This window comes from Spongiibacter sp., assembly GCF_984394615.1.
On sequence record NZ_CFHTQA010000029.1, the window covers coordinates 1 to 45,136 of the forward strand.

Annotated in this window: 35 protein-coding genes; 17 read left to right on the forward strand and 18 right to left on the reverse strand. The window is 58.1% G+C overall.

The genetic code is table 11. The features are described 5' to 3' along the window. Positions 1–73: 73 nt before the first annotated feature. From AC5DB9_RS11485 to AC5DB9_RS11495, 3 genes are read right to left on the reverse strand one after another with little or no spacing between them, the layout of a single operon-like run. Complete coding sequence (locus tag AC5DB9_RS11485; protein WP_272994084.1) at positions 74–1,363, reverse strand: nitrate regulatory protein; 1,290 nt, start codon at positions 1,361–1,363, stop codon at positions 74–76. Between the two features lie 46 nt (positions 1,364–1,409). Continuing rightward, positions 1,410–2,174, reverse strand: a complete 765-nt coding sequence (gene cobA, locus AC5DB9_RS11490) for a uroporphyrinogen-III C-methyltransferase (protein ID WP_272994083.1) — start codon at positions 2,172–2,174, stop codon at positions 1,410–1,412. Positions 2,175–2,185: 11 nt separating this feature from the next. Further along, positions 2,186–4,849: a nitrate reductase gene (locus AC5DB9_RS11495; protein ID WP_272994082.1), complete on the reverse strand. Its 2,664-nt coding sequence runs from the start codon at positions 4,847–4,849 to the stop codon at positions 2,186–2,188. Positions 4,850–5,328: 479 nt separating this feature from the next. On the opposite strand from AC5DB9_RS11495, the gene nirB reads away from it, so the two are divergent. Both nirB and nirD read left to right on the forward strand, forming a co-directional pair. Continuing rightward, entirely contained in the window at positions 5,329–7,908 is a 2,580-nt protein-coding gene (gene nirB, locus AC5DB9_RS11500) for a nitrite reductase large subunit NirB (RefSeq protein ID WP_272994081.1), read from the forward strand. Then, entirely contained in the window at positions 7,908–8,234 is a 327-nt protein-coding gene (nirD, locus tag AC5DB9_RS11505) for a nitrite reductase small subunit NirD (protein ID WP_022960317.1), read from the forward strand. The genes nirB and nirD overlap by 1 nt, the downstream gene beginning before the upstream one ends. A gap of 107 nt (positions 8,235–8,341) precedes the next feature. Here the strand turns inward: nirD and AC5DB9_RS11510 are convergent, their stop codons facing one another. The 7 genes from AC5DB9_RS11510 to AC5DB9_RS11540 form a co-directional block, all read right to left on the reverse strand. Next, positions 8,342–9,592 (reverse strand): NAD(P)/FAD-dependent oxidoreductase, encoded by a 1,251-nt coding sequence (locus AC5DB9_RS11510; RefSeq protein ID WP_272994080.1) that lies wholly within the window; start codon positions 9,590–9,592, stop codon positions 8,342–8,344. Between the two features lie 3 nt (positions 9,593–9,595). Next, entirely contained in the window at positions 9,596–10,741 is a 1,146-nt protein-coding gene (locus AC5DB9_RS11515) for an alginate export family protein (protein WP_272994079.1), read from the reverse strand. 21 nt (positions 10,742–10,762) lie between these two features. Continuing rightward, a complete protein-coding gene (locus AC5DB9_RS11520) occupies positions 10,763–11,602 on the reverse strand; it encodes an ABC transporter ATP-binding protein (protein WP_022960320.1) in 840 nt (279 codons plus the stop codon). A 23-nt stretch (positions 11,603–11,625) separates the two neighbouring features. Continuing rightward, entirely contained in the window at positions 11,626–12,630 is a 1,005-nt protein-coding gene (locus tag AC5DB9_RS11525) for an ABC transporter permease (RefSeq protein WP_374961914.1), read from the reverse strand. A gap of 20 nt (positions 12,631–12,650) precedes the next feature. Next, a complete protein-coding gene (locus tag AC5DB9_RS11530) occupies positions 12,651–14,024 on the reverse strand; it encodes a CmpA/NrtA family ABC transporter substrate-binding protein (RefSeq protein ID WP_272994078.1) in 1,374 nt (457 codons plus the stop codon). A gap of 323 nt (positions 14,025–14,347) precedes the next feature. Then, positions 14,348–15,091 (reverse strand): SDR family NAD(P)-dependent oxidoreductase, encoded by a 744-nt coding sequence (locus AC5DB9_RS11535; RefSeq protein ID WP_272994077.1) that lies wholly within the window; start codon positions 15,089–15,091, stop codon positions 14,348–14,350. Positions 15,092–15,120: 29 nt separating this feature from the next. Further along, positions 15,121–17,481 (reverse strand): TonB-dependent receptor, encoded by a 2,361-nt coding sequence (locus tag AC5DB9_RS11540; RefSeq protein WP_273010042.1) that lies wholly within the window; start codon positions 17,479–17,481, stop codon positions 15,121–15,123. A 135-nt stretch (positions 17,482–17,616) separates the two neighbouring features. Here AC5DB9_RS11540 and AC5DB9_RS11545 point away from each other — a divergent pair, with 135 nt between their 5' ends. The 3 genes from AC5DB9_RS11545 to AC5DB9_RS11555 are packed head-to-tail and all read left to right on the forward strand — an operon-like array spanning position 17,617 to position 21,219. Continuing rightward, on the forward strand, positions 17,617–18,891 hold the full coding sequence (locus tag AC5DB9_RS11545; protein ID WP_272990432.1) for a DsbA family protein: 1,275 nt from the start codon (positions 17,617–17,619) through the stop codon (positions 18,889–18,891). 22 nt (positions 18,892–18,913) lie between these two features. Next, entirely contained in the window at positions 18,914–20,554 is a 1,641-nt protein-coding gene (locus AC5DB9_RS11550) for a sulfatase-like hydrolase/transferase (protein WP_272990430.1), read from the forward strand. Positions 20,555–20,571: 17 nt separating this feature from the next. Continuing rightward, complete coding sequence (locus AC5DB9_RS11555) at positions 20,572–21,219, forward strand: TetR/AcrR family transcriptional regulator (RefSeq protein ID WP_272990426.1); 648 nt, start codon at positions 20,572–20,574, stop codon at positions 21,217–21,219. 10 nt (positions 21,220–21,229) lie between these two features. On the opposite strand, the gene AC5DB9_RS11560 is transcribed toward AC5DB9_RS11555, so the two are convergent. Further along, positions 21,230–22,345, reverse strand: a complete 1,116-nt coding sequence (locus AC5DB9_RS11560; protein WP_272990423.1) for a glutathione S-transferase family protein — start codon at positions 22,343–22,345, stop codon at positions 21,230–21,232. A gap of 26 nt (positions 22,346–22,371) precedes the next feature. Further along, a complete protein-coding gene (locus AC5DB9_RS11565; RefSeq protein WP_169530728.1) occupies positions 22,372–23,454 on the reverse strand; it encodes an MBL fold metallo-hydrolase in 1,083 nt (360 codons plus the stop codon). Between the two features lie 164 nt (positions 23,455–23,618). On the opposite strand from AC5DB9_RS11565, the gene AC5DB9_RS11570 reads away from it, so the two are divergent. From AC5DB9_RS11570 to AC5DB9_RS11580, 3 genes are all read left to right on the forward strand, one after another. Continuing rightward, complete coding sequence (locus tag AC5DB9_RS11570) at positions 23,619–25,358, forward strand: arylsulfatase (protein ID WP_272990416.1); 1,740 nt, start codon at positions 23,619–23,621, stop codon at positions 25,356–25,358. Between the two features lie 74 nt (positions 25,359–25,432). After that, positions 25,433–27,601, forward strand: a complete 2,169-nt coding sequence (locus AC5DB9_RS11575) for a multiheme c-type cytochrome (protein ID WP_272990413.1) — start codon at positions 25,433–25,435, stop codon at positions 27,599–27,601. 30 nt (positions 27,602–27,631) lie between these two features. Next, on the forward strand, positions 27,632–28,018 hold the full coding sequence (locus AC5DB9_RS11580) for a hypothetical protein (RefSeq protein ID WP_272990410.1): 387 nt from the start codon (positions 27,632–27,634) through the stop codon (positions 28,016–28,018). A 9-nt stretch (positions 28,019–28,027) separates the two neighbouring features. Here the strand turns inward: AC5DB9_RS11580 and mobA are convergent, their stop codons facing one another. Further along, positions 28,028–28,621 carry a molybdenum cofactor guanylyltransferase MobA gene (gene mobA / locus AC5DB9_RS11585; protein ID WP_272990408.1) on the reverse strand — a complete coding sequence of 198 codons (594 nt, stop codon included), beginning with the start codon at positions 28,619–28,621 and terminating at the stop codon, positions 28,028–28,030. Positions 28,622–28,714: 93 nt separating this feature from the next. Here mobA and tsaB point away from each other — a divergent pair, with 93 nt between their 5' ends. The 4 genes from tsaB to AC5DB9_RS11605 are packed head-to-tail and all read left to right on the forward strand — an operon-like array spanning position 28,715 to position 32,430. After that, the gene (gene tsaB / locus AC5DB9_RS11590; RefSeq protein ID WP_272990405.1) at positions 28,715–29,389 is read left to right on the forward strand and encodes a tRNA (adenosine(37)-N6)-threonylcarbamoyltransferase complex dimerization subunit type 1 TsaB; all 675 of its coding nucleotides are present in this window, start codon (positions 28,715–28,717) and stop codon (positions 29,387–29,389) included. 36 nt (positions 29,390–29,425) lie between these two features. Beyond that, positions 29,426–30,226: an undecaprenyl-diphosphate phosphatase gene (locus tag AC5DB9_RS11595; RefSeq protein ID WP_272990402.1), complete on the forward strand. Its 801-nt coding sequence runs from the start codon at positions 29,426–29,428 to the stop codon at positions 30,224–30,226. Positions 30,227–30,265: 39 nt separating this feature from the next. Further along, positions 30,266–31,150: an NAD(P)-dependent oxidoreductase gene (locus AC5DB9_RS11600; protein WP_272990400.1), complete on the forward strand. Its 885-nt coding sequence runs from the start codon at positions 30,266–30,268 to the stop codon at positions 31,148–31,150. A 2-nt stretch (positions 31,151–31,152) separates the two neighbouring features. Further along, positions 31,153–32,430, forward strand: a complete 1,278-nt coding sequence (locus tag AC5DB9_RS11605; RefSeq protein WP_272990397.1) for a M18 family aminopeptidase — start codon at positions 31,153–31,155, stop codon at positions 32,428–32,430. A gap of 47 nt (positions 32,431–32,477) precedes the next feature. Here the strand turns inward: AC5DB9_RS11605 and AC5DB9_RS11610 are convergent, their stop codons facing one another. Next, a complete protein-coding gene (locus AC5DB9_RS11610) occupies positions 32,478–32,894 on the reverse strand; it encodes a PaaI family thioesterase (protein ID WP_272990394.1) in 417 nt (138 codons plus the stop codon). Between the two features lie 29 nt (positions 32,895–32,923). Beyond that, a complete protein-coding gene (locus tag AC5DB9_RS11615) occupies positions 32,924–33,715 on the reverse strand; it encodes an enoyl-CoA hydratase/isomerase family protein (RefSeq protein ID WP_272990391.1) in 792 nt (263 codons plus the stop codon). Between the two features lie 100 nt (positions 33,716–33,815). Between AC5DB9_RS11615 and AC5DB9_RS11620 the strand changes: the two genes are divergently transcribed. Then, a complete protein-coding gene (locus AC5DB9_RS11620; protein ID WP_273010041.1) occupies positions 33,816–34,928 on the forward strand; it encodes a tRNA-queuosine alpha-mannosyltransferase domain-containing protein in 1,113 nt (370 codons plus the stop codon). A gap of 61 nt (positions 34,929–34,989) precedes the next feature. Next, entirely contained in the window at positions 34,990–35,997 is a 1,008-nt protein-coding gene (locus tag AC5DB9_RS11625; RefSeq protein WP_272989440.1) for a tryptophan--tRNA ligase, read from the forward strand. Positions 35,998–36,005: 8 nt separating this feature from the next. On the opposite strand, the gene AC5DB9_RS11630 is transcribed toward AC5DB9_RS11625, so the two are convergent. The 3 genes from AC5DB9_RS11630 to AC5DB9_RS11640 all read right to left on the reverse strand — a co-directional run bounded on the left by AC5DB9_RS11630 (position 36,006) and on the right by AC5DB9_RS11640 (position 39,135). Beyond that, on the reverse strand, positions 36,006–36,272 hold the full coding sequence (locus AC5DB9_RS11630; protein WP_272989437.1) for a hypothetical protein: 267 nt from the start codon (positions 36,270–36,272) through the stop codon (positions 36,006–36,008). 187 nt (positions 36,273–36,459) lie between these two features. Continuing rightward, positions 36,460–38,514: a TonB-dependent receptor gene (locus AC5DB9_RS11635; RefSeq protein ID WP_272989435.1), complete on the reverse strand. Its 2,055-nt coding sequence runs from the start codon at positions 38,512–38,514 to the stop codon at positions 36,460–36,462. Positions 38,515–38,547: 33 nt separating this feature from the next. Beyond that, on the reverse strand, positions 38,548–39,135 hold the full coding sequence (locus tag AC5DB9_RS11640) for a PaaI family thioesterase (RefSeq protein ID WP_272989431.1): 588 nt from the start codon (positions 39,133–39,135) through the stop codon (positions 38,548–38,550). Positions 39,136–39,348: 213 nt separating this feature from the next. Between AC5DB9_RS11640 and AC5DB9_RS11645 the strand changes: the two genes are divergently transcribed. From AC5DB9_RS11645 to AC5DB9_RS11655, 3 genes are all read left to right on the forward strand, one after another. Continuing rightward, positions 39,349–40,440 (forward strand): GGDEF domain-containing protein, encoded by a 1,092-nt coding sequence (locus AC5DB9_RS11645; protein ID WP_272989428.1) that lies wholly within the window; start codon positions 39,349–39,351, stop codon positions 40,438–40,440. Between the two features lie 107 nt (positions 40,441–40,547). Then, complete coding sequence (locus AC5DB9_RS11650) at positions 40,548–42,917, forward strand: CHAT domain-containing protein (protein WP_272989425.1); 2,370 nt, start codon at positions 40,548–40,550, stop codon at positions 42,915–42,917. 52 nt (positions 42,918–42,969) lie between these two features. Further along, the coding region (locus AC5DB9_RS11655) for a CHAT domain-containing protein (protein ID WP_483263610.1) at positions 42,970–45,136 on the forward strand (2,167 nt) is incomplete at its 3' end.

Here is a 45,136-nt window from a genome sequence, read left to right on the forward strand (position 1 = left end):
CCTCCTATACGGAAGCGGCTCCTTGAAACCTGACAACCTATGTCAGGACGGGACAAGGCGGTTTATCACCGCGTCAGCCATCCAGCATTTCCGCCACACTGATCACGTTGGCAGCAACATCGACCATACGCTTATTGTTGCTCATCGCCGCCTCGCGTAGCTGTCGGTAGGCCTGTTCCTCAGTGATGTTGCGTGACTTGATCAAAATCCCCTTCGCTTTATCAATCAGTTTGCGTTCTTCCAGCGTCTGCCGGGCCTGCCCCAACGCATCGTTCAGCTCGCGAAGACGTTCGGCCTGATGCTGCACCAGGTCGAAAATACTGCGGGCGACCCGCACATTGACGCCGGGGCCAATACTGAGCGTCGTGTCGGCGTTATCGTCTTCATCGCCGAGCGAGGATAGCGGTACGGTGTCGCTGAGCGTTGCCAGTTGACGGTGATGCTGCTGCAGGTCCATTTCTGCGGCGTCGATCTTCGCCTCGCAGAGTGTCAGCAGCTCCTGAGCCAGACGTTGTTCGCAGCGCTGCATGGCGTCAATACGGTGGGTGGTCAGTTCATACCAGATCTCGGCCATTGTGGTGGGCAGCTGTTCGCCGGGTTCGTAGCGTCGAATCATCTGGCGCATGCGCGCCAGCTCTGAGTAGCTACTGTCATTGGTCTGGGATTCCCAGCAGTGCAGGGCGTCAGTGCTGGCGACATCGCTAAAAATATCCAGGCAGCGCTGTTGCGCATACTGCAGGCCGTTCAGTCGGTCGATGATGTTTTTGCTGAATTCGCCTGCGCTGAAACCAATCACTCCCCATGCGCGTTCCTGTCCGGCATATTCTTTACCCTGCAAAAAATTAAACATGGTGACCAGAGCCTGGGTAATTTGTGGGTCGCCGGAAATATCTGCTGCCTCGAAGATCAGCGCCAGCAGGTCGGCAATCAGCTGGTTGTATTCATCGGTATTGTTGGCGGCGGCGATTTCCCTTGCGTTAACCTGCTGGCGAAGGGCGTCCAAACTGTCGAGCCGGTGCAAAACCACGGCGATACGGTTGAGCAGCGTGGCCGCGCTCGTCATGGAATTCAGTTCAAGGCTGTCCAGTGCTTCGCGAAAGGCATCTACGGCAAAGGTACTTAAGCCGAGCTGCTGCGCCCGTGTATCGCCGCCCCGCGATCCCCGAGAGACCAGGTAGATATTGCTGAGTCCACGCTCGCGCTGAAGTTCGTGTATGAGTGCGGTCACGTGTGTGACAAGGCCGCAGCTGAGTTCCAGCTGTTTGAGAGAGTGGATTTCTGCCTGCTTGGCGGCAAGCAAAAAGTCCTGGCTGCTTAACTGGCTGGCTGACATGGATTCTGGCCGGGGTTGCGTATTGGTCATAGTGGCACCTCCATTCTAGTTGGCTTTGCCGAGTGCAGAAAGGCCCTCAGGCGACGGCTTCATCAAGTTGTGCAGCGGGTTTGGCGAAGCGCGTGACGTCACCCACGATGATCAGTCCGGCATCGTCATTTTGCGCCTGTGCCGCTAATGTCGGCAGTGCGTCGAGTCGACCGCACAGTAATTGCTGGTTGGGTCGGCTGCCATTGAGGATGAGGGCCACCGGTGTTTGTGGTAGCAAGCCTTCTTGAAGCAGACGTGCCTGAATAGAGGCCGCTTGCCGCAGCCCCATGTAAAACACCCGTGTCGGGAGCTGGGCATTGTCCGGTGCAGGCGCTTGCTGACGGTGGCCGCTTTCCAGAATCAGAGAGTTGCCCCAGTCCCGATGGGTGAGGGGGATATTCACCGCCGCCGCGCAGGCAATGGCGGCACTGATGCCGGGCACGATGGAGACGGTAATGCCGCGTTGCTGCAGGTAGTCCATCTCTTCACCGCCGCGACCAAATACAAAGGGATCGCCGCCTTTCAATCGCACTACGCGAGGATATTTCTTTGCGCAGCGGTACAGCAGACGATTGATTTCCTCTTGCGACAGTTTGTGGGCGCCACAGCGTTTGCCAACGTGGACGCGGCGACTGGAGCTGGGGATATAGGCCAAAATCTCCGGGCTGATCAAACTGTCATAGAGCACAACATCCGCAGACTCGATCAAGCGAACGGCCTTCAGCGTCAGTAACTCCGGGTCGCCGGGGCCAGCGCCTACCAGCCAGACGCGATTGCCGGAATGTGTGGGTTGATTCGGTCCAGTCATCATGGTGTTGTTCCTCATGCAGATTCGGCGGTGATCGCGCACTGCGTCTCAATCAAGCCGGTGAGCTCAGGCAGGCAGGAGCCGCAATTCGTGCCGCATTTCAGCGCCTTGCCGAGCGCGGCCGTTGTGTCGCAGCCGTTGGCAATTGCTTGCCGAATGGCGGTTTCTCCCACCTGAAAGCAAGAGCAAATAATGGCCCCACTGTCCTGACTGCCTTCCCTTGGTCGCCCGGCCAGCAGCGCCAGTCGTTCCGGGTCGCTGATAGACGTCGACGTGAAACACTCCAACAGCCAACGCCGGTTCCCCAGCTCTACGCGGTGGTCTCGGTGGGTGAAGAGCAGACATTGCAGCTGGCCCTGTTCAACGCCAACGAGCCGATAGTGTTGTTCAGCGTTGTCGTGGACATGTAGCCATTCGATCCCCGGAAATTGACGCTGCAGGGTCTGGAGAAGTCCGTCGGCACTGCCCGCATCTGCCAGTTCGTAGGCGTGGTAATCCGCGCTTCGGTTATAGGCCCAGTAATCGCAGGGCAATGGGCCGATATCCCTGCGGCTGAGCAGAAAGCCGTAGTAGCGTGCCGGGTAGGGCGAGACGTCCACGCGACCGGCTTTCAGCGCTGGCTGGCCGGAGTGCGGGTCGCGATCACTGGCGATCAGCGTGCAGACGCGTGCGCGACTGGCATAGCGGCTGGTCCAGTGCATGGGTGCAAACAGCTCACCGGGGCGCTGACGCTCGTCCTTGGTGATACGAACACGCAGCAGGGTGTGGGCCTGTGTATTCGACAACGCGACGATCTGGCCATCGATAATGCCCCGCTGTGCAGCATCGATGGGATGCATATCCACGTAGGGCTCAGGGCTGTGCTGGGTGAGTCGCGCCGATTTGCCGGTGCGGGTCATCGTGTGCCAGTGGTCGCGGATGCGGCCAGTGTTTAACAGCAGTGTGTCACCACTGCTTGAAAGCGGTGCCTGTGCACGAACGGGAATCAGCCGGGCTTTTCCACTCGGCGTATAGAAACGGCCGTCGTCGAAAAAGCGCGCACGGCCTTGAGGATATTTGGCATTGACCGGCCACTGTACCGGCAGCATCGCGTCGTAGTCGGTTTGGGAAAGCCCGATGAGGCCCGATAGGTCAAAGTCGCGCTGCCCGTGATTTTCGAAGCCCGACAGACGGGCGTGCTCGTCAAAGATATCGACGGGATGTTGGTAGTTGAAGGCATCGCTAAAGCCCAGACGCTGACCGACCTGAGAAACGATCCACCAGTCCGGGCGGGCCTCACCCGGCGCGTTCAGGAAAGGACGTTGCCGGGAAATGCGGCGCTCTGAATTCGTCACGGTGCCGTTTTTCTCCCCCCAGCTTGCGGCTGGCAGCAGGATGTCGGCGGCCGCTGTGGTATCGGTGTATCGCATGCAATCCGATACCACCACCATCTCGCAGTGCTGCAGGGCGGTGCGCACGGTGTCGGCATCGGGCATGCTTACCAGTGGATTGGTGGACATGATCCACAGAAATTTGATGTGCCCTTCGGCGACGGCCTGAAACAGCTCAACGGCTTTCAGTCCCGCGTGTTTGGCGATATTCGGTGACTGCCAGAAGCGCTGCACTCGGTCTGCGTCATCGTCGCCGAAGTCCATATGGGCAGCCAATTGATTGGCGAGTCCCCCTACCTCCCGGCCACCCATCGCATTGGGCTGGCCGGTAATCGAAAAAGGGCAGGCTCCGGGTTTGCCGATGCGGCCGGTCGCCAGGTGGACATTAATAATGGCGTTGGCTTTGTCGCTGCCATCGCGGCTCTGATTCACGCCTTGGGAGAATACGGTGACGGTGCGCGGTGTTTCTTTGAACCAGTGAAAGAACTGAGCAAGCGCGGAGGGCGTGACGCCGATGGTTTGTGCAAGCTGCTCATCATACTGTGTGGCGCTTAGTGCCGTTTCCCAGCCTTCACAGTGTTGCTGAAGAAAGGCTTCGTCGGTGGCCCGCTCGTTGTGCAGGTAGCGCAGCAAACCGTTAAACAGCAGGGTATCACTGCCGGGCCTGATCGGCAGGTGAAGGTCGGCGATATCACAGGTTGCGGTGCGTCGTGGATCAATCACCACAATCTTCATCTCGGGGCGGGCGGCCTTGGCTGCCGCGATGCGCTGGTAAACAATCGGGTGGGCCCAGGCGGTATTGCTGCCGACCAGTACCAGCAAGTCGGCGGCTTCCAAATCTTCGTAGCAGCCGGGGACGGTATCGCTGCCGAAGGCGCGTTTGTGGGCGACTACCGCAGAGGCCATGCAAAGCCGTGAGTTGGTGTCCATATTGGCGCTGCCGACAAAGCCCTTCATCAGCTTGTTGGCAACGTAGTAGTCTTCGGTGAGTAGCTGCCCAGAGCCATAAAAGGCCACAGCATCCGGGCCGTGATCGGCGATCACCTGCTTCATCTTGTCGGCAACGGTTTGCAGGGCGGCGTCCCAGCTGGCGGGCTCGCCGTGAATCAGCGGGGTAAGCAGGCGCTCGTCGTGGTCCAGCGTTTCATGCAATGCCGAACCTTTCACACACAGCCGACCATAGTTCGCGGGGTGGTTGTCGATGCCTTTCACCGGCTGAACACGACCATCGCACACCGATACCTCAACGCCGCAGCCCACGCCACAGTAGGGACAGGTGGTATGGCTTGTGGTGGTGTCGGTCGTCATGGCTTGTGCTCTCGTTGTGCGCTGCTGAAAACAGGCAAAAAAAAGGCGCTCGCAGCTAAAGCTGCGAGCGCCAATGCTCTATCAAACAGAAGAAAATCCGGGGTACCTACATTGGTACCAGAACACCATCGCTGATATTCCTGCTGGTGAATATTCAAGAACAGTGCCAGCTTTATTCATCCCGAAAAGCCATCCAAATTGCGCCGGAAGCGGTCATTTGAGGGGGGTGTGTGCCTGTTTTTTGGGCATGTTTTGCATGTTGTGCCTGATACGAGTGCGTATCTGGCGCTGCAGTGAAAGCGCCTCTGACGCCATTTACATTGCAAAACAGGGGAGTTAGGACAAATCTGGCCAACTGGCACTGCTATTGCTTAAACCCTGTCGATACCATTTGTGGCAATGGCGCCTCACTCTGGTAGAGCAGCGACGCAACACATAGGAGATATGAACCCATGACCTGCTAAATAGAGAGAGACGCCATGAGTAAGATGCGCATTGTCGTTGTCGGCAACGGAATGGTTGGCCACAACTTCCTTACTACCCTCGCTCGTTCTGAGCACGCGCAGCACATCGACCTGCTCGTTTTTTCCGAAGAACCCCGCCTCGCCTACGACCGAGTACAGCTAAGCAGCTATTTTTCTGGTGCCACGGCAGATGATCTTGCCATGGGAGATGCAGAGGAATATGCGGCGCTCGGTATCCGCTTTGTTACTGACGACCGTGTCGCGCAGATCGACACCACCCAGAAACGCATTACCACGGCCTCGGGCCGCCAGGAAGACTACGACAAGCTGGTCTTGGCGACGGGCTCCTATCCCTTTGTGCCGCCGATTCCCGGTAAAGACCAGCCGCACTGCCTCGTCTATCGCACTATCGAAGATCTTGAGGCGATTTCTGCATCCGCCGCCGTGTCGAAAACCGGTGTGGTGGTCGGCGGTGGTCTGCTCGGTCTGGAGGCCGCCAATGCCCTGAAACAGGCGGGACTGGAAACGCATGTGGTGGAATTTGCGCCGCAGCTAATGGCAGTGCAGCTCGACGAGGGCGGTGGTGCCAGGCTGCGCAGCAAGATCGAAGCGCTGGGGGTGCAGGTGCACACCGGCAAAAATACCCAGGAAATCACCGGCGGAGAGAACAGCCGCTACTGCATGCAGTTTGCCGATGGCAGCCAACTGGAAACCGACATGATCCTGTTTTCGGCGGGCATCCGCCCACGGGATGATCTGGCCCGCGAAACCGGGCTGGCGATCGGTGAGCGGGGCGGCATTGTGATCGACGACTACTGCCAGACTTCCGCCGCCGATATCTATGCCATTGGCGAATGCGCCCTGTGGAACCAACGCATCTTCGGTCTGGTTGCTCCCGGCTATCAGATGGCGAGGGTGGCAGCGGCGCATATCGAAGCGGCAATTAGTGGCGGCGAGGCGTCAAGCCAGTTTCAGGGCGCTGATATGAGCACCAAGTTGAAACTGCTGGGCGTGGACGTGGCGTCGATTGGCGATGCGCAAGGGCGCACCGAGGGTGCGGTCAGCTACGTGTTCAGTGATGAGCGCGCCGATGTTTACAAGCGTCTCACCGTCTCTGCCGATGGCAAGCAACTGCTCGGTGCGGTACTGGTTGGCGACGTCGACAGCTATACCACACTGCTGCAAATGATGTTGAACAAGATGCCCATCGGCGGTGATCCTGCCGCCCTGTTGTTGCCCAATGATGTAGGGGCTGCACCGTCGATCGGGCTGGCCGCCTTGCCGGACACCGCGCAGATTTGCTCCTGCTTCGATGTCAGCAAAGGCGACCTCTGCGCCGCCATTGAGGGGGGCTGCCACGAGCTGGGCGAATTGAAAGCCCTGACCAAGGCCTCCACCGGCTGCGGGGGCTGCGCCGCGTCGGTCAAACAACTGCTGGACAGTGAGCTGTCTGCATTGGGTGTGGAGGTGAACACCGATCTCTGTGAGCACTTCCCCTATACGCGCCGCGAGCTGGCCGACCTGATTCGCGTTAAAGGCTATACCCGTTTCAACGAGGTACTGGCGGCTCACGGTAGCGGTCATGGCTGTGAAATCTGTAAGCCGACCATCGGTTCTATTCTGGCCTCCCTGCACAATGCCTATGTGCTGGAAGACGAGCTGATGCCGCTGCAGGACACCAACGACATCTACCTGGGTAATATGCAGAAGGACGGTACCTATTCCATTGTGCCGCGCGTGCCGGCGGGCGAAATCACCCCGGAGCGTTTGATTGTGCTCGGCGAAGTGGCGCGGGACTACGATCTGTACACCAAGATTACCGGCGGTCAACGAGTGGATTTATTTGGCGCCCAGCTCCACGAGCTGCCGGACATCTGGGAGCGGCTGATTGCCGCCGGGTTTGAAACCGGCCACGCCTACGGCAAGTCGGTGCGCACGGTGAAATCCTGCGTGGGCAGCACCTGGTGCCGCTACGGTGTGCTGGATTCGGTGTCGATGGCGATTGCCATTGAAGAGCGTTACAAGGGCCTGCGCTCGCCGCATAAACTCAAGTTTGCGGTGTCGGGCTGTACTCGGGAGTGTGCCGAGGCACAGTCCAAGGACATCGGCGTGATCGCTACCGAAAAAGGCTGGAATCTATATGTTTGCGGCAACGGTGGTATGCGCCCTCGCCACGCCGATCTGTTCGCCACCGAGCTGGATGACGACACGCTGATTCGCTATATCGACCGGGTATTGATGTTCTATGTTCGCACCGCTGACCGCCTGCAGCGCACCTCGGTGTGGCTGGAGAATCTTGAAGGCGGGCTCGATTATCTGCGCGAGGTGGTCATCGACGATAGCCTTGGACTTGCCGAGGAATTGGAAGCCTCGATGACCCGTGTGATTGCCAATTACCAATGCGAGTGGAAAACCACGGTGGAAGACCCCGAGAAGCGCAAGCGTTTCCGACACTTCGTGAATGCCGATGCTGCCGATTCTCGCTTGCAGTACGTGCGCGAGCGCGGCCAGCGCCGCCCAGCCACCGGTGCGGAACGCCGTGCGGCCGATACTCATTCTGAAAACCCCGAATCACTTGCTGTGGAGTTGCGCTAATGACTGCCTGGATAGATGTTTGTGCCGTTTCGGATATTGTGCCCGACACCGGTGTGTGTGCCCTGTTGGGCGATGAGCAGGTGGCGGTATTTCGCTTTGGAGACAGCGAGGTTTATGCCATCAGCAATTTTGACCCCTGTGGTGAGGCCAATGTGCTGTCCCGCGGCATCGTCGGCTCTATTGGCGAGCGCAAGGTGGTGGCGTCGCCATTGTACAAACAGCATTTTGATTTACGTAGCGGCGAGTGTCTGGAAGCGCCCGAGAAATCGGTCCGCGCTTACCCGGTGCGACTGACAGGCGAGCGTATCGAAGTCGCTGCAAACTGAGTTCCAATGCGTGCTTGACGGCCCCTTCGGGGGCCTTTTTTATGGGCGCAGGATAGCGATAGCCGGTGGATCAGATAGAAGGGGAGTGATTGCCGGTGGAAGAGGGGTCAGGCGATGTCGTCGCAATAGGCGCGGCCAAACAGCAACTGCTGACGCAGTGGTGCGACTGACTGCCCGGACTCCAGTAACTCGGCATACCAGAGGCTGTCTCGTATATCGCCTAGGCAGAGAAGGCCGATCAGTTTGGAGTTTCGCAACAGCAGTTTTTTATACACGCCCCGCGCCGGATCGCTCAAACACAGACAATCGTCGCCGGGTTCGGCAATAAACTGTCCCATGCTGTGTACATCCAGCCCCGAGACTTTCAGTTTCGTCAGGTGTTGCCGTTCGCTGTAGCGTGCGGCGTGGTCACCGCGAAGCTGCGCGGCGAGGACCCGGACCTGATCCCAGATGGGGGCGACCAGGCCGTAGCTATTGCCATCAAACTCGCAGCATTCGCCAATGGCGAAGACCCGCTCGGCGCTGCTTTGCAAGGCCGTATCGACGACAATGCCACGATTCACCGTCAATCCGGCCTGCTGCGCGAGCTCGGTATTGGCGTGAATGCCTGTGGCGAAGACCAGTAAGTCGGCATCCAATTCCCGCATGACGCCCTGCCGGTTCAGCGCCAGACCGCGCAGTTCGCCGCTCGCGCTATGCAGAACGGCAGTGGGGCTAACGCCGGTCATCACCTCAATGCCGCGTTGCGCCAGCGCATCGCACAGCAGTGCGGCGGCCTCACTATCCAATTGCCGGTTCATCAACACTGGATTGCGGTGCAGCAGGGTGACGAACAGGCCACGTTGACGCAGGCCCACCGCCGCCTCTATGCCCAGTAATCCGCCGCCGACGACGATCGCGCGCTTGGCCTGTTCTCCCTCACGAAGCAGGGCGTCGACATCGCGTAGTGAGCGAAAGCCGTAAACGGCCGGGTGATCAATGCCGGGCAGGGCGGGCAAGGCACTGCGACTGCCGGTGGCAATCACCAGTTGGTCGTAGCACAGTGTGTCGCCATTTTCGGCATAAACGCGTTGCTGTTGCGTATCGATGCGACTGACCGGCCAGGGTGACAGGCGCCGAACGCGCCGGGCCCGATACCAGTGCTCGTCGTGTGGAGTGATGGTGTCGAGTGAGACCTCGCCCGCCAGCAGCGGTGACAGCATAATGCGGTTGTAGTGCGCAACGCCTTCGTCATCCAGCAGCAGAATTTCACTGAAGGGATGTTGAAAGTCGAGCTCTTCCAGCAGGCGGTTGGCCGCCAGGCCGCTGCCGATAATCAGCAGGCGGTTGCTGGCGGGGGAGGACAGTTGCTCAGTCATTGCTCACAGGCTGAATTGCAGCCACAGCCAGAAGCGGCGAGTGTTGTTGCCCAGGTCTTTGGCGCTGTAGTCGGCGAATTTGGCGCCCACGGTGTAGCGCTCGGCCAGCTTCATGGTGGCCAGCAGGTCGATTTCATCGCCGTAGCGGTCGCTGCCTTCCATCGCGGCGAAGTCGTGGTAGTGGGCGGCCAGCTTGACCTTGCCCAGTTTGCCCCCGACTTTCAGGTAGCGGTCATCCAGACCGTTGGCGGGTGTCGCCAAAAACACATCCGCCCAGCCGTTGAAAGCGTGTTTGGTGGCCAGCGGGGTTTGAAAGCCGTATTGGCCGTCGTCGCTGCCCAGACGCTCGTTGCCGAGGGTCAGGCTGACGCCGGACACGGACGTGCCAATGTCGGCAACGAGGTAATCGGCATCAAAGTCGGCGCCCCCGGTGTCGGCGCGTTGCTGGGCATATTCCGCACGATACGTCAGTTTCTGGTCGCCGAGGACGACACTGCCGTCGATGCGCAGACCGGTCGTGTCGTTTCTTGCACCGCTGTCGTCGTCCTCCAGCAGGTAGCTGTAGCCGCCGATAGACAGCGTCTCAAATTGATAACTGGCATTCAGCAAATGGCTGTCGGTATCGGCGTCAAATTTTTTCAGAATGCTGTGGACTTCATCAATGTAGGCATACTGAACGGTGAACTTGCCCTGCTGGTAGCGCAGGCTCGCCGCGTCGTAGGTCTGTTCATTGGCTCTCCAGCCGACGTTGCCGATAAAGCGAGCATTGTCGAAGATCAGCCGCTGACGGCCGACAACAGCCTGAAAACCGCCTTGTTTGTATTGCAGTTGCGCGCGATTCCACTCGCTGAATTGAGGGTCGGCAATCACGTCGTAGCCGGGATTCTCCGGTGCGAAATCATCGAGGGCCAGGACGCCGGCCTCGTACTCGGCAAGTACGCTGAAACCGGCGTATTCAGCACTTTTGAAACCTACGGCGATATCGGCAAGCGCGGCGTCGGCTTTGTCATTGTCGGCCGGATCGTCGATGTCGGCATGTTCGTAACGCAGTTTTATATCGCTGTAAAAGCTGCCCAAATCCGATATTTCGGCCAGACTCGGCTGGCTGCACAGCAGGGCTGCTGCGCAGAGAGAGAGCGTGTATTTCATGGTGTTGTCTCCATTGGCGGCCTAGGCCGCGGCTTCACACTTTTTTGGCTGGGTGGTTTGTGGTGCCGGGGTCTGCGCTTCTGGTGAGCGCTGTTTTTCATAGAGGAAACTCAGCACGCGTTGGCGGTACTGGTTGTACAGCGGATCATTGGCCAGACCGACCCGGTCGCGGGGGCGGTGAAGGCCGATGTCCAGGATTTCGCCGATGCTCGCGGCGGGGCCGTTACTCATCATCACAATGCGGTCGGACAGCAGTACGGCTTCATCCACATCGTGAGTAATCATGATGACGGTGTTGTTGAGCTGGCGCTGAATGCGCATCAGCGAATCCTGCAGGTGGGCGCGGGTCAGGGCGTCCAGTGCACCGAAGGGCTCGTCCATCAGTAATACTTCCGGCTGCATGGCCAGTGCCCGGGCAATGCCGACCCGCTGCTTCATACCGCCTGAGATTTCGTCCGGGCGTTTATGCAGCGCGTGATCCATTTGCACCAGCTCGAGGTTATGCTCGATCCATTCACGCATTTCGGCCCGGGTCTTTTTGCCTTTGAAGACCCGCTTGACGGCCAGCTCAACGTTTTCATAGGCGGTGAGCCAGGGCAGCAGCGAATGGTTTTGAAAGACCACCGCGCGCTCCGGTCCGGGTTCGTTGACTTCCTTTCCGTTCAGCACCACGCCACCTTCGGTCGCCTGGTGCAGGCCGGCGACAATGTTCAGCACGGTGGACTTGCCACAGCCGGAGTGGCCGATCAGCGAGATAAACTCGCCTTTTTCAATTTTCAGATTGACCTTTTGCAGGGCGCAAAAAGGTCCTTTGGGTGTCGGGAATTCGATGCCGACATCGCTGAGTTCGAGTAATGCCATGATGTTGTCCTCTCGCTGTTGGCTTATCGCAGGGTGGCGGCTTTGTCCCAAGACACGAGTCGCTGCAACATCAGCATGGCGCGGTCCAGCAGAAAGCCGATCAGACCAATAGTGAGCACCGCGACCATGATGCGGCCGAGTGATGATGAGCTGCCGTTCTGAAATTCGTCCCAGACGAATTTCCCCAGTCCCGGGTTTTGCGCCAGCATTTCGGCGGCGATCAGTACCATCCAGGCGATGCTCAGCGACAGTCGCAGACCGGTGAAAATCATTGGAATGGCCGATGGCAATACAATCTTGCGCACGTGCTCAAGGTAGCTCAGACGCAGCACGCGGCTGACGTTGGCGAGGTCATCGGGAATCGATACCACACCTACGGCAGTGTTGATCAACGTGGGCCACAGACAGCAGAGCATGACAGTGATCATCGAGGTGATAAACGACTTGGGCAGCATCGGATCGTCACTGACATACAGCGCCGAGACCAGCATCGTGACCAGCGGCAGCCAGGCCAGCGGTGAAATGGGTTTGAAGACCTGAATCAGCGGGTTGAAGGCGCTGTGCAGGCTGCTGTTGAGGCCGATAACAATGCCGAGCGGAATCGCGAGCAGTGACGCCAGCACAAAGCCACTCATCACCGTTATCAGACTGGTGCCGATCTGATCGAAAAAGGTCGGCTTGCCGGTGTAGTCGCGAATTTTGGGCTCGTAGCTGGGGTCTTTCGCCACACGTTCGGCATTGCGTTTTTCCTGCCGCTCATAAAACGCGGCAGCGCGCTCCCGTTCCCGCTCGTGTTCACTGATCAGCCCCTGAGCCTGATGGTAAACCTCGGCGGGACCGGGGAATTTACCCAGCGAGGTGTCGATATTGCTGGCCGCGGTATGCCAGAGCATGAGAAAGACCAGAATACCCGCCAGCGGAATGAGCAGCCGACTGAACAGCATCTGGCTGTTCTGGACAAGGTTTTCTCCCTTGGCCATTTTGGCCAAGGGCTCCAGCCAGGCGGGCAGTGTCGAGACGTTAATCATGGATAGTTTCTCCCCAGCCCTCAGAGGGCTTCTTTGCCTTTCAGGCCAATCGGGAATTTCTCCAGATAGGCGTTGGGCTTGCTGCCGTCGTAGGTGATGTTGTCGATAAAGTCGGCTTGCGGTGGCTTGAAGCCGCTTTCGGTATCGAAGTCAGGAAAGTCGCTGGCGCTCAGCACACCTTCTGCGATCAGCTCTTTGGCGGCAGCGGCGTAGATATCGGGACGGTATACCTTGCGGGCGATGTCCATGTACCAGCTATCGGGTTTGGCCTCGGCAATCTGTCCCCAGCGGCGCATCTGGGTGAGATACCAGATGGCATCAGAGTAGTAGGGGTAGGTAGCGAAGTGGCGGAAGAAAACGTTGAAGTCGGCGGCGTCGCGGCGGTCGCCCTTCTCGAATTCAAAGCTGCCGGTCATGGAGTTGGCAATGATTTCGCGGTCGGCACCGACATAGCGCGGCATGGCGAGCATCTTCACGGCTTCGTCGCGGTTGGCATTGTCGTTCTCATCGAGCCAGGCGGCAGCGCGGATCAGCGCTTTGACCACTTTGCGGTGAGTAATGGGGTATTTTTCCGCCCAGGTCTGGCTGACACCAAACACCTTTTCAGGGTTGTTCTTCCAGATCTGGTAGTCGGTGACGACCGGCACACCGATCCCCTTGAACAGCGCCTGCTGATTCCAGGGTTCACCCACGCAATAGCCTTGAATCGTGCCGGCTTCGAGGGTGGCGGGCATCTGCGGTGGCGGCGTCACTGACAACAGTACATCAGCATTGAGCTGGCCGGAGTTATCGCCTTTTTGCGGCGCGTAATAACCGGGGTGAATCCCGCCGGCCGCCAGCCAGTAACGCAGTTCATAGTTGTGGGTAGAGACCGGGAAGACCATCCCCATGCGGAAGCGCTCACCGGCCTTGGCGTAGTCCGACACCACGGGTTTCAGTGCGGCCGCGCTGATCGGATGCTGAGGCTTGCCGTCTTCACGCGTGGGCACATGGGGCTTCATCTGCTCCCAAACACGGTTGGCAACAGTAATGGCGTTGCCGTTCAGATCCATGCTGAATGCAGTAATGATATGCGCCTGTGTACCGTAGCCGATGGTAGCCCCCAGAGGCTGACCAGCCAGCATATGTGCGCCGTCCAGCTGACCGTCGATGACGCGGTCGAGCAGCACTTTCCAGTTGGCCTGGGCCTCTAGCCGCACGTACAGGCCTTCGTCCTCGAAGAAGCCTTTTTCATAGGCCACCGCCAGTGGCGCCATGTCAGTGAGCTTGATAAACCCGAAGGTTAATTCTTCTTTCTCCGGGTAATCTTCGGCAACTGCCACGGTTGAAGTCAGTGCAATCACCAGTGCTGCGCAGCAGCGGAGCCGGCGGTGTAGGGCCTTGAAGCCAGGCATAGTGTCCCCCTTTAGGGCCCACAAAAATGCGGGCAAAAAAAAGGCGCGCCGACGAAATCTCGTCGGCAGCGCCTTTGCTGAATATCTGTTGGATAACGGCGGTTTCTACGTTGAAACCCGCTCACAACTATTCAAGGCTTGTGCCAATATTCTGTTGGCTTAGTATTTTGTGGCTAATTTCTATAAAAATGCCGACATCTGTGCTGATTTGATGTTTTTTGAAGATGGTCTGTCGGGTGGGCTTGTGGGGTGCTCGCGCAGTTTTCGTGCGCGAAGCAAAAAAGCGGTGCGCTATTTCGGCGCAGTGTGACACGGCGGTGCGTCTAGGATTTGAAGCGCTGCCAGATTCGGTCGGGCAGATGGCCCAACAGTGGCCGGAACAGTGTCCAGGGAAAACGGGGCACAAACACATCTTTCCGACGCGCGAGAATCGCCTTCGCCATTTCACTTGCGGCTTTTTCAGCTGAAATGGCGAAGGGGTAGCGGTCGATGTTCTCCATGATCTCGGTTTTGATAAAGCCGGGTCGTATCTGGGTGACGTCGATATGCTTATCTTTGTGCTCAATGCGCAGCGCATCAAGATACATGGAAATTCCAGCTTTGGAGGCGCAGTAGGCTGCTTGGCTGGGGATGGCCTGCAGGGAGGCCAATGAAGAAATGCCAACAATCTGACCATGCCCGCGCTTCAGGAAATAAGCCACTGCAGCGTTGGCGGTGGCCATGGCACCGAGTAGATTCGTGCGGATAATGGCTGTTTCGTCAGCTAACTGACCGTGACCGACACGGGTGAAATTGTTGATGCCGGCATTGATGATCACACTGTCTACCTCGCCCAGTGCCGCGAATAAATCGAGCAGGCTGAGTTCTACGCTGTCGGTGTCGTCCACATCCAGTCTGGCGATGTGGACCTCGACACCAGTCTGCTGCTGCAGTTCGACTTGCAATGTTTCCAGCGCTTCCAGACGCCGTCCTGTGAGTCCAAGTCGGCAACCCCGTTTGGCGAATTCCCATGCAAGCGCTTTGCCGATGCCTGCGCTGGCACCGGTGATGATCAGAGTGTGAGACACGTTTTTCTCCTGTTTACGGCGGTGGCGGGTCAGAAGTAACGGCGCGCGGTCAGTCCAGCACTGAACGGCGCAATAGTGAAGGCCTGATAGGAGCCCTCGCTTGCGCCGATATTGCGATCGACTTGTGTGTGGACATTGGCCGGTGCGGTTTGGGCGATAGCGTCTTCATCACTCAGGTTTTTCCCCCATATGGCAATATCCCATTGAGCATTCTGCCATCCCAGACGAAGATTGGTGATGCCGTAGGCCTCGGTTTCGGCGCGGGGGTCCAGAGAGGCACTGTTATTGGCGCTACCGTTGTAGAGGTAGTCTAGTCGCGCATAGAACTCACCGGAAAACAGCGGGCGGTAGTAGTTCAGGGCGATATTTCCTTTGAATCGGGTCGCTGAGGGCAGGCTCTCGCCGCTGAGGTCGCACTGCCCCAATGCGTTGTCTGGATTTCTACCGTAGTAGCACTGTCCGCCAGTGTATTCGTCGTAAATGGTATCAATGTAGGCGAGGTTGATATTGGCGACCAGCGAGGGCGTGAGGATAAAAGTGGAGTCGATTTCTACGCCGCTAACCGTTACCAGCTCGGCATTGTTCACCACGAAAATCAGACCGGCATAGCTGGCATTCTGAAAGTCTTCATACTCGGTGTAAAAAGCTGCCGCGTTTACTCGCGCCCGTTTGTCGAGAAACTCACTCTTCAGACCGATCTCGTAATTGGTGACGTTCTCCTCGCCGTAGGGACGAGATTCGTCGGTGGCCGTGCCGTTCTGCAGGCTGAAGCCTCCGGCCTTGAAGCCAGTGGAAATTGCGCCATAAAGCATAGTGTCAGTGCTGAGAAAATAGCTGCTTGAGAGCGAGCCTGTGACCGCTTCAAAATCGAGGGTGTCATCGTAGTTATTGCCGTCGGGGGTAACGCTACATAGCAGGTTGGTATTCAGCGGCGGAACGCAGCCCAGCGCCGATAGCTGATTGGATTGGTCGATGCGACCGTGTTTCTTCTCGTAGGAATAGCGCAGACCCAGTGACAGTTGCCACTGCTCTGAAAGCATCAGGTCGTATTTGTTAAAGACGCCAAGACTTTCAGTTTGCTGTTTAACGTAGTAGTCGCCGCGATCACCGGCAACGCCCAGCGCGGGGATGGTCAACGGTAGGAGGTTAATCGGCAGCAGTCCTTGAGAAACCTGATAGTCAAATACCGCGTCGCCATAGGCGGCGATATCCTGCTGTGCAATAAATTCCGGCAGTTCGCGATCACCGCGGATAAAAGTATTTTCGTAGTAGAACAAGCCGGCCAGCCAGTTCAGGCGAGCATTGTCGTTGGACGCAAAACGCAGTTCCTGTGAAAACGAGTGCCCGTTCTGTACATCGAGGAAGTCGGCAAGCTGCAGGCTTTGCTGTTCCACATCGTTCACGCCATTGGCACTTTCGTAGTCGTCGTAGCTGCTGATGGCTGTCAGCGTCACCTTGTCGAAGGCGTATTCCAGTTTAAGGATGACATCGTTGCTTTCACTGTCGAAGGTGGTGTTATCGCGATATTCCACTTTGCGGTCGGTGGGATCATTGGCAATGCTCAGGCGGCCGCCAGCATTGGCGATAATTTCCCGGGCCGCTTCGCTCAGATAGACATCGCCGCTCATCGGGTTCATGTCTTTCTCGCTATAGCCGACAATCAGCCGGGCACTGAGCCGGTCGCTGAAGTCGGCCTGCAACTGGGCGCGAATGGCGCGGCTGTCCAGGGTGTCACTGTCGGCACCTGCGGTGTTGTCAATCCACGCATCGCGATGGGTTTCCACCAGGCTTAGCCGCCCGCGCAACCAATGATTAAAAGGACCGCTGATCGAGGTTTTCAGCTGTTGCAGATTGTCACTGCCGAGAGTGGCTTCCACCATGCCCTCAAGGCTTTCGCTGGGCGCTTTGGTAGTCACGCTGATCACCCCGGCGGTGACGTTTTTACCGTGCAGGGTACTCTGCGGCCCCTTGAGGACTTCCACCGATTGCACATCGGCCAGGTCGCCAATACCCATCCCGGAGCGCGATCGAAATGCGCCATCGATAAACAGGCCGGTAGCCGGTTCGAAGGTCGGGATGTTCCCGGCATTGCCGATATTGCGGATGCGGAAGGTGGCCGACAGCGGACTGATATTGGTCAATACAATCAGCGAGGGCACCTGGGCAGCGATGTCGGCAATATCATTGAAACCGATGTCGTCGAGCTGATCGGCGGTGATCGCCGACACCGCGACCGGCACGTCCTGGAGATTCTCGGAACGCTTCTGCGCAGTAACGATCACTTCTTCGAGCTGGGGCGCAGCCAGCGCGGCGTGATTAACGGCCAGTGTCAGTGCCGTGCCAAGCAGTTTTGGCCTGCTATAGAAGGATTTTTTGCGAAAAGATGTCATGGCGGAGTCCCTCTTATCCGGGCGCCGACTGCGGCCCGATTTGTTGTTATTTTGGGCCACGCTATCACAGGGTTTACACTGTGTAAATAAAATTGCTAGTATCGTTCTGTTGAATAAAAAAAAACATGGTGTGCCATGACAATGCCGACTAAGGCGAGATGTAAGGCCCGTATCATTCAGGGGGTGGCGGGCGGATATGCGCTGCTGCAGTCGCGCCGTGCGGCTCGTGAGAATGCGCAGGATGAGCTGGAGTTTTACTATGCGGTGGGCGATCCGCATTCACACCTGGCTGCGCAGTTGCTGCCGCGACTGCAGGCGCAGAGTAAGTTAACGATTCGCCTGCGACTGGTCTCCCAGCAGCAAAGCCCCATCTACCCTGAAATTGACAAGCAGCGGCGCTTTGCTCTGAACGATGTGCCGCGTTTGGCCTCGGCGTATGGGCTGCAAACCGTGCCGATGAACGGCCCGCCTGATGACGCTTTAACGACTCAGGCTAACGCTTATCTGATGGCGGCCGACTCCCTTGAGGATTTCATACGGCGTGAGTGGCAAGCGGCCAGTGTGTTGTTTTCCGGACAAGGCGACTTGCCCGTTGGCGACACCAAATCGGCAACTGACGTCGAAGAAACATTGCAGGCCAATAACCTGCGACGCGAACGGCTGGGGCACTACCTGCCTGCAATGTGGCAGTTTCGCGGCGATTGGTTCTGGGGTGTCGATCGCGTCGATGCGCTGCTGGCAGCTCTGAATCGGGCAGGGCTGTATGAGGGCCCGCTGACCTTGCTCTGCCATGCGAATAAAGCAGACCTTGGGGAGACGCCATCGGCCGGGACGCCACTGGAGTTCTTTTTCAGTTTTCGCAGCCCATATTCCTATCTGGCTGCCGTGCAGTTGCAGCGTCGCTTGTCCTCCATGACGTTGCCCCTGTCAGTGCGACCGGTCCTGCCGATGGCCATGCGTGGCTTTAATATTCCCCTGGCCAAGCGTATGTACATTGTTCACGACGCGGGCCGGGAGGCAAAGCGTTTGGGGATTCCTTTCGGGCTGATCAGTGACCCTATCGGTGAAGGCGCTTTGCGTTGTTTGAAAGTGTTCAGTCTGGCAGAGAGCCCGCCGCAGCAACTCGATTTCCTGGTGGAAGCGGGGCGGTGCGCTTGGGCAGAGGCCATTGACCTGGCTACAGACCGGGGGTTGCGAACAGTCTGCCAGCGGGTGGGTATCGATTGGGCCGCCGCGCAGCGCTGTCTGACCGAGCCGCTGCCTGCCTATGCCCAGAATAACCTCGATGCGCTGCTGGATATGGGATTTTGGGGCGTGCCGAGTTTTCGCCTCGGGCAGTTCACCAGTTGGGGGAATGATCGCATGTGGATGCTGGATGAGTTGCAGCGCCGCGCAATGCCGTCTGATTGAATCACAACGCTAGGAAATAATAATGAAAAAAATCCTGCTCTCAATGCTGTTGATACTGTTACTGCTGGTGGCCGCGGTCTGGCCTCATCGCGGCGAATGGCTGCTGCGGGCGGTGATCGGACTGGATAATCTCCGGCACCCGGTGGCAGAGAATCAGCCGGTTCACTGGCGGCAGGGGGAGGCCGCGCCCGGCGATCAGCGCCCCAATGTCATTCTGATTGTGGCGGATGATCTGGGTTTTAACGACATCAGCTTTCACCGGGGTGAGCAGGCGACCCTGCCCACCCCGGCGATTGATGCTCTGGCCAGACAGGGTGTGTCGTTCAGCAGCGCCTACGCAGGCAATGCCGTTTGTGCGCCGTCCCGGGCGATGCTGATGACCGGGCGTTATTCCACGCGCTTTGGCTTTGAGTTCACCCCGGCGCCGCGTAGCTTCGCCAAAATGTTCAAGATATTGCCGCAACCCCCCGGCGCTCTGCATTCGCCCGAGGTGGATATGGCGGCGGTAGATCGCTTGCCGCCGTTTCAGTCCATGGGCATGCCGGGTGAGGAAATTACGCTGGCAGAGCAGCTTCAGGCAGCGGGTTACCACACCTTGCATATTGGCAAGTGGCATTTGGGGCGGGACCAGGGCATGCGTCCCGAGCATCAAGGCTTCGATGAAAGCCTGCTTATGGAGAGCGGTCTGTACCTGCCAGTGGATGATCCGCAGGTGGTCAATGCCCGGCAGGATTTCGATCCGCTGGACCGGGCGATCTGGCTGAGAATGCGTTATGCCGCGTCCTATAACGGTAGCCAGCCCTTTGCCCCCAGCGGCTACCTGACCGATTACTATACCGATCAAGCGGTGAGTGCGATCGCGGCAAATAAGGATCGACCATTTTTCCTATACCTCGCCCACTGGGGCGTGCACTCACCATTGCAGGCGTTGAAAGCTGACTACGATGCGCTGTCGCATATTCAGGATCATCGCCTGCGCGTGTACAGTGCCATGCTGCGCGCACTCGACCGCAGTGTGTCGAGGGTGATGCAGTCCTTGGTAGACAACGGTATCGACGACAATACCCTGGTGATTTTTACCAGCGACAACGGTGCGCCGGGCTATCTGGGTTTGCCGGACTTGAACGCACCGTTCCGTGGCTGGAAACTGAGCTTTTTTGAGGGAGGTGTGCGCGTGCCGTTTTATCTGCGCTGGCCGAAGCAGCTATCATCGGGCTTGCAGTATGATGCGCCGGTTTCCCATCTGGACGTGTTTGCCACAGTGGCTGCGGCTGCCGGTATCGCGCTGCCCCAGGACCGGGTGATGGACAGCGTGAATTTGCTGCCCTATGTGAACGCCGATATTCAGGGGCTTCCCCACGACGCGATTTTCTGGCGGGAGGGAGCTTATCAGGGCATGCGTGCCGGTGACTGGAAGCTGATGCGCTCGCCCAAGCCGCGTAAAATCTGGCTGTACAATCTCAAGGACGATCCGCTGGAAGCACAGAACCTTGCCGCAGAATACCCGCAGCAGGTAGCTGACATGGCCGCGCAACTGGACGAACACAACCGCCAGCAGCAGCCTTCGCGCTGGCCCTCAATCGTCAGCCTGCCCGTGCTGATTGATAAAACCATGGCTGACCCGGCCTCGGCAGACGATGAATATATTTACTGGCCAAACTGACAGGACACCACGCTGATATGGCGGAGAAAAAAACGGCAAAGCGGAATTACCTGAATCGGCAGCAGCGCCGACAGCAGCTACTGGACACGGCGGCGTCGATTGTTGACGAGCAGGGTTGGTCGGGGCTGACCATGATTTCGCTGGCCGAGCGGGCCGAGGTGAGTCGCCAACTGATCTACCAGCATTTTACGGCCATTGATGAGTTGTTGCTGGAAACCATCAAGTACTTGTTTGGCAGTCTGTATCAGGACTCGCAGGCCGATTTTAATCAGCAGCCTAGCGATATTGAGCAGGCGGTACAGGCGCAGCACCGTCACTATCACGAGGACTTGTCTGCCGGGCGGGTGCGTGCCCTGTGGACGATTCTGTTCACCCCCTATAACGCCAATGAACCCATTGCCAAAGCGGCGCGTATGATTCGCCGTCTCAGCGCCGATGTGCCTGCCGCCGCAATACCGGGCCTGGTGGGCGTAGAATTGGCCGATGATCAGCGGCGGCAAATTGGTTTCATGATCGACATGCTGTTCTGGGGCAGTTATAGCTTGGTGAGCGATGGCGAGATGGATGAAGACAGCGCGCTTGAGCTGCTGTTGTGGATGCTGCGGCGCTTCAAGTCCGGTGAGTCGGCGGGCCTGCCGCCAGCATTTCGCAAATCCGGCAAATAATCCAGGGCTATCACGCGGCGACCCGACGGATGGCCGTGCCCGCTTTTTCCAGCCGCCAAGGTATCGTGCTTTTCAGCAGGGGCAAAAAGCCGGTGTCGGCAAGCAGGATGTCGGCACGGTGCTGCTGTTCCTCTGACAGCGTCCGGTAGGCAATCGCTACCCGCTGTAATTTCCAGGCCACATAGGTCGAACTGGCCGCAGTTACCTCAACGCCCTCAATGCTCGCTGGTGCCGGCCCGAAGGACGCGGGGAGAATGTCGCTGTCATTGCTGGCAATACCCTCGGCGACGGCCCGCCATGTGGTCTCGGCCATGGTGGCAAATGGCGCTGCGAGTTTGGCGAGAAATGCAGGCAGTTGCGGATCGTTGCACAATTCGCCATCGCTGGCTTCTCCCGCCGCAGCGTGCATACGCATCATCCACATCGACAGCTTCGTGCAGTGGCGCCGCAGGTGTTCCCCGGCCTCGCAGGGGTCCATATACAGATGGCCGAACAGGCCGTTCATCATTGCTACATCGGCAAGGCAGGGGCGGTTGCCAAGCAGGAAACGCTGCTGACTCAGGCGCTGTTCCAGTGTGTCCAATATGCGGTGGGTGAGCTTTCTGCTGAGGGCCTGTACCTCGTCCCGGTCCTGTCCCAGTTTGCGCACTTTGGCCTGAATACCTTCGGCGACCAGTTCAGAGACCCCTTCGGACTGCGCGCGCAGTTCGGCGTCGTCGAGATCGGTGTGCAAGACCTTTTGAAACATACCGAGTGCCCACTGGCGAGTGTCTTCTGGAATCCAGCGGTAGTAGATGAACGGGGCGACAAAAAACTCATCGCAGAGCGTTTCGAGCAGCAGGCAAGCCACGTTGAGTACCGGGTCGTCGGGCGTCAGTGGGCGCTCAGGGTGACGTCGTTCAAGGGTTTCGACGATATCGCAACTGTCGTTCAGCAGCTCTCCGTCAGGGCAGAACACCACCGGAAATTTGGCTTCGCCGGTGCGTGGCATCACTTCCTGAAAAAGAGCCTGAAAATTGCTCGCCCGCTCAGTGTAGGGCAGGCGTTTGTACTGCAGGCAGGCGCGGACCTTGGCGGAGTAGTAGGAATATTGGGTGGCGATCAGAATATAGTCTTGCTGAGGCATAGTGGCGTCCGAATTCAGTAATGGATTTACCGCAGGGAGTCTGTGCGAATAGCCGTGCTGTTGGCGGGCAGGCTGAAGAAGTCGCCGTCGCGGGTAATGCTGATGGGGCCGTTGTAGTGCTCAGCGCTTCCCTGAATAAACAGTTTTTCCAGGTAGCGCAGCGGCAGGCCAGGAACGATGTGGTTCAGTGCCAGGTAGTGCGCCCCGGCGGCCTGGGCAATGTCCGCGGCCTGCTGCGGGGTGGTGTGGTAGTCGAGTATGTCTTCGGAAATCTGGGCCATGTGCTCGACTCCCACGGCACTGGCGGCGCGCTGCATCACATTCACTAATTGTGGTGATAGCGCTTCGTGAAGTAGCAGGTCTGCGTCTTCTGCTAGGGCTTGAACATTGGCGCTTTTGCGGGTGTCGCCGGAAATCACCACGCTGCGGCCTTTGTAGTCAAAGCGATAACCCACGGCATTGGGTACGGGATAATGGTCGACCCCAAAGGCGGTAATGCGCAAGCCGTCCCGCTCAAGAAGCAGCGAGCGCTCCCCGTTGTTAATTGCCGCAAAGGGGCGGGCGAGAAGTCCGGCGCCGGAGGGCAATACTGTTTTGGTGCCGTGGTGGTCGATGCGGTATTGGGTATCCTGGGCGTAAGCCTGATTAAAACCGTCGACAATTTGTTCTACCCCTGGTGGGCCGTAGACATCCAACGGCTTGGCCTGATGGCCACCTGCCCATCGCTGAACGGAAAGCTCGCCCAGCGCATCAATATGGTCGGAGTGAAAGTGAGTGAGTAGCACGGCACTGGCACGACCCGCAGATAGCCCTGCTGGGCCGAGATTGCGAATACTGCCACTGCCAGCGTCGACGATGTAAAGCTGCTTGCCTGCGATAACCGCAGTGCAGGGACCAGCGCGGTGCGGGTCGGGAATCGGCGAGCCTGCCCCGCAGATGTACACATGCAGACCGTCGGGTAATTCACTCATAAAGTGGTTACTGAGAGTGCCTTCAACCTGGCGCTGCATAGCGCGTAAAACGAGCTGGTTGCCGGCTTGCCAGATGAATACTGCGCTGACGACGAATAATAGCAGGAGGCTCAGGCCGAATTTGGAACGTGTTGTCATTGGATTATTCTCGTTGTTATTAATGGCCATGACTGGACAGTTTGCGACATTCTGCATTAAAGTTTACATTGTGTAAATAATTGTGTGGGCGCCGCCGATACGTCAGGCCGGCGGCGCTCGACGCAAGCAGTAATGCATAACAATAACGATACGAGGACATGCCTGTGCTGAGGCGAACCCTATACTGCGGCCTGCTGTTGATGGCGCCTGTGCTCGCACAGGCGGCGCCACCGAACATTGTGCTGATTCTGTCCGATGATCTCGGCTTTACCGACATTCAGCCCTTTGCCAGCGAAATTGCCACCCCCAGTCTGGCGGCACTGGCAGATAACGGCATTCGTTTCACCAACCACCATGTGGCGGCAAGCTGCGCACCGACCCGGGCAATGCTGCTGACCGGCGTGGACAGTCACCTGAACGGCGTGCCGAATATTCCCGAGGCCATGCCACCCAGTCAGCGGGGCCGCAATGGCTATGATGGCGTGCTGTCTCATCAGGTGCAGACGGTGGCAACACTGCTGCGCGAACACGGTTATCACACCTATGTTTCGGGCAAGTGGCATTTGGGCAAGGATGCGAGTCGTTTGCCAGATCAGCGCGGCTTTGAGCGCAGTGTGATTCTGGCAGACAGCGGTGCAGATAACTGGTCCCAGCGCCCCTATCTGCCCATGTACCGTACGGCGCAGTGGTACAAGGACGGGCAACCCCATCAGTTGCCGAATGAGTTTTATTCTTCGGAATACATCGTCGACCAGGCAATAGCGCAGATTGATAGTCAACATGGCGATGGTCAGCCGTTTTTTTCCTACGTAGCGTTTCAGGCCGTGCATATTCCCGTACAGGTGCCCGCCGCGTACCGGGCCATGTATGAAAGCCATTATCAGCAGGGTTGGTCGGCACTGCGCGAGCAGCGCTACCGGGCAGCGGTGGCGGCTGGGTTAGTGCCGCCTTCCACCGCGTTGACTGCAATGAATAGCACGGCGGATTGGACGGCGCTCAGTAATGCGCAGCAGCGCGATTGGGCGCGACGCATGGCGGTGTATGCGGGGATGGTGCAGGCGATGGACCACCACATAGGCCGTTTGGTCGAGCATCTGAAAGCGCTGGGGGAATACGACAACACCGTGTTTGTGTTCATGTCGGATAACGGCCCTGAGCCCGCCGACCCGGTCGCCCGCTTTGGCCTGCCTTTTGTGCTGTGGATGAAGGCCATGGGCTTCAATACTGACTATGGCACCTTGGGTGAACGCGATAGCTATGTGGTGATTGGTCCCGGCTTTGCCAGTGCGGCGGCCTCGCCGTTGTCCTACTACAAATACTATGCTGGGGAAGGTGGGCTGAGAGTGCCGATGATTATTGCCGGGGCCGGCGTTGCAGCACCGGGGCGGCAGTCACCGGCGCTTACCCATGTGACTGATATTGTGCCGACGTTGTTAGACCTCAGTGGCGCTGCGCCGCCGGGAGACGATTACTATCAGCCCACTGGCAAGAGCTTGTTGCCGGTGCTCGCCGACCAACGTGAGCGCGTGCGGGGGGAAGACGATGCGCTTGGCTACGAACTGGGTGGCAATGCCGCGCTGTTCAAGGGTGACTATAAACTGGTGAAAAACCTTCCTCCTGCGGGAGACGGCCGCTGGCATTTATATAACATTGTCAGTGATCCGGGAGAGAGCCGAGACCTGAGTGAGAGCATGCCGGAGCGTCTGGCCACCATGTTGGCCGATTATGAGGATTATGCTCGGCGCAACGGTGTATTGGCCGTGCCGGATGGTTATGATCAGCTTCAGCAAGTGAGTTGGAATTCGATTATGGCGAGAAAAACAGAGTGGCTATCGGCAGGGTTGCTGCTGTTCGTACTGGTGTACGGCGGGCTTCTCTGGCGGCGTAAGCGGCTGCGGGGATAATGGTGCGGCATGTTATCGCAGCCTGTTGGCTGTCTATTGCTTTGTTTTGTGGCACTGCCCGTGCCGAATTCTCATTGGCGGTCAATCAGCCAGAAAGCTGTGCTGGCTGCCATCAGGTACAGTTCAGCCAGTGGCAGGCGTCCCAGCATGCCGAGGCCATGCAGCCCGCCAGTTCAAATACAGTACTGGGCAATTTCGATGGCCAATCGCTGACGCATGCCGGTGTGCGCTATCGCTTTCTGGGAGCCGAAGGGCGTTACCAGATTGCCCTGACAGCGCCGGATCAGCCGGAACGCCCACTCGATGTTCGCTACACCTTTGGGGTGTATCCCTTGCAACAGTATCTGGTCGACCTGCCGGGCGGGCGTTTGCAGGCCCTGCCTGTTGCCTGGGACAGTCGCCGTGCGGCAGAAGGTGGTCAGCGTTGGTACGGACTGGATTCCGATCTGGGCTGGGATCACTACGCGTTTACCTGGAATACCAGTTGTGCGGAATGCCATTCCACCGGGGTAGAGAAGGGGTATGACACTGCGCAGAACCGTTTTGACACCCACTGGCAATTCGTCAATGTGAGCTGTCAGGCCTGCCACGGGAATGCAGAAGGTCACCAGCAGTGGCTGCGCAATCAGCAGCCGTCGTCGGTGGCGCATTCGGGCTTTGCGGCGACGCTGGCGGAGCGGGGCAGTTGGTATCTGCCCGAGAAGGCCAGTATTGCCCGGCGTCGGGACCAGCCCGATGGCGGCCAGCTTTCCGCCTGCGGCCAGTGCCACAGTCTGGGTACTCGTATCGACAGCTGGCAACCGGGTTCGCAGTTTGAAGATCACCTCAGCCTGATGTTGCCGAATACACCGCTTTATCACCTCGATGGTCAGATTGATGCGGAGGTCTTTGTCGCGGGGTCTTTTCGGCAAAGCAAGATGCACGACGCGGGGGTGGTCTGCAGCGACTGCCATAATCCACACTCACTGACACTGCGGGCGGAGGGCAACGCACTGTGCAGTCAGTGTCATCTGCCCGATCATTACGATCGGCCCGCGCATCACGGTCACCTGGAACACAGCCGCGGTGCGCAATGTGTGAATTGCCACATGCCCGCAACAGTGTATATGGGCGTGGACGCGAGGCGCGATCACCGTTTCGGTATTCCCAGCCCGGCCCTTAGTAAAGCGATTGGCGTGCCCAATGCCTGCAGCCAGTGTCATGTCGATAAAAGCCCCGACTGGCTGATTGCCGGAATGCCGGGAAGCACAACGCAGGCAGACGCTGTGTCACTGTGGCTGCACCAGCTCGATCGCGGCGAGATCACGGCGCTGCCCCGTTTGCTGGATTATGTTTCCACTGCCAATGGACACCGCTTTCGTCAGGCCAGGGTGATGGCGGCGTTGGGGGCGCAGATGGATGATCCCGCGCTGACCGAGCTTGCGCGTCGCAAGCTACGGAGTCATGACCCCGCCCTACAGCGGGCGGCGGTGGAGATTCTTGAACGTCTGCCTCTGGATGACCGCCTGCTGATGCTGTTGCCCCATCTGGATGAGCCGGTCAAATCGGTGAGGCTGGCGGTTGCCCGGGTGCTGGCTGAAGGATTGGTCCGGGGAGATCTGAGTGATGCGGATCGTCAGCGCCTGTCCCGGCGAGCGGAAGAATACCGGCAGTCCTTGCGGCGCAATGCCGATCATCCGGCATCGCAAATTGCGTTGGGGAATTTGTCGTTGGCACTCGGCGATGAGGAGGCAGCAGGAAATGCCTACCGGCAGGCTCTGCGGATTGATGTGTCGTATTCGCCGGCCTCGATCAATCTTGCGGACCTGTACCGGCAGCGTGGCGACGAAGCAAAGGCCCAACAGATACTGCTTTCCGCACGGCAACAAGCGGATGACGCTGCGATTTCCTATGCACTGAGTATGAGCTACTTCCGTCAGCGTAAGCTTGATGACGGCCTTGACGCGATTAGTCACGCGGTGACATTGGCGCCAATGAACAGTGATTACGTGTATGCCCAAGCGGTGGCGCTGGAGCAATCCGGACAGCCCCTGGCGGCCATAACGGCGCTTGAACAAGCTCTGAAACGACAGGGCGAGCGTCGCCAGCTAGTGGAATTACTCAGTCTGTATGCGGTGAATTATCAGTTACCGGCTGAGGCGTTGCCCCACGTTTTGCGCTGGCGAACGCTGGCGCCGGATGACCGTCGAGCTGCAGCGATTGAACAAGGTCTGCGCAGACAGCTTGCTCGGCCCACCCAATAGAAAAAAACACCGCCAGATAAGGATAAGAAAATGAAAAAATTGCTAAGTGGTCTGCTGTGGGGGATTGGGCTGTTATTTATGCTGCTGGGACTGCGCTGGCTGATTGATCCACAGGCGGCTGCCGATACATTGGGTATGGTCTTGTCAGACGGGGTGGGGCGCAGCTCGCAGATTGGGGGTTTCGGGGCCTTCTTTTTCACGGGTGGGCTGTGGGTCTTGCTTGGCGTCTGGCGCAAGGCGCCGGTGTTTCTCTATGTCGCGGCGACCACACTGGGTAGCGCTGCGTTGTTTAGATTGATTGCCTGGGCGGCTCAGGGCGCGGCGCTGACAGTGGACATGATCGCGGTGGAAGTGGTGATCGCCGCGATTCTGTTACTGGCTGCGCGTCTCAACTCCCGGCTCGGTGCGGCCCGCTGATCTTTGGGGTCAGCGCGCTTCAAAGGCGTCGGCCTGATTGAGGTTGCGAAACTGTGAGGCCATATCGCGGCAGTCTACCGCATCGGCCTGAGTCTGTTCATACCAGCCATACACGCTGCGCTTCCCCACTTCCAGATATGCCTGAAGGTTGGTCAGCAGTTCCGGGCGGCGTTCGAGCAGGGCATATAAATACTGGCCGCGCTCGCCGTCGTGGGCGTAGCGCACAGGCGTTTGCGGATGGCTTGAAGCCAATCGTTGGTAAAGCCCGTCGGGTGGCTGGGGATTGTCGCAGGGGACAATGAGTAGCTGCCGGTATCGCGCGGCCTGCAGGCCGCGGAGAATACCTGCTAAGGGGCCCGGATAATCAGCTAGCACGTCGGCCAGCGGCGTACCAAAATCCGCGTAGCGCTCGGCATTGCGGTTGCAGCTGATCAGCACTTCATCGGCCAGCGGCGCATAGCATTCGTGCACGGCGCTGATAAGGGGGCGCCCCTGCCAGTTCAAGAGTCCCTTGTCTTGGCCGCCGACGCGCTCGCCGCGTCCCCCAGCCAGAATCAGCAGCGAGAGACCGTCTTGCGCGATGAAATGCCCGTTTGAGCGCATCTTGAAATCCTCTACCCAGTGTCGCGATGGTAGGCGGTGGCTGTGCTATGATGCCAGCGTTTTTTGCCAGATGTTGCCGAGACACTACACGCCATGACCAGCCTGCTAGCCATCGACGCTGCCACCGAAGCCTGCTCGGTGGCACTGCTGCGCGACGGCGAAATTCGTGAAGACTTCCGCATGTTGCCCCGGGCGCACACCCGGTATTTATTGCCGATGGTGGACGAGATGCTGTCCTCTGCGGGAGTGACGCTCGCCCAGCTCGACGGTCTGGCGTTTACCGCCGGGCCGGGGTCGTTTACCGGTTTGCGCGTTGCCATCGCCACGGTGCAGGGGCTGGCTTTTGCCGCGGATTTGCCAGTGCTGCCGGTGTCGACGTTGGCGTCCATGGCGCAGCACTATATGAATACCGAGCAGCCCGATGAGGGTAGTTTGCTGATGCCGATACTTGATGCTCGTATGGATGAACTCTATGTGGGTCGCTATGTCTGCCGGAATGGCTTTGTCGAGGCCGTTTGTGATGATGCGCTGCTCGCGCCCGCTGCGGTTGGCGACTTGGCTGCGGTTGACGTGGGTTTGGGTGAGGGCTGGGAATACGCTGAGCGGTTTGATGGCGCAGCACCTGCAAGGCTTGATACCTCGGTGCTACCCCATGCTGCATCAGCACTGACGCTGGCCGAACGCGATTATCTGGCAGGCAAATTGCTGCCTGCCGAACAGGCTCAGCCGGTCTACCTGCGCGACAGTGTTGCCTGGCAAAAAGCGTAATCACGACCCTCTAATCACTAACAAGGACGCTTATTAATGGATGCATTGCAGGCCGTGATTCTGGCCGCTATACAGGGGCTCACTGAATTTCTGCCCATTTCCAGTTCGGGCCATCTGGTGTTGCCGCAGACCCTGCTGGGTTGGGAGGATCAGGGACTGGCTTTCGATGTGGCTGTGCATGTCGGCTCGCTGCTGGCGGTGCTGGCTTATTTCTACCGCGATGTGATCAATCTGCTGGGTGCCTGGGGCAACAGTCTGCTCACCCGGCAGCAGAACGATGACAGCCGTCTGGCGTGGATGGTGATTGTGGCGACCCTGCCGGCGGTGGTGGCAGGGCTGTTGCTCAACGATGTGATCGAACAGCATCTGCGCGGCGGTCTGGTGCTGGCAACGACCACGCTGGTGTTTGGCGTGGTGCTGGGTGTCGTGGACCGGTACTCCAGTCACCGCCGCCATCTGGTGGATGTGGGCCTGCGCATTGCTCTGATCGTCGGTTTTGCTCAGGCGCTGGCGCTGATCCCCGGCACGTCGCGCTCGGGGATCACCATGACCGCGGCACTGCTGGTGGGCCTGAGCCGCAGTGATGCCGCACGTTTCTCTTTTCTGCTGTCGATGCCGATCATTGCCGCCGCGGGCAGCTACAAATTGTTGGAGCTGCTCGAGAGCAGCCACCCGGTGCCCTGGGATCTGCTGGGTATTGGTTTTGTGGTATCAGCGGTCACCGCCTATGCCTGCATCAGCGTCTTCATGCGTTGGGTGGAGCGTATTGGCATGATGCCCTTTGCCATTTACCGGGTGTTGCTGGCCGCTGTGATTTACGCCGTGGTACTGTCCTGAGGGGTTGATCTTCACTCGGCGGGTAATGGGGGAAAGCATATGAACGTCGCCTTCTTGGGCCTGGGGGTAATGGGGTTCCCGATGGCGGGGCACTTGCATCGTGCCGGTGTAGACCTGCGGGTGTACAACCGCAGCCCGGAGAAGGCCCAGCGCTGGAACGATGAATATGCCCCGCTGGCAGCGGCCAGTGTTGCCGATGCCGTCAGTGACCGCGATGTGGTCGCGGTTTGCCTGGGGGCCGACGAAGATGTGCGCGAAGTGCTCTGCGGTGCTGACGGGGTTTTCGCCCATTTGCCTGCGGGCGGGGTCGTCGTTGACCATTCCACTACCTCGGCAGAGCTGGCGCGCGATATGGCGGCGGCCGCGGCGGAGTCCGGGCATCAGTTTATCGATGCGCCGGTGTCCGGTGGGCAGGCGGGCGCGGAGGCTGGCAAGCTCACCGTGATGGCCGGTGGTGATGCCGACGCCTTCAGCCGCATTGAGCCTGTTTTACAGTGCTATGCGGCTCGCTATCGTCGTCTGGGTGAGACCGGCAGTGGTCAGCTTGCCAAAATGGTCAATCAGATTTGTATCGCCGGGCTATTGCAGGGGTTGTCAGAAGCCATGCATTTCGGTCAGCAGGCGGGACTGGATATGGCGGCTGTGGTCGATGTGATCGGCGCGGGTGCCGCGCAGTCCTGGCAAATGGATAACCGCGCTGCCACCATGTTGCAGGGCGAATTTGATTTCGGTTTTGCGGTGGACTGGATGCGTAAGGATTTGCGTTACGTGCTGGATGAAGCGCGCCGTCAGTCCGTCAGCCTGCCGGTGACCGCCCTGGTGGATCAGTTCTACGCGCAGGTGCAGAACCTTGGCGGCGGTCGCAAAGATACTTCCAGCCTGCTGCTGGCCTTGCAGGCCAGTCAGGCGAAAGCACAGGATTAATCATGGATAAACACGCGTTTAACGACAAACTCATTGCTTTCCTCGATGTCAGTCCGACGCCGTTCCACGCGTCGGCCAACATGGCGGAGGCGCTGCGGGAAGCGGGATTTATCGAGTTGGATGAACGTCAGGATTGGGCGCTGGAAGCGGGTAAGGGCTATTTCTGTCTGCGCAATGGTTCTTCGGTGGTGGCGTTTCGGGTCGGCAAAAGTGATGTGGCTGAATCCGGCTGGCATATGGTGGGCGCCCATACCGACAGTCCCTGTCTGAAGGTGAAACCCAACCCGGTTCTGCATCGCAAAGGCTATTTTCAGTTGGGTGTGGAAGTATACGGTGGGGCGCTGCTCAATCCCTGGTTTGACCGCGACCTTGGTCTGGCTGGCCGGGTCAGCTACCGCAGCAGCAACGGCAGTTTGCGCAGTGCGCTGCTCAATACCGATCGCGCCATCGGTATCGTGCCGAGTCTGGCGATTCACCTGGATCGCGAGGCGAATAACAACCGCACAGTGAATCCGCAGACCGACCTGCCGGTGTTGATCAGTCAGGCGGAGTCTGCGCCTGACTTCAAAGCCCTGCTGAAAAATCTGCTGGCAGAGCAGGGCTGTGACGATGTCGAGGCGGTGCTGGATTACGAACTGAGTTTCTATGATGTACAGGGCGCGGCACGGGTCGGTTTGAATCGCGAGTTTATCGCCAGTGCGCGGCTCGATAATCTGCTGTCTTGTTTTATCGGTTTGCAGGCGCTGTTGCTGGCCCCTGCCGACAAGCACAGTGTGTTGGTCTGCAATGACCACGAAGAAGTGGGAAGTATGTCCAGCAGCGGTGCTCAGGGACCGATGCTGGAGTCGACGCTGCGCCGCATTGCCGGGGATGAAAGCCGTTGGCAGCGAGCGATTGCGCACTCCACCATGATCTCGGCGGACAATGCCCACGGCATCCACCCCAATTTCAGTGATCGCCACGACGCCAATCACGGTCCGCTTCTTAATCAGGGCGCGGTGATCAAAATCAACGTTAACCAGCGCTATGCCACCAACAGCGAAACCAGTGCCATGTTCCGTCATCTCTGTGAACAGCAGGGTCAACCGGTTCAGAGTTTTGTGGTGCGCAGCGATATGGCTTGTGGCAGCACTATCGGGCCCATTACCGCGTCGGCCATCGGCGTGGCGACGCTGGATATCGGCGTGCCGACCTTTGCCATGCACTCCATCCGCGAGCTGGCGGGCAGTGACGATGCGGTGGGCTTGAGTCAGGTCTTGGCGGCGTTCTACTCGCGCTGAGAAAGGCGCTACGCTTGCTTGAGAAGTGCGCTGAGCACTAAGGCGCGTCAGGCGCTGGTCGACGGGGGAATCGCATAGGTTCCCACCGCGTGCGCGACAGGTTCATCGCTACCTTCGGAATAGAGGTAGACCTCGCCAGTGGCGAGCAAGCGACCGGCTTTCAACAGTTTGCAGCGGCCGATAATGGTTTTTCCCGCCGCAGGCTTACGCAGGAAATTTATATTGAGGTTGGTGGTGACGGCCAGCGGCACAATGCCGATGTGCCCGAGGATGGCCACGTAGAGCGCCAAGTCGGCAACAGTCATCAGGGTCGGGCCGGAGACGGTGCCGCCGGGGCGAAGGTGCGCATCATCCACCGGCAGGGATACCGTCGCACTCAGCTCGCCAATCTCATCAACAAGACAGTGACTCTGCGGGAACTCTGCGGCAATGAATGCCGCAACCTCATCTTTGCTGGCTGTCATGGTGGACCCTCGACGGCATGCGATCCGGATTACTCGCCTTTGAAAGCCGGTTTGCGGCGCTCGATAAATGACGCGAGTCCCTCGCGGCCATCGGCCGTGCCGATACAGCGTGAAATACCCCGGCTTTCCAGTTCAAGCTGGGTTTCCAGACTGGTTTCATAGCTGCCCAGCAGCAGGCGGCGGACTTCGCCGTAGGCTTCGGTGGGGCCATTGGCAATCTGCGCAGCTAGCTTCCCAGCCTCTTCCGTCAGCGCATCATCGGCAACGACTTTAGTGAGCAGCCCCCATTCCAGCGCTTCCTCGGCGCTCAGCACGCGGTTGGTAAAAATCAGTTCCTGGGCGCGGCGCAGGCCGACCAGTTTTGGCAGCAGGGCCGTGGCGCCGCCATCGGGGCTGACCGCAATACCGGTATAGGCCATGGTGAATTTGGCTTTCTCCGATGCAACGACCAGATCACCGGCCATTGCCAGACTGAAACCGGCACCCGCTGCGGTGCCATTTACGGCGACAATCAGCGGTGCGCGCATGCGGGCAAAACGGCTGCTGGCGGCATGCAGGTGGGCGGTAATGTCCTTGATCAATTGTGGGGCCTTATCTTGCGCGGCGTGAAAGCTGGCAACATCGCCGCCGGCACAGAACATCTTGCCCTCGGCGGTCAGCACGACGGCGCGAATCTCGCTGTCGCTGTCGCAGAGGATGGCGGCCTGCATCAGTTCTTGCCCCATTTTGAGGTTAATGCTGTGCGCGGCATCGGGACGATTCAGGGTGATGGTGGCAACGCCATTGGCTTTTTCAAAACGAAGGGTTTCAAACTGACTCATTGCTATCCGGTTCCGATTTTCTGGGAGAGACGGGAGAGTAGAACAGCGCTGCTGTCGGGTCAACGAGCGCGTATACTGCCGCTTTTGCCCGGAGTTGCCGATGCGTTGCCTGCTGCTATCTGCCTATCACGCCCAAAGCCATGCGGCTTGGGCAGAGGGTTTGATGGCCGCCTTGCCGGAGGTGGACTGGACGCTGCTGACCCTGCCGCCGCGCTATTTCAGTTGGCGTCTGCGGGGCAACAGTTTGAGCTGGGCGATGTTGGAAAGGGAAGTGCTGGAAGCCGACTACGATGTGCTGTTGGCAAGCTCAATGACCGATCTGTCGGCGCTGCGTGGGCTGTGCCCGGCCCTGTGTCGCCTGCCGACAGCGGTGTATTTCCATGAAAACCAGTTTGCCTATCCCGGCAGCGATCGTCAGCGCCAGAGTGTGGAGCCGCAGATGCTCAATCTCTATACCGCACTGGCCGCTGACCGAGTGTTGTTTAACAGTGCCTATAACCGTGACAGCTTCCTCGAGGGGGCTGACGAGTTGCTGCGCAAGCTGCCGGATTTCAGTCCCCGGCAGGAAGTGATGGCGAAGCTGGCTCAGAGCGAGGTGCTGCCGGTAGGGCTGTCTGCCCCCGAGCCGCTGGCGCCGCGAGAAGCTGGCGAGCGATTGTCGCTGCTGTGGAATCATCGCTGGGAATACGACAAAGGTCCTGAGCAACTGTTGGCGATCTTGCAGGCCTGCGACGCCACGGCGTTGCCGTTGGATGTTCATCTTGTGGGTCAGCAGTTTCGCCAGCAACCCGAGGCCTTCGCCCAGATTGAACAACTGCTGGCCGCAAGCAGAAGTCTGCGCAAGGGGCAGTGGGGCTATGTGGAGGACGCAGCGGCGTATCGTCAGTTGCTGGCATCGGCAGATGTGGTGTTGTCGACAGCGCTGCACGATTTTCAGGGGCTGTCGGTGATGGAGGCGGTGGCTGCGGGCTGTCGGCCGCTGTTGCCCGCGAGGCTCTGTTATCCCCAGTGGTTTGCCGACGACTGCCTTTACCCGAGTTCACCGGCGTCACCGCAGCGGGAAGGGCAGGCGGTCGCTGCCATCCTCAAGCAGTGGCAGCAACAGAAGCGACAGGCGGGCCTGAGCGCACCGTCGCTGTCGCCGTTGTACTGGTCTTCGCTGGCCCCGCAATACCGGCAGCTATTGGCTGAGCTGGCGGGCTTGCGGCGGTGACAGTCGCCGGGTGAGCCAGTATCATAAGCGCCTTTATTTCACAGGCAGACAGGACACTCTCATGGCAAAAAACCGGGTTCTTACCGGCATCACCACCACCGGCACACCACACCTGGGGAATTTCGTCGGCGCTATTCGCCCGGCCATTGCCGAGAGTCAGTCTACTGAGCAGGACAGCTTCTTTTTTCTGGCGGATTACCATGCGCTGATCAAGTGTCAGGACCCGGCTGCGGTTCACCAATCAGCCCGCGAGATCGCGGCCACCTGGTTGGCATTGGGGCTGGATACCGACCGTTCGACCTTTTACCGCCAGTCTGATGTGCCGGAAATTACCGAGCTGATGTGGGTGCTGACCTGTGTTTCAGGCAAAGGCCTGATGAATCGCGCCCACGCTTACAAAGCGGCCGTGCAGGACAATGAAGAGAAGGGCGAAGACGCTGACTTCGGCGTGACCATGGGTCTGTTTTACTACCCGGTGCTGATGGCGGCGGATATTCTGATGTTCAATGCCCAGCGGGTGCCGGTGGGGCGCGACCAGATTCAACATCTGGAAATGGCTCGGGATATCGCTCAACGCTTCAACCATATCTACGGTGAGACTTTCGTGCTGCCTGAAGCGGTAGTCGATGACGACGTGGCGGTGCTCAGTGGGCTCGATGGTCGCAAAATGAGCAAGAGCTATGGCAATACTATTCCGCTGTTTTTGCCAGAGAAGCAGTTGAAGAAGCACATCAATAAAATCAAAACCAATCTGTTGGAGCCGGGCGAACCCAAAGATCCGGATACCTCTACGGTGTTCCAGATCTGGCAGGCCTTTGCCACACCGGAGCAAACGGCGGAGATGCGCAAGCAGTTTGAAGCCGGTATCGCCTGGGGTGAAGCCAAGAAGCAGCTCTTTGAATTGATCAACGGCCAGATCAGTGAAGCGCGTCAGCGCTATAACGAGATTCTGGAAGACGGGGCGTTTCTCGATGCCGAATTAGCGAAGGGCGCAGAAAAGGCCCGTGCTGAGGCTGCATCCCAGTTAGATAAGGTGCGCAAGGCCGTCGGCCTGTCACGTTTTGGCTGAAACGCGGTTCAGAACTCGGCAGAGAGCGCCAGTCCTTTCAATCCCATCTCCAGATGCACGCCGCTGCGGTGACGCAGCGACAGCGTGCCGTTAGTGCGGTCGTGGCGAATATTGAGCTTGGGCAGCAGTTCTCTTTCTTTGATGATCACTTGTGGGTAGCGCAGTAGCGGCTTGCTGACAGCCTGCAAGCGCATGCCGCTGAAGTCGGTTTGTGTCTGAGCACGGGCGATACCACTTGCCAGCGTAAACGCAACGATCAACATCAGACATTTCATGTGGTAATCCCCCGTGTGAGCACATCAGCGGCTCGCGACATGGGCTTACTATTTCTGAATACGGCGCATCGGCCTATACGGGCTGGGCGCGAAAGTGCGCTGGATCACGGCTTCTGCGGGAAAGTCGCAGTGGGCTTAGGTAGTTCTACGAGGGCGGCAGAAGGCCGCCCTCGGAAGGGGGGCAACGTCAGAAATCCACGCCCAGTTCGACGAAGACACTGCGCGGTTCACCGATAAAGTAGCGGTAATTGCCAAAGGCGTAATCAGCGCGTTCGGCGTAATCCACATCGGCGAGATTATTGACGCGCACGATGCTGTACACATGATCGCCGTACTGCTGTCGCCACTGCGCGTTGACCAGGGTGTGGCCGGGGTAGCGGAACTGATTGTCGGCTTCCAGGTAATACTGCCCCTGGTGACTGGCCTCAAGGGTGAGCTGGGTGGCATTGGCCACCTGCCAGACCAGCTGCGTGCTGGCGATCTGTCGCGGTGCGGTGTCCAGCTCATTGCCTTCCTTGGTCAGCACACTATTGTCATATTGGTGCTTGGCGTAGCTGCCTTGGAACAGCCACTGCAGCGAGTCGCTGATTGCCCAGCGTAGTTCGAGCTCCAGTCCTCGGCTTTCAGTGCGGCCGCCATTGATATTCTGACGCAGACTGTCCTGAATAATCAGATCGTCTTTCTGTAGCCAGTACACCGAAGCCTGATAGCTGAAGCGCGAAAACTCGCCGCGCAAGCCCAGTTCTGCGGTATCCAGCGATTCCTCGTCCAATTGCGCATTCAGTTGCTGTGCCTGCAGGCGGTACAGTTCACTGGCCTGAGGTGCACGGAAGCCGTGAGCCGCATTGGCAATCAACGAGGTGTTGTCGCTGAGCGGGTGCACCATGCCGACATGGAACGACCAGTTGCGGAAGCGCTCCTTGTCGTCGTCGGGGCGGGCATAGCGGCAGGCGCCGCCACCACAGAGGCTGCCATCGGCCGCCGTATTGCCGCTGATCATGCGGTTGTCGTAGTCGTAAAACTGGATGTCGTAGCGCGAGCCAAAGCTGATATGCGTCGCGTCACCGGCCAGGTAATCACCGCCGATAAACCAGGCAAAGTAGCTGGCATCCACTTCGTAGTCGTAATGTTTCCCTTGAGGAAATACCCCGAAACCGGCGTTGTCCTGTGTTTCCTTCAGGAAGGCGCGGGTCATTTCCATATCAAAGCCATTGTGCAGAGTAAGCCGGTCGCTGCTGCGTTGATAAAAGGCCGTTTGCACTCCTACGCTGCGCTCGCCGTTTTCTTCCAGTGGCGTACCGGGCAGGAAGTGCTGAAGAAACTCCATGTCGGTGTAGCGGATGTAGGGGGTGACAATAAAGTGGCTGTCTTGACTGCCTTCCCGCTCAAAGCGACTGTAGTACCGAAAGCTCTGGCTGTTGCGGTAGGCCTCCGGGTTGGGATTTTCACGCTTTCGACTGTCGTCTTTATAGGCATCTTTGCCGAGGACATAGCCTGCAGTTTCCTGCTGGAGATTGGCCGCCGACAGCAGCGACTGCACGCTCCACACCTCGCCCTGATAATCGTGGCGCAGGGAAAGCTTTTGCTGATCGTAGCCGGAGTCGTCCTTATAGCCGCCATCGTGTTCGCCGTGGGCGCTAATCCGGTAGGCGTGTTTGCCGACCGTGTCGCTGTGGGTAAATTTCAGGCGGCTGTAGTCATGGGGGCCACCTTCTGCCGCAATGCGGGTTTCGCGCTCTTCGCTGGGCGCGCGACTGATCACGTTAATGACGCCATTGAGGGCGTTACTGCCGTGGACGGCGGTGCCCGGCCCGCGCAGTACCTCGATGCGTCCGGCCTGTTCGCTGTTGACGTCAAACAGCATGTTTACATTGCAGAAGCCCGGGGCTCTCAGCGGGATACCGTCTTCGGCAAAATAGAAGGTGCCGCAGCTACCCGCGCCGGTAAGTACCGCTGAGCGAATGGCGGTAAGGTGTTCCTGACCGTTGCCGCGACTGATCACCACGCCGGGAATACGATTGAGCAATTCACTGATATGGCTGTGGCCCAAGCGGTCGATACTGGATTGATCAACAATACTGAGCGCCTGACTCAAATCACTCAAGTCGCGCTCGGTGCGGCTGGCGGTAACGGCGACTTCTTCCATGGAAACCTGATTGGCGGCGTCCTCTGCCCACAGTGTCTGGCGTATCACCAAGCCCAGTAATGCGGATGCGCTGGCGCGCATAGCCGTTGTTTTCATGTTTTTACCCCGTGCCCTAAGGCCTTCTTGTGATTAGATAATTCGGATAAACAGGCCTTCTGAAGAGGCCAGCAGCGTATCGCCGTCGTAACACTCGCCCAGGGCTACCACCTTTTTCTCGCCAATGTTTTCCAGCCAGGTGGTAAAGCGCAGTTCGCGGAACAATGGCAGCGGTTTTCGGTAGCTCACCTGCAAGGAGGCGGTATACCCCGGTGTATTGTTATTCAGGCAGGCAAACGCCAAAAGCTGATCGAAAAGCAGGCTGATGATTCCCCCGTGTACGCTGTTCGGCGGCCCTTCATGGCGCCAGCCAAAAGTGACGGTGGAAACCACTTTGTTGCCCTCCAGTTCAACATCGATATCGGGGGAGTAGGCATTATACTCCCCGGTAGCCGGGCCGTATGGCAGGATGTCTTGCAGCCGTTCTCCCGCATTCGCGTTGTAATAGGGCATCAACTTCTGCCCCTGGTGCGCTTGCAAGTCCTGGTTCAGTTTATTGAGCTGAGACGTCATTGCAGCAAGCTCATCGCTGCTGGCATTCACATTCAGGCTGAGCTCCAGCGTATGCTGGAGTGCTGCGGTGAGGTGTTTCAGTTCCTGTTGAGCGTTATCGGCCGACATGTTTCGGCATTCCTGTGCGTTTGTAATCGTAATGAGGCGAGCAGTGTAATCGCCGAAGGCGATCCTGCAAAGCATCCGCCCCCAAATGCGCGGCCTGCAGGCCTGTGCCGTTGTGGCGCCGGAATGTCGTCGCGGATCGCTTGGTCGCGCGTTTTTGCCTGTAGCGGTAAGCCGTGCAAGAATAACCACAGAATCAATAGTGCAGGGTTGGGAATGACGAAATTCGTGACGATGCTCAACGGTAGTTCTGCCGAGCAGGCCCGTAATTTCTCCAGTGCTGAATTGATTCGACGTCGATACGTTTCCTCCTTCATGCTCGCTTCACTGTTTCTGTGCGGCGTCATCCTGTCGATAACGCATTTTCTTGTTCCGCTGGAGCCAGTGGGGCAGCGACTGATACGTGATTTTGGCATCCTGCTGTCGCTGGGAGCGCTGCTTGCCTACGTCGTACTCTGGATAAGCGGCAAGCGGGTGCTGGCGCTAAACCTTTTTATCATCGCTCTGGCGCTGGGGATTGCGCGCGTTACCTTGCTGACCGGTGGTATTACTGCTCCCAGTACGATCATGCTGGTCGTGGTGCCCGTGCTGGCTTCGGTGAGCATAGACCTGCTGGCGGGCTTGTTGTGGCTGGCCATTGTGACGGTGTTCTGGACGCTGGTGTATCTGGCTCCAACGTTGGAGATTCCCGTTGAAAATGTAATGGCATCCGAGAATCGCGAGATTGGGGTTTTCATCAGTTGTATCTGTACGGCGTTGCTCGCCATGTTCGCAACGGGGTACTACGAGCGCAGCAATGCGGCATTGCGCCGCAAGCTTCAGTCGGAACATGCGCTGGCGGTTTACCACGGACAGCATGACCCGTTGACGGGGCTGATGAATCGCCGCTTCTTCGTCGACACGGTTAAGTCTTTTATCGCAGATCCGGCCATGAAGGGCTTTTGTATTCTCTATCTCGATCTCAACGCCTTTAAGCCCATTAATGACAATTATGGCCACCATGTGGGCGATGAGGTGTTAATGGCGATAGGTCGCCGTCTGCGTGAGTGTTTTCGCGGGACGGATAGCTGTTGTCGCATCGGCGGCGATGAGTTCTGTGTACTTGTTCCCGTGGGCGAGCAATCGCCGATTACTGATGTCGTGAAGCGTGCGTCTGCGATCTTCAGCGAGCCCGTTGTCATTGAGGGGCGAGAGCTGGCTATTTCGGCGTCTATCGGCAGCGCGGTTTTCCCTGCTGATGGGAAAACGTATGAAGAACTGCTGCACTCTGCAGACCAGCAGATGTACAGGGTAAAAAAGGCCAAGTAAGGCGCAGTGATGTTGAGCCCTTGCCTCGGCCTGTTTTAACGCGTCATGTTGTTGGCGCATGACTAGGACTTGATCCATTGTGGGGTCTTATGCGTCACCAGCCACTTATGACGAGACTGGCGCTCGCCGCCATTGCGATGCTGCTGTCGGCCTGTTCGACAGGCGTCAAGCAGGCCCAATGGGCCTATGAGAACGCCACGAAGGGTAACTACTTGCTCGATTACAGCAGCGTCCCTTCCGGCCATGTGCTCAACTTATGCCGCGACTTGATCAACGTTCGTAACTTCCGAGGTTTTGACCACTGTATTGCGCAGTATGAAGCCCATCACGTGGTAAATGGCGAGTCGGTGTATCGCCACGCGTTTGCCGATATCTACTGGTCGCGGGATTACACCTCCGCGCTGATCAACAGCATGAAGGCGGAGGCCGCGCTTTACCGGTCGAGTATTACGGATGTGCAGCATTATTTGCCCAAGGCGCAGCAGGCGCTCAATGGCAATCTGGCGATCTATTCCGGAGAGGACAGGGATGATCTGCTGGATGAGGATGACAATATTCGCGGGCCGCTGGCGATTCCTATTCTTGGTGTGGCGGCGGTGTACGAAGGCTTGTACGGTTCGAAAGCCAAGGCCCGCGAGTTCATTGTTGAACTCTCCGCAACGGAAACCAACAGCTTTATCACGCCCTATGTAGAAACCCAAAAGCGCAGTTGGATAGCCAAGGGCTATATCGCCATCGAGGACTATCCCTCGGCGTTGCTGGTAATGAGTGGGCGCGATTCGGAAGCGGTGGAGTTGCTGGGCACATTGTTCGTGAATGCGAACCCGCTGAGCCATCTCTTTGGTCTGGCCAAATCCATTGATCGCGAAAATCAGTTTTTTGCCGTGGAAATGCAGAGCCTGTATTGCCACGCGATGGCGAAACTGGGGCGTGATGAGGCGCCCGCCTGCTTTGAAAACCTGTTTGCCGGCGAGTTTATCGACGTTTTTGGTGGTTTGAAGTTTATTGCCTTGCAGCAGTATGGCCGTTTGCAGCTACGCAATGGGCAGCACGACCTTGCTTTGGCAGCACTCTCGGAAGCCGTCGATATTCTGGAGACGCAACGGTCCAGTTTGTCGCTGGACAGCACCAAGTTAGGTTTTGTCAGCGATAAGCTGGAGGTGTACTACGATCTGGTCGAGCTGTTTGTTGAGAAAGATCAGCCTGAGCGGGCGCTGGAGTATGCTGAGCGTGCCAAGGCGCGCGCGCTGGTCGATTTACTTGCGTCTCGAAACCATGAACTCCGACCACCAGAAACCGACGACATTACTGCGACCCTGTCGGCCATTCAGCAGACAGAGGCATCGCTGGCGACCGTCAATCCCAGTGACACGACGCAGCGCTCGGTAACGCGGGGACTGTTGAGAAAATATCGGGACAACTTGAGCAAAACCGCGCCGGAGTTTACCTCTCTGCGGGTGGTGACATCGCCGAATATTGCGGAACTGCAGTCGGCGTTGGAAGAGGGCGAGGGCCTACTTGAGTATTTCGGCGATGGTGACGACCTCTGGGTATTTATCCTCAGTCGAGAAGGCGTTGCTGCCGCCAGCCTCTCCGTCGATGGACTGGCATCCATGGTGGCAGCGGTGCGTCGCGATTTGCAGACCCCCGCATCGTCAGCGATCCAGCGCAGCAGTCGTCAGCTCTATAACAGCGTGATTCTTCCGGTTGAGGATCGCCTGCAGGCGTTTGATCGGCTGACCGTTGTGCCCCACGGCCCACTTCACTACGTGCCTTTTGCGGCGCTGTACGATGGCGAGCGTTATCTGATCGATAAGCTGGAGCTGCGTGTTTTGCCCAGCGCATCGGTATTGGAGTTTCTTAACGCGGGGCCGAGCGCTGCGGAGAAACCGATGTTAATACTCGGTAATCCGGATCTGAAAGACCCCGCGATGGACTTGCCCGGTGCACAAATCGAGGCCGTCAATATCGCCAAAATGCGGCCGGGCGCCGAGGTCGTGCTCAGAGAAAATGCCAGCGAAACCCTGCTCAAGTCGAATGCAGGGCAATACCGCAATCTGCACATCGCCTCTCATGGCATCTTCAATGCGGAAGACCCCATGGCCTCGGCGTTATTGCTATCAGAAAGTGACCAGGACGATGGCCTGCTATCGGTCGCGGAGCTGTTTGATTTGCGGCTGAATGCGGATCTGGTCACGCTCTCTGCCTGCGAGACCGCGCTGGGTGAAGTCACTGGCGGCGACGATGTGATCGGCTTTACCCGCGGGTTTTTGTACGCAGGGGCCGAGTCGATTGTCGCCAGTTTGTGGAAAGTGAGCGATGCGGCAACTAACCAGTTGATGCAGGCTTTTTATGAAGATCTACCGGAGCAGGGGAAGAGTGCGGCCTTGCGGCAGGCGCAATTAGCACTGAAGGGAGGTTACTATGACCATCCCTATTATTGGGCGGCTTTCCAGCTAACCGGCGAGTACGACTGAATCCATCTATGATTCATATAGTTGCTTTAAAAAATAATGAATGAGGTTTTGCATGAATAAACTCGCCAGGATAAACAAATGCCTGTCGTTGGTCATACTGCTTGCCATGGGCGGCTGTGCGGGCTTTGACTTGTCCGGGCAGTGGGGGCGCGAAAATGCGATCGCCGGAAACTATCAGCATGATTACGCTAATTTGCATGTGAATGGCGTGCGAAATTTATGCATGAATTTAGTAAAGGTGCAGAACTTCAAAGGCTTTGATCATTGTATTGAGCAGATGGAGTTGCATCATGTTGCTGACGGGCGCTTGTTGTTCAGACATCCAACAGGGTACGACAAGAAGTCACGCGATTTTACGACGGCGTTCATTAGTGGCCTTAAAGCCGAAGCGGCGTTGAGTCGAGCCCAGGTTGAGATGGTGCCGGTGTACTTAGAGCCTGCCGTTAATGCCGTGCGAGGTCAGCCCGGCGACTATAAATTCAATGAAGTGAAATACATCGATATCGGGCGTGCTCTAGTAGCCCCTCGTGTACTCGGTGTTGCGGCCGTCTACGAGGGGCTGTATGGCTCCCCCGATGTCGCGCGGGAGTATTTGCAAGAGCTATCTGCAGTTGACATGAGTCGTATGCTAGTTAGTTATATGGAGCCTGAAAAGCGTGCTTGGCTGGCCAGGGGGTATATTGCGATTGGAGACTATATCTCGGCGCTTAATACGCTAAGCAATGAGGAGGCCAAGACCGATAAGCTGCTCTACGAGGCAATGATGAAGCTCAACCCAGCCTACTATTTGGTGGGCGCGGTGACGGGTGCATCAACCGATAAGTGGGATCGGTACTTCAGTCTGGAAAGCGAAGCAATGCTGTGCCACACCCTGTACAAGTTGAAGGCAAAAAGTGCCGAGTCCTGCTATCAGCAACTATTGCAGCATGAATTTATTGATGTATTTGGCGGCCTGAAATTTGCCGCACTGCAAGAATACGGCCGGCTGCAACTATCCGCAGGCAACGACGACACGGCCATCGGCGTGTTGAGCGAAGCGGTTGAGCTGCTTGAGGCGCAGCGTTCGAGTCTATCGCTGGATACCTCCAAGCTGGGTTTCGTCAATGACAAGCTCTCGGTGTATCGCGACTTGATCGCCCTGTATGTATCGCGAGACCAAGCTGATCGCGCAATAGAATACGCCGAGCGTGCAAAGGCACGTGCGCTGATTGATTTGTTGGCCTCCCGCGACGCACAACCTGAGCCGCAAGGTAGCGATCAACTGCAAGAACTTCTCGCCTCTATTGACGATGCGGAGACCTCTCTCGCGGCGATTAATCTGAATGATGATAGTCAGCGTTCAGTCACCCGGGGATTGCTGCGTAAATACCAGAACAGCCTTCAAGAAATGGCGCCGGAATTCACCTCATTGCGGACTGTGACCTCGCCGCGTATTGCCCAACTGCAATCCTCCTTGGAGGAGGACGAAGGTCTGTTGGAATACTTTGGCGAGGGTGACGATCTCTGGGTGTTTATCCTTAGCCGTCAAGGTGTGTCTGCGGCCAAACTGTCTGCCACCAACCTCGACACCCAAGTGGCGGTGCTGCGCAGTGATTTGCAGAACCCCAACTCCACCCAGTTTGAACGCAGCAGTCACCAGTTATACGTCAGCCTAGTGCAGCCCGTAGAAGACGCGATACAGGGTTTTAAACGCCTGACAGTCGTCCCCCATGGAACACTACATTACCTGCCCTTTGCAGCCTTGTACGACGGTGAGCGTTATTTACTCGAGCACTTCGAAATACGGGTCTTGCCGAGTGCCTCGGTTCTCCAGTTTTTGAACAATGACTCGCAGGCCGATAACCAACGTATGTTGGTATTGGGTAATCCCGACCTGGACGATGCATCAATGGATTTGCCGGGAGCCCAAGTTGAAGCGATTAATCTCGGCCAGATGCGCCCCGATACCGATGTATTACTGCGCAAAAACGCCAGCGAAACCCTGCTTAAAGCCAGTGCAGGAAGCTATCGATACTTACACATTGCGTCCCACGGTATTTTTAACGCCGATGATCCGATGGCCTCAGCCTTACTGCTATCAGAAAGTGATCAGGACGACGGCCTGCTATCGGTCGCGGAGCTGTTTGATTTGCGGCTGAATGCCGATCTGGTCACGCTGTCTGCTTGCGAGACCGCGCTGGGTGAAGTCACTGGCGGTGACGATGTGATCGGCTTTACCC

Coding starts and splice junctions, on each gene's coding strand:
- AC5DB9_RS11495 (WP_272994082.1), bottom strand. CDS start 4,849: ATGACGACCGACACCACCACAAGCCATACCACCTGTCCCTACTGTGGC.
- tsaB (WP_272990405.1), top strand. CDS start 28,715: ATGACCAGCCTGCTAGCCATCGACGCTGCCACCGAAGCCTGCTCGGTG.
- AC5DB9_RS11545 (WP_272990432.1), top strand. CDS start 17,617: ATGACAATGCCGACTAAGGCGAGATGTAAGGCCCGTATCATTCAGGGG.
- AC5DB9_RS11525 (WP_374961914.1), bottom strand. CDS start 12,630: ATGATTAACGTCTCGACACTGCCCGCCTGGCTGGAGCCCTTGGCCAAA.
- mobA (WP_272990408.1), bottom strand. CDS start 28,621: ATGCGCTCAAACGGGCATTTCATCGCGCAAGACGGTCTCTCGCTGCTG.
- AC5DB9_RS11540 (WP_273010042.1), bottom strand. CDS start 17,481: ATGACATCTTTTCGCAAAAAATCCTTCTATAGCAGGCCAAAACTGCTT.
- AC5DB9_RS11510 (WP_272994080.1), bottom strand. CDS start 9,592: ATGACTGAGCAACTGTCCTCCCCCGCCAGCAACCGCCTGCTGATTATC.
- AC5DB9_RS11650 (WP_272989425.1), top strand. CDS start 40,548: ATGACGAGACTGGCGCTCGCCGCCATTGCGATGCTGCTGTCGGCCTGT.
- nirD (WP_022960317.1), top strand. CDS start 7,908: ATGACTGCCTGGATAGATGTTTGTGCCGTTTCGGATATTGTGCCCGAC.
- AC5DB9_RS11555 (WP_272990426.1), top strand. CDS start 20,572: ATGGCGGAGAAAAAAACGGCAAAGCGGAATTACCTGAATCGGCAGCAG.
- nirB (WP_272994081.1), top strand. CDS start 5,329: ATGAGTAAGATGCGCATTGTCGTTGTCGGCAACGGAATGGTTGGCCAC.
- AC5DB9_RS11615 (WP_272990391.1), bottom strand. CDS start 33,715: ATGAGTCAGTTTGAAACCCTTCGTTTTGAAAAAGCCAATGGCGTTGCC.
- AC5DB9_RS11620 (WP_273010041.1), top strand. CDS start 33,816: ATGCGTTGCCTGCTGCTATCTGCCTATCACGCCCAAAGCCATGCGGCT.
- AC5DB9_RS11595 (WP_272990402.1), top strand. CDS start 29,426: ATGGATGCATTGCAGGCCGTGATTCTGGCCGCTATACAGGGGCTCACT.
- AC5DB9_RS11645 (WP_272989428.1), top strand. CDS start 39,349: ATGACGAAATTCGTGACGATGCTCAACGGTAGTTCTGCCGAGCAGGCC.
- AC5DB9_RS11520 (WP_022960320.1), bottom strand. CDS start 11,602: ATGGCATTACTCGAACTCAGCGATGTCGGCATCGAATTCCCGACACCC.
- AC5DB9_RS11560 (WP_272990423.1), bottom strand. CDS start 22,345: ATGCCTCAGCAAGACTATATTCTGATCGCCACCCAATATTCCTACTAC.
- AC5DB9_RS11580 (WP_272990410.1), top strand. CDS start 27,632: ATGAAAAAATTGCTAAGTGGTCTGCTGTGGGGGATTGGGCTGTTATTT.
- AC5DB9_RS11630 (WP_272989437.1), bottom strand. CDS start 36,272: ATGAAATGTCTGATGTTGATCGTTGCGTTTACGCTGGCAAGTGGTATC.
- AC5DB9_RS11605 (WP_272990397.1), top strand. CDS start 31,153: ATGGATAAACACGCGTTTAACGACAAACTCATTGCTTTCCTCGATGTC.
- AC5DB9_RS11530 (WP_272994078.1), bottom strand. CDS start 14,024: ATGCCTGGCTTCAAGGCCCTACACCGCCGGCTCCGCTGCTGCGCAGCA.
- AC5DB9_RS11640 (WP_272989431.1), bottom strand. CDS start 39,135: ATGTCGGCCGATAACGCTCAACAGGAACTGAAACACCTCACCGCAGCA.
- AC5DB9_RS11565 (WP_169530728.1), bottom strand. CDS start 23,454: ATGACAACACGTTCCAAATTCGGCCTGAGCCTCCTGCTATTATTCGTC.
- AC5DB9_RS11485 (WP_272994084.1), bottom strand. CDS start 1,363: ATGACCAATACGCAACCCCGGCCAGAATCCATGTCAGCCAGCCAGTTA.
- AC5DB9_RS11600 (WP_272990400.1), top strand. CDS start 30,266: ATGAACGTCGCCTTCTTGGGCCTGGGGGTAATGGGGTTCCCGATGGCG.
- AC5DB9_RS11515 (WP_272994079.1), bottom strand. CDS start 10,741: ATGAAATACACGCTCTCTCTCTGCGCAGCAGCCCTGCTGTGCAGCCAG.
- AC5DB9_RS11610 (WP_272990394.1), bottom strand. CDS start 32,894: ATGACAGCCAGCAAAGATGAGGTTGCGGCATTCATTGCCGCAGAGTTC.
- cobA (WP_272994083.1), bottom strand. CDS start 2,174: ATGATGACTGGACCGAATCAACCCACACATTCCGGCAATCGCGTCTGG.
- AC5DB9_RS11625 (WP_272989440.1), top strand. CDS start 34,990: ATGGCAAAAAACCGGGTTCTTACCGGCATCACCACCACCGGCACACCA.
- AC5DB9_RS11635 (WP_272989435.1), bottom strand. CDS start 38,514: ATGAAAACAACGGCTATGCGCGCCAGCGCATCCGCATTACTGGGCTTG.
- AC5DB9_RS11550 (WP_272990430.1), top strand. CDS start 18,914: ATGAAAAAAATCCTGCTCTCAATGCTGTTGATACTGTTACTGCTGGTG.